Annotated in this window: 44 protein-coding genes and 2 pseudogenes; 35 read left to right on the plus strand and 11 right to left on the minus strand. The window is 40.7% G+C overall.

Going from position 1 to position 52,700, the window contains the following annotated elements; all coding sequences use genetic code 11:
• The first annotated feature begins 295 nt into the window (after window positions 1-295).
• From nirB to cobA, 4 genes are all read left to right on the plus strand, one after another.
• Window positions 296-2,854 (plus strand): nitrite reductase large subunit NirB, encoded by a 2,559-nt coding sequence (gene nirB / locus F0226_RS18010; protein ID WP_171736932.1) that lies wholly within the window; start codon window positions 296-298, stop codon window positions 2,852-2,854.
• 15 nt (window positions 2,855-2,869) lie between these two features.
• Window positions 2,870-3,193 (plus strand): nitrite reductase small subunit NirD, encoded by a 324-nt coding sequence (gene nirD, locus F0226_RS18015; RefSeq protein ID WP_137374329.1) that lies wholly within the window; start codon window positions 2,870-2,872, stop codon window positions 3,191-3,193.
• 144 nt (window positions 3,194-3,337) lie between these two features.
• Window positions 3,338-4,153 carry a formate/nitrite transporter family protein gene (locus F0226_RS18020; protein WP_171736933.1) on the plus strand — a complete coding sequence of 272 codons (816 nt, stop codon included), beginning with the start codon at window positions 3,338-3,340 and terminating at the stop codon, window positions 4,151-4,153.
• Between the two features lie 258 nt (window positions 4,154-4,411).
• Complete coding sequence (gene cobA, locus F0226_RS18025; RefSeq protein ID WP_171736934.1) at window positions 4,412-5,185, plus strand: uroporphyrinogen-III C-methyltransferase; 774 nt, start codon at window positions 4,412-4,414, stop codon at window positions 5,183-5,185.
• A gap of 67 nt (window positions 5,186-5,252) precedes the next feature.
• On the opposite strand, the gene F0226_RS18030 is transcribed toward cobA, so the two are convergent.
• The gene (locus F0226_RS18030; protein ID WP_253820856.1) at window positions 5,253-5,666 is read right to left on the minus strand and encodes a DUF4174 domain-containing protein; all 414 of its coding nucleotides are present in this window, start codon (window positions 5,664-5,666) and stop codon (window positions 5,253-5,255) included.
• Between the two features lie 178 nt (window positions 5,667-5,844).
• On the opposite strand from F0226_RS18030, the gene F0226_RS18035 reads away from it, so the two are divergent.
• The 24 genes from F0226_RS18035 (at window position 5,845) to F0226_RS18150 (ending at window position 30,576) form a co-directional block, all read left to right on the plus strand.
• On the plus strand, window positions 5,845-6,318 hold the full coding sequence (locus F0226_RS18035; RefSeq protein ID WP_171736936.1) for an NYN domain-containing protein: 474 nt from the start codon (window positions 5,845-5,847) through the stop codon (window positions 6,316-6,318).
• Between the two features lie 81 nt (window positions 6,319-6,399).
• Window positions 6,400-7,065, plus strand: a complete 666-nt coding sequence (locus F0226_RS18040) for a response regulator transcription factor (RefSeq protein WP_171736937.1) — start codon at window positions 6,400-6,402, stop codon at window positions 7,063-7,065.
• A gap of 6 nt (window positions 7,066-7,071) precedes the next feature.
• Window positions 7,072-8,481, plus strand: coding sequence for a sensor histidine kinase (locus F0226_RS18045; protein ID WP_171736938.1), 1,410 nt, complete (start codon window positions 7,072-7,074; stop codon window positions 8,479-8,481).
• 298 nt (window positions 8,482-8,779) lie between these two features.
• Entirely contained in the window at window positions 8,780-10,894 is a 2,115-nt protein-coding gene (locus F0226_RS18050; protein WP_171736939.1) for a TonB-dependent receptor, read from the plus strand.
• A 160-nt stretch (window positions 10,895-11,054) separates the two neighbouring features.
• Window positions 11,055-11,852, plus strand: coding sequence for a DUF3450 domain-containing protein (locus tag F0226_RS18055; RefSeq protein WP_171736940.1), 798 nt, complete (start codon window positions 11,055-11,057; stop codon window positions 11,850-11,852).
• Between the two features lies 1 nt (window position 11,853).
• Complete coding sequence (locus F0226_RS18060; protein WP_171736941.1) at window positions 11,854-13,254, plus strand: MotA/TolQ/ExbB proton channel family protein; 1,401 nt, start codon at window positions 11,854-11,856, stop codon at window positions 13,252-13,254.
• Window positions 13,254-13,847 (plus strand): MotA/TolQ/ExbB proton channel family protein, encoded by a 594-nt coding sequence (locus tag F0226_RS18065; RefSeq protein ID WP_171736942.1) that lies wholly within the window; start codon window positions 13,254-13,256, stop codon window positions 13,845-13,847. Before F0226_RS18060 ends, F0226_RS18065 begins: the two co-directional genes overlap by 1 nt.
• Complete coding sequence (locus F0226_RS18070; RefSeq protein WP_137374318.1) at window positions 13,844-14,248, plus strand: biopolymer transporter ExbD; 405 nt, start codon at window positions 13,844-13,846, stop codon at window positions 14,246-14,248. The genes F0226_RS18065 and F0226_RS18070 overlap by 4 nt, the downstream gene beginning before the upstream one ends.
• Before the next feature lie 58 nt (window positions 14,249-14,306).
• Window positions 14,307-14,927, plus strand: a complete 621-nt coding sequence (locus tag F0226_RS18075; protein ID WP_171736971.1) for an energy transducer TonB — start codon at window positions 14,307-14,309, stop codon at window positions 14,925-14,927.
• Window positions 14,924-16,111, plus strand: coding sequence for a hypothetical protein (locus F0226_RS18080; RefSeq protein WP_301338163.1), 1,188 nt, complete (start codon window positions 14,924-14,926; stop codon window positions 16,109-16,111). The genes F0226_RS18075 and F0226_RS18080 overlap by 4 nt, the downstream gene beginning before the upstream one ends.
• A 180-nt stretch (window positions 16,112-16,291) precedes the next feature.
• Window positions 16,292-17,110 carry a siderophore ferric iron reductase gene (locus F0226_RS18085; RefSeq protein WP_171736943.1) on the plus strand — a complete coding sequence of 273 codons (819 nt, stop codon included), beginning with the start codon at window positions 16,292-16,294 and terminating at the stop codon, window positions 17,108-17,110.
• Window positions 17,111-17,191: 81 nt separating this feature from the next.
• Window positions 17,192-17,959 (plus strand): ATP-binding cassette domain-containing protein, encoded by a 768-nt coding sequence (locus tag F0226_RS18090; protein ID WP_171736944.1) that lies wholly within the window; start codon window positions 17,192-17,194, stop codon window positions 17,957-17,959.
• Window positions 17,960-18,086: 127 nt separating this feature from the next.
• Window positions 18,087-18,992: an ABC transporter substrate-binding protein gene (locus F0226_RS18095; RefSeq protein WP_171736945.1), complete on the plus strand. Its 906-nt coding sequence runs from the start codon at window positions 18,087-18,089 to the stop codon at window positions 18,990-18,992.
• A 47-nt stretch (window positions 18,993-19,039) separates the two neighbouring features.
• Window positions 19,040-20,986, plus strand: coding sequence for a Fe(3+)-hydroxamate ABC transporter permease FhuB (fhuB, locus tag F0226_RS18100; RefSeq protein WP_253820857.1), 1,947 nt, complete (start codon window positions 19,040-19,042; stop codon window positions 20,984-20,986).
• Between the two features lie 354 nt (window positions 20,987-21,340).
• Window positions 21,341-23,464, plus strand: coding sequence for a TonB-dependent receptor (locus F0226_RS18105; RefSeq protein ID WP_171736947.1), 2,124 nt, complete (start codon window positions 21,341-21,343; stop codon window positions 23,462-23,464).
• A 378-nt stretch (window positions 23,465-23,842) separates the two neighbouring features.
• Window positions 23,843-24,472, plus strand: a complete 630-nt coding sequence (locus F0226_RS18110) for a PepSY-associated TM helix domain-containing protein (protein ID WP_171736948.1) — start codon at window positions 23,843-23,845, stop codon at window positions 24,470-24,472.
• 53 nt (window positions 24,473-24,525) lie between these two features.
• Window positions 24,526-25,044, plus strand: a complete 519-nt coding sequence (locus F0226_RS18115) for a DUF2271 domain-containing protein (RefSeq protein WP_171736949.1) — start codon at window positions 24,526-24,528, stop codon at window positions 25,042-25,044.
• A gap of 107 nt (window positions 25,045-25,151) precedes the next feature.
• Window positions 25,152-25,988: a DUF4198 domain-containing protein gene (locus tag F0226_RS18120; protein ID WP_171736950.1), complete on the plus strand. Its 837-nt coding sequence runs from the start codon at window positions 25,152-25,154 to the stop codon at window positions 25,986-25,988.
• A gap of 173 nt (window positions 25,989-26,161) precedes the next feature.
• Window positions 26,162-26,497 carry a hypothetical protein gene (locus F0226_RS18125; protein ID WP_171736973.1) on the plus strand — a complete coding sequence of 112 codons (336 nt, stop codon included), beginning with the start codon at window positions 26,162-26,164 and terminating at the stop codon, window positions 26,495-26,497.
• Window positions 26,494-27,054: a hypothetical protein gene (locus F0226_RS18130; RefSeq protein ID WP_171736951.1), complete on the plus strand. Its 561-nt coding sequence runs from the start codon at window positions 26,494-26,496 to the stop codon at window positions 27,052-27,054. Before F0226_RS18125 ends, F0226_RS18130 begins: the two co-directional genes overlap by 4 nt.
• Window positions 27,055-27,069: 15 nt before the next feature.
• Window positions 27,070-28,074, plus strand: coding sequence for a zinc ABC transporter substrate-binding protein (locus F0226_RS18135; RefSeq protein WP_171736952.1), 1,005 nt, complete (start codon window positions 27,070-27,072; stop codon window positions 28,072-28,074).
• The gene (locus F0226_RS18140) at window positions 28,074-28,808 is read left to right on the plus strand and encodes a metal ABC transporter ATP-binding protein (RefSeq protein WP_171736953.1); all 735 of its coding nucleotides are present in this window, start codon (window positions 28,074-28,076) and stop codon (window positions 28,806-28,808) included. Before F0226_RS18135 ends, F0226_RS18140 begins: the two co-directional genes overlap by 1 nt.
• On the plus strand, window positions 28,808-29,683 hold the full coding sequence (locus tag F0226_RS18145; RefSeq protein ID WP_137374303.1) for a metal ABC transporter permease: 876 nt from the start codon (window positions 28,808-28,810) through the stop codon (window positions 29,681-29,683). The genes F0226_RS18140 and F0226_RS18145 overlap by 1 nt, the downstream gene beginning before the upstream one ends.
• A gap of 2 nt (window positions 29,684-29,685) precedes the next feature.
• Window positions 29,686-30,576 (plus strand): ABC transporter substrate-binding protein, encoded by an 891-nt coding sequence (locus tag F0226_RS18150; RefSeq protein WP_171736954.1) that lies wholly within the window; start codon window positions 29,686-29,688, stop codon window positions 30,574-30,576.
• Between the two features lie 130 nt (window positions 30,577-30,706).
• On the opposite strand, the pseudogene F0226_RS22705 reads toward F0226_RS18150, so the two are convergent.
• From F0226_RS22705 to F0226_RS18160, 3 genes and pseudogenes are all read right to left on the minus strand, one after another.
• Window positions 30,707-31,189, minus strand: a pseudogene (locus F0226_RS22705) (methyl-accepting chemotaxis protein); the annotation flags it as partial.
• A gap of 327 nt (window positions 31,190-31,516) precedes the next feature.
• A pseudogene (locus tag F0226_RS22610) lies at window positions 31,517-32,674 on the minus strand (FIST N-terminal domain-containing protein); the annotation flags it as partial.
• 324 nt (window positions 32,675-32,998) lie between these two features.
• Complete coding sequence (locus F0226_RS18160; protein WP_171736956.1) at window positions 32,999-33,181, minus strand: DUF2986 domain-containing protein; 183 nt, start codon at window positions 33,179-33,181, stop codon at window positions 32,999-33,001.
• A gap of 96 nt (window positions 33,182-33,277) precedes the next feature.
• Here F0226_RS18160 and F0226_RS18165 point away from each other — a divergent pair, with 96 nt between their 5' ends.
• The gene (locus F0226_RS18165; RefSeq protein ID WP_171736957.1) at window positions 33,278-33,850 is read left to right on the plus strand and encodes a GNAT family N-acetyltransferase; all 573 of its coding nucleotides are present in this window, start codon (window positions 33,278-33,280) and stop codon (window positions 33,848-33,850) included.
• Window positions 33,850-34,230 carry a nitrous oxide-stimulated promoter family protein gene (locus tag F0226_RS18170; RefSeq protein ID WP_171736958.1) on the plus strand — a complete coding sequence of 127 codons (381 nt, stop codon included), beginning with the start codon at window positions 33,850-33,852 and terminating at the stop codon, window positions 34,228-34,230. The genes F0226_RS18165 and F0226_RS18170 overlap by 1 nt, the downstream gene beginning before the upstream one ends.
• A gap of 82 nt (window positions 34,231-34,312) precedes the next feature.
• On the opposite strand, the gene F0226_RS18175 is transcribed toward F0226_RS18170, so the two are convergent.
• A complete protein-coding gene (locus F0226_RS18175; protein WP_171736959.1) occupies window positions 34,313-35,731 on the minus strand; it encodes an MATE family efflux transporter in 1,419 nt (472 codons plus the stop codon).
• 51 nt (window positions 35,732-35,782) lie between these two features.
• Between F0226_RS18175 and F0226_RS18180 the strand changes: the two genes are divergently transcribed.
• Entirely contained in the window at window positions 35,783-36,670 is an 888-nt protein-coding gene (locus F0226_RS18180; protein WP_171736960.1) for an AraC family transcriptional regulator, read from the plus strand.
• A 102-nt stretch (window positions 36,671-36,772) separates the two neighbouring features.
• On the opposite strand, the gene F0226_RS18185 is transcribed toward F0226_RS18180, so the two are convergent.
• The 3 genes from F0226_RS18185 to F0226_RS18195 all read right to left on the minus strand — a co-directional run bounded on the left by F0226_RS18185 (window position 36,773) and on the right by F0226_RS18195 (window position 40,500).
• Entirely contained in the window at window positions 36,773-37,465 is a 693-nt protein-coding gene (locus tag F0226_RS18185; RefSeq protein ID WP_171736961.1) for a Crp/Fnr family transcriptional regulator, read from the minus strand.
• A 147-nt stretch (window positions 37,466-37,612) separates the two neighbouring features.
• Window positions 37,613-38,824, minus strand: a complete 1,212-nt coding sequence (locus F0226_RS18190; RefSeq protein WP_171736962.1) for an EAL domain-containing response regulator — start codon at window positions 38,822-38,824, stop codon at window positions 37,613-37,615.
• On the minus strand, window positions 38,824-40,500 hold the full coding sequence (locus F0226_RS18195; RefSeq protein WP_171736963.1) for a response regulator: 1,677 nt from the start codon (window positions 40,498-40,500) through the stop codon (window positions 38,824-38,826). Before F0226_RS18195 ends, F0226_RS18190 begins: the two co-directional genes overlap by 1 nt.
• Window positions 40,501-40,650: 150 nt before the next feature.
• Between F0226_RS18195 and F0226_RS18200 the strand changes: the two genes are divergently transcribed.
• Together F0226_RS18200 and F0226_RS18205 are read left to right on the plus strand one after the other, a co-directional pair.
• Window positions 40,651-44,877 (plus strand): transporter substrate-binding domain-containing protein, encoded by a 4,227-nt coding sequence (locus F0226_RS18200; RefSeq protein ID WP_171736964.1) that lies wholly within the window; start codon window positions 40,651-40,653, stop codon window positions 44,875-44,877.
• A gap of 24 nt (window positions 44,878-44,901) precedes the next feature.
• Complete coding sequence (locus F0226_RS18205) at window positions 44,902-46,317, plus strand: CHASE4 domain-containing protein (protein ID WP_171736965.1); 1,416 nt, start codon at window positions 44,902-44,904, stop codon at window positions 46,315-46,317.
• Between the two features lie 79 nt (window positions 46,318-46,396).
• Here the strand turns inward: F0226_RS18205 and F0226_RS18210 are convergent, their stop codons facing one another.
• Together F0226_RS18210 and trxC are read right to left on the minus strand one after the other, a co-directional pair.
• Window positions 46,397-47,548, minus strand: coding sequence for an MFS transporter (locus F0226_RS18210; protein ID WP_171736966.1), 1,152 nt, complete (start codon window positions 47,546-47,548; stop codon window positions 46,397-46,399).
• A 159-nt stretch (window positions 47,549-47,707) separates the two neighbouring features.
• A complete protein-coding gene (trxC, locus tag F0226_RS18215; protein WP_171736967.1) occupies window positions 47,708-48,142 on the minus strand; it encodes a thioredoxin TrxC in 435 nt (144 codons plus the stop codon).
• Window positions 48,143-48,264: 122 nt separating this feature from the next.
• On the opposite strand from trxC, the gene F0226_RS18220 reads away from it, so the two are divergent.
• Together F0226_RS18220 and F0226_RS18225 are read left to right on the plus strand one after the other, a co-directional pair.
• Window positions 48,265-49,359 carry a ketoacyl-ACP synthase III gene (locus F0226_RS18220; RefSeq protein WP_171736968.1) on the plus strand — a complete coding sequence of 365 codons (1,095 nt, stop codon included), beginning with the start codon at window positions 48,265-48,267 and terminating at the stop codon, window positions 49,357-49,359.
• 176 nt (window positions 49,360-49,535) lie between these two features.
• Window positions 49,536-50,768 (plus strand): glycosyltransferase family 4 protein, encoded by a 1,233-nt coding sequence (locus F0226_RS18225; RefSeq protein WP_171736969.1) that lies wholly within the window; start codon window positions 49,536-49,538, stop codon window positions 50,766-50,768.
• Window positions 50,769-50,912: 144 nt separating this feature from the next.
• Here the strand turns inward: F0226_RS18225 and F0226_RS18230 are convergent, their stop codons facing one another.
• Window positions 50,913-52,565 (minus strand): FAD-dependent oxidoreductase, encoded by a 1,653-nt coding sequence (locus F0226_RS18230; RefSeq protein WP_171736970.1) that lies wholly within the window; start codon window positions 52,563-52,565, stop codon window positions 50,913-50,915.
• Between the last annotated feature and the right edge of the window lie 135 nt (window positions 52,566-52,700).

The raw sequence follows: 52,700 nt of genomic DNA on the forward strand, positions 1-52,700 counted from the left end.
GATGTGTATAAGAGACAGAATCTAAATGAAAACTATTGTCATTTAGTTACTGTTTGTGTAATCTATTTTGAAATATTACAACACTATATGTGTGGGTATATCTCATTCCATTTGATTTAAACCCTAGTAAATACAAGGTTTATAGCTGTTTTTCCTCTGTTTTAGTCACATCTACCTCTTTTGTTCTACCCCTTTAGGGTAGTTTGATTTCGTAATTGATTTACATCATATTTTCATTTTCTTTCATAATTCATTATTCGCTCAGTTAAGAAATATATAACCTTCAGGAATTCTTATGAGCAAGATGAAGCTAGTCGTAATCGGTAACGGGATGGTCGGTCATCGCTATATCGAAGATTTAGTAGAGAAGACAGATGTCGCTAACATGGACATCACAGTCTTCTGTGAAGAGCCTCGCGTAGCATACGATCGTGTACACCTTTCTTCATATTTTTCACACCACACTGCAGACGAACTTTCTTTAGTTAAAGAAGGCTTCTACGAGAAACACGGCATAAATATGCTGATCGGTGAGCGTGCAATTAACGTTAATCGTGAGAAAAAGACGGTTTACTCAAGCACAGGTCGTGAAATTCAATACGATAAGCTTGTTCTTGCCACTGGTTCTTTCCCATTCGTTCCGCCAATCAAAGGTCACGAAGGTAAAGACTGTTTCGTTTACCGCACAATCGAAGATTTGAAAGCGATTGAAGCAACCGCTAAAAACTCTAAGTCTGGTGTGGTTGTTGGTGGTGGTTTACTTGGTCTTGAAGCCGCTGGTGCGCTAAAAGCACTTGGCGTGACAACACACGTTGTTGAGTTTGCTCCAAAGCTTATGGCTGAGCAACTTGACCTTGCAGGTGGTAACCAACTTCGTCAAAAAATCGAACGTATGGGCGTAAATGTACATACCAGCAAGAACACGCTAGAGATTGCTCCTGAAGGCACTGAAGCTCGTAACGTTATGCGTTTTGCAGACGGAACAGAGCTTGAAACAGATTTCATCGTATTCTCCGCGGGTATTCGCCCACAAGACAAACTTGCTCGTCAAATGGGGTTAGGTATTGCGCCTCGTGGTGGTATCGAGATTAACGATCACTGCCAAACGACAGACAAAGATGTTTACGCAATTGGTGAGTGCGCGTCTTGGAACCAAACGTTTTATGGCCTTGTTGCTCCTGGTTACAAAATGGCGACAGTTGCAGTTGACCACGTAGTAGGTAACGAAAGCACGTTCGAAGGTGCTGATATGTCTGCGAAGCTGAAACTTCTGGGCGTGAAAGTTGGCTCTATCGGTGATGCGAACGGTCGTACTCCTGGTTGTAAGAGCTACGTTTACCAAAATGAAGAGCAAGAGGTTTACAAACGTCTAATCGTTTCTGAAGACAACAAGAAACTGCTTGGTGCGGTAATGGTCGGTGACACATCTGACTATGGCGATCTTCTACAGCTTATGCTTAACGAAATCGACCTGCCAGAACACCCAGATGCGTTGATTCTTCCTGCTCACGCTGGTGGTGAAAAGCCAACACTTGGTGCTGATTCTTTACCAGAAACTGCCGTTATTTGTTCTTGTTTCGATGTAACTAAAGGCAAGATCGCTCAAGCAGTTGCTGAAGGTCACCACACCATTGGGGATATCAAAGCAGTCACTGGCGCGGGTACGGGTTGTGGTGGTTGTATTCCACTTGTGACTTCAGTGCTAAACGCAGAACTTGCTAAAGCGGGTGTGGAAGTGAAGAACGACGTTTGTGAGCACTTTGCTTACTCTCGCCAAGAGCTTTTCCACCTAATTCGAATCGAAGAAATCAAAACATTCGATGAGCTACTAGAAAAATATGGTAAAGGCTACGGCTGTGAAGTATGTAAACCTCTAGCGGGTTCTATTCTTGCTTCTTGCTGGGGTGAACACATCCTTAAGCCTGAGTTAGTGAAGCTTCATGATACCAACGACAACTTCCTAGGTAACATACAAAAAGATGGTACTTACTCAGTTATCCCTCGTATGGCTGGTGGTGAAGTAACGCCACAAGCACTTAGTGTTCTTGCTGATGTTGCTGCTGAATACAACCTATACACGAAGATTACTGGCGCACAACGTATCGGTTTATTCGGTGCTCAAAAAGATGACTTACCAGCAATCTGGAAGAAGTTAATCGCAGCAGGTTATGAAACGGGTCAAGCTTACGCAAAAGCACTTCGTATGGCGAAGACATGTGTTGGTTCAACTTGGTGTCGTTACGGCGTTCAAGATTCTGTTGGCCTAGGCGTGATGATCGAGAACCGTTACAAAGGCATACGTACTCCTCATAAGATGAAGTTTGGTGTGTCTGGTTGTACTCGTGAGTGTGCTGAAGCTCAAGGTAAAGATTTAGGTATCATCGCAACTGACGCAGGTTGGAACATGTATGTTTGCGGTAACGGAGGCATGAAACCTCGTCATGCAGACCTACTGGCAAGCGATCTAGACCAAGAAACACTGTTGAAATACATTGACCGCTTCATGATGTTCTACATTCGTACGGCTGCGCCACTACAACGTACTTCAGTATGGATGGACAACCTAGAAGGTGGTGTTGACTACCTGCGTGAAGTGATTGTTGATAACAAACTTGGCATCAACGACCAGCTTGAAGCTGACATTGCTGGGCTAGTGGGGAACTTTGCTTGTGAGTGGACTGACACTATTAACGACGAAGCTCAACTTAAGCGATTCGCACACTTCATTAATGCTGATGACCGTGATGAAAACGTAGTGTTTGTTGAAGATGGTCGTGAACAACACCGTCCAGCAACATTTACAGAAAAACACCCAGAAGCGAAGGGCGACATCCTTCACGTTGAACTGGTTTAATTGGGAGATTACATCATGGCATTTACTAAAGTTTGTAAGATCGAAGACATTGTTCCAGGTACAGGTGTATGTGCGTTGGTTGCTGGTGAGCAAGTAGCAATCTTCCGCCCAACTAAAGCGGAAGAAGTGTTCGCAATTAGTAATACAGACCCTTTCTTCCAATCAAACGTTTTATCTCGTGGTTTAACGGTTGAACATAAAGGGGAGCTTTGGGTGGCAAGTCCGCTTAAAAAGCAACGCTTTAACCTGGCAACAGGTGTGTGCATGGAAGACGAGCAATTTAGCGTAAAAGCATATAAAGCTCGTGTTACTAAAGGTGCTGTTGAAATTTCAGCATAATCTAAATTCGGCTTTGCTTGAGTTGAGCCAGTTTAAGATTCGATAGTTCAAGGGTTCTAGTTCCAACATTGCCTTAGCTTGGCAACTAGAACCTTTTCCTATCCGATTTTAACTTTTAATTTTAACTTTTTTAAGGACAACATTATGTCTCCTGATTTCAAACCAGCTGAATTCGTTCAAACTATGATCGATGTGGGTGAAGCAAAAACAAAAACAAGTACTCGTGATCTTCTGATCCGAAGCACTATGGCTGGTATTATTCTTTCTCTTGCAGTTGTTGTTGCTATTACAACTATCGTACAAACTGGCATTGGTATTGTGGGCGCACTAGTGTTCCCTGTCGGTTTCGTCATTTTAAGTGTTATGGGTTACGACCTAGTAACCGGTGTATTTGGTTTAGCACCTTTAGCTAAATTTGATAACCGCCCGGGTATTACTTGGGGTCGTATTTTGCGTTGTTGGGGTATCGTTGGTCTGGGTAACCTAATTGGTTCTCTTATTGTTGCGTTCCTTGTTGCAATCTCACTGACTGGTAATTTTTCTCTTGAGCCAAATGCCGTTGCTCAAAAGTTCATTGCGGTTTCTACGGGTCGTAGCCTAGGTTTCGAAAACATGGGAATGGACGGATGGATCACGTGTTTCGTACGCGGTATCTTCTGTAACCTAATGGTATGCCTAGGTGTGATTGGTAACATGACAGCACGCACCGTTACTGGTCGTGTAGCAATGATGTGGTTCCCAATCTTCATCTTCTTCGCACTAGTATTCGAGCATACAGTAGTAAACATGTTCCTATTCCCACTGGGTATGATTCTAGGCGCTGATTTCGGTATCGCGACATGGTTGAACTTCAACCTTATCCCTACAATCCTTGGTAACATCGTTGGTGGTCTACTGTTAACGTGTGTTCCTCTATACTTAACTCATGCAAAGACAGCACCTTCTCTAAACGCTAAGTAAGTTTAGACACGGTAATAATATTCAGTGTGAGTGATAAAGGGCCCCGAACTATGTTTGGGGCTTTTTTATTTTGAACGAAATATCCGCAATAGATTGTTTTGTTATAAATATTTCTATCTTAGTTAGTATTTAGTCAGAATATTTATTCCAACAACTGATAATCTAAGTGTTAAGGACTTGGATAAGCCGCTAAGAATACAGCAGCTTACCGCATAGATTTAAGCTTGATATAAAACAAGCAAACCTTCGGAGCGCAGCATGTCAGAAGTATCGTCATCGAATGTTAAAGAAGAAAACAAAGGATTTGTTTCATTAGTGGGAGCAGGTCCGGGCGACCCAGACCTTCTTACCTTAAAAGCCGCACGTGTAATTCAACAAGCTGATGTGGTGGTTTATGATCGCTTAGTATCGAAAGACATATTAGCTATGGCTAACTCAAAGGCAGAAATGCTGTATGTGGGGAAAAAACTCGATCATCACTGTGTACCACAAGATCAAATCAATCAATTGCTAGTGACTAAAGCACAAGAGAATAAGCTGGTTGTCCGCTTGAAAGGTGGAGACTCATTCATCTTTGGTCGTGGTGGGGAAGAGTGTGAAACTCTAGCAGAAAACAATGTGAGATTTGAAGTTGTACCAGGTATTACTGCTGCCGCAGGTGCTACTGCGTATGCGGGAATCCCATTAACACATCGTGACCACGCTCAAAGTGTTCAATTCATCACTGGTCATCTGAAGAAGGACGGTGAAGATATTGATTGGCGCTCTCTTGCTCAACACAATCACACTATCGTGTTCTATATGGGCCTTAAAGAGAGCCCTAATATTCAGAAAAATTTACTGGATAATGGAATGCGTGCTGATATGCCTGTCGCCATTATTGAAAATGGTACACGCAAAGAACAAAAGGTTTATCGTGGTGGTTTACAAGACCTATCAAGCCTAGCAGCTCAAGCTAAGAGCCCAGCATTAATTGTTGTGGGTAGCGTAGCTCAACTTCATGAAAAACTGGCTTGGTTTAACGAACTGTAAATTGCAATACTAGTTCAGTTCAGTAAATGTAAGCTAAGTGACGCTAATCAATTTAATCAATTACAGCTCAAATATTGCAGTGGCTACTACGTCGCTGCATTTCTTGTTTCCTCATTGGCATTTCATCGATTAAATCAGTTAAACCCTGCCAATTTGTTTCTCCATCCCACCTGTGCTTTTCTTCTCCATCTTTACCTATCAAAATTGCAGTATGTGAGCCTTCTGGGATTTGGTAAATGTGGGCTACAGACTCAATGTTGAATTCTTTATCAAACCACTGAGGCACTGTGTATCCATCTTCTGTAATTACAATGGTTACAATGTCACGCTCTTTGAGCTGGCAGTTATTGATAAGAACCCCTTTAAGAAACGATTTCACCATTGAATCTTGGCTGGGAGCGAAATAGATAACGCTTCTATGTTCTAAATAGTGACCATAAGCTGGGTAACCATTAGCTTGACCTGCATAAAGGCTGACCATGAAAAGACCGAACATTAATTTAACCATAATCTAGCCTCATTAAATTAAAAATAGATATACGTTAAGTGTAGCTAATAGGTTCAATATTGTTCTCGGATACCACATTAGCGAAAGCTACTCGCAATTTTGAGATGAATAGAATAGGGTAGTCACACTCGATTAAAGGCATAAGAATAAAATGGAAAAAGTAGCAATTTTAGTAGATGTGCAAAATGTTTATTACACCACTCGTGATAAATACCGCAGCAATTTTGATTACAACCAATTTTGGTATGTGGCTACGGAAGGACGTAACGTTATAGCCGCTCATGCGTATGCAATTTCGAGTCAAGATCCTAAACAGCGACAGTTCCATCATATTTTGCGTGGGGTTGGTTTTGATGTGAAATTAAAACCTTTCATTCAACGCCGAGATGGCAGCGCAAAAGGAGATTGGGATGTTGGTATCGCATTAGATGCGATTGAGTTAGCAGAACAGGCTGATGTGATTGTATTGGTTTCTGGTGATGGTGACTTTGAAATTTTAGTGGAACGAATTAAAGAACGTTTCAACAAGCCTGTAGAAGTTTATGGCGTTCCTGGTTTAACCGCCCAGAATTTAATCGAATCGGCCTCAAAATTTATACCAATTGAAAAAGACTTACTTTTATAGCGGCATTATCACATTTATCAATTGATTTAAAATTAATGATAATTAAAATGCGAACTATTATTGTTTATATGGTAAGTAACAATGTCTCGCGTATTAGTTGTTGATGATGATATTCAATTATGTGAATTGTTGAGTGAAGTATTAGAGGAAGAAGGGTACCACGTTGATACCGTTCATTGTGGTGAAAGTGCCCTTCAATTCATTCAAAGTAACCCTGTAGATTTAGTATTACTTGACGTAATGCTACCAAACCTAAGCGGTCTTCAAGTTGCACGTCGTATCTGTCAACGATTCGCGACACCTATCTTAATGCTAACGGCTTTAAGCGATGAAGCGTCCATGCTTGATGGCTACCAAGCTGGTGCCGATCAGTACATTGCAAAACCTTTTAAAGTGCCAGAGTTACTTACACGTATTAAAGTGATTCTTCGACGTGTTGCTTTTGAACGTCAAAGGCAATCACTTGCGACCACTGACGAAGGTTTAAACGAGCAATTATCCAGGCTTCCATTGACGGGGACAGAGCAAGATCTTCTCGACTTCCTAATCAAAAATAATGGCGTAGTGGTCTCTAAATCAGACTTACAAGTGAGAGTGCTGAAGAAAGAATTGTGTCCATTTGATCGCAATCTGGATATGCATATTAGTAATATTCGTCGAAAGTTAGTCCAAGCGGGTTTGTCAAAACAACACATCAAAACTGTTCGTGGGAAAGGCTATAGTTACCTAGAAACCGTTGGGGCATAGTTGGAGATGGTTTCTTCTTACTTTCGTTGCCCAAGTTTTATTTCCAAAAGAAAAGACGGGCTGACGTTTCAGCTATTCAGCTACCTCACCGTTATTTTAGTCAGTATCCTTATATTTCAAGGTCTAGCTGAAAAAGCTTTAATGAAAGCCTTACTCAAAGTTCCAGAAGTGGTTAAATCGGAAATGCTTGATTTAGCACATCAAGCGAATGTATTGATTGAAGATGGCGACATGGATGAGCTTGCTGACTGGGGAAATGCGCAAGAATATTATTTGTTCGTATTGGATAATGAAAATCGTCCCATTACTCACAGAGATATGCACCCACACTTTGCCTTCAAACTCCGGTTTCTACGAACGCTTGATCACCAACTTGGTGCCAGAGTCAGTAAACCCATATTTGGGATCCCGTTGATAGAAGGTAAAACACTCGTTGTACAACTTCCTCATCAAGAGCACCCAGCTCAACATTTTGCTTTGTACTTCTCATTGATAAAGGCTTTGATAGCACTTCTGATATTGACTTTATTTTCGATCATTATGGCGAGAAGTTTACAACAGCCTTTAGGGCGATTAAGAGAAGCGAGTAGGCGCCTTGCACAAGGTGACTTCTCTGTAAGTGTGGTTTCAGAACTGAACTCTAAAACAAGAGAGTTTAATGAGTTGGCAAATGATTTTGATCATATGACGAATGAAATCCACTCCCTTGCTGAAAAGCAGCGCCGCCTTATTCGTGATGTATCGCATGAGTTGAGAACGCCACTGGCAAGGCAAAACTTAGCATTGCATCTACTAAGGCGAAAGATTGATGAAGATTCTCAGCACTTATTAGATCGGCTAGAGGTAGAAACGGAGGAGATGAATAACCTAATTGGTGAAATCTTAGAATTTAGCCGTTTGGAAAATTCACGTTATGACGCTCAATTAAAAGTCATGCACTTAGAGCAATACTGCTCTATGCAAGTTGATCAAATGCAGTCAGATCTTAAGGGTGCTCAGACTTTAACAGCTAGCTTATCAACCGATTTATCTGAGGTTGCCTTAGATGAAAGGTTAGTACTGAGGGCTTTAAGTAACGTGATCGGTAATGCGATTAAGTACGCAGGTGAAGACGCGAATATTGTCGTTTTAACTGGTGAGGTTGAGCTTGATAAAGTCTACCGCGTGATTTCAGTAGAAGATGATGGACCAGGTATATCAGAGAGTAAGCTTGTAGACATTTTTGATCCATTTACCCGTTTAGAATCTGCCCGGGATAAACAATCTGGTGGGTATGGGCTTGGTCTGGCGATAGTGAAAGAGGCGATGTTGGTGATGAATGGGTTGGTTATAGCAGAAAACCGATCTCAAGGTGGATTGAAGGTTAATTTACTTTTTCCTAAGAAACTGGACAAAAAGCCAAGTTCAATAACATAGCAAATTCAAAACATAGCCGAAATATACAAATATCATTGTTTAAACTGTCTAAAAGCGCCGATCATGGCGCTTTTTCTTACCTGTCGATATGTTGTTAGTTTCCTATTCTGAAAATTTACATAACTTTACGAATGCAAAGAATGTAAATTTAATGCAAATAGTAATAATTATCACTTATATTTGCGTCCGAATTATTCAGTGGTACCGGAAACGGTGAATCAGGTTAGTAATTAAAGTAGTGAGATTCACTCACCATAAATAAAACAACCTGAACAATAATAAAAGTCGGAGAAAGGACATGTTTTCAAAGAGCCCATTGGCTTTAGTGATAGGCGCCGTATTAGCCTCATCAACTGTACAAGCAGAGACAACAAAAACAGACGAACATATGGTTGTTGAAGGACGTGATTACGGTTACAAAGCCGACACGAACACTACAGCTATGCGCATGGAGGCGACTCAATTAGAGACTCCGGGACAAGTATCCGTTATTGATGAACAAATCATTGATGAACAACGTGCAAGTACGTTGGGTGACGTACTAAAAAATGATGCGTCAATCTCTGCTGGGTCAAAATCGACTAACCGTGAACGTTTTAGCCTGCGTGGTTTTGAACTGCAAAGTAGTTCGGGCTATTTGAGAGATGGTGTTCAGCATTGGTCTCATTACCGTCAACCTGTTGAACTTCTTGAGCGTGTTGAGGTTCTTAAAGGTCCTGCTGGTCTTCTTTACGGTAAATCTGCACCAGGCGGCTTAGTAAACATGATTGCTAAGAAACCGACTTACGATACAAAAATTAATATTAGCCAAGACATTGGTTCTGATAATTACTCACGTACAACTGCTGATGTGAGTGGTGCACTGAATGATGATGAGACACTAAGAGCTCGTGTTATTGTTTCAGAAGAAAACCAAGATTCATGGCGTACACGCTTTGATGGCACAGATGTGGAAACAGAACGTTTTGTTGGTGGTCTATTTGTTGATTACGATATTAACGACGACATCATGCTTTCACTTCACTACGATCGCACACAAGAACTTGGTGATTTAGATAATGGCTCAAAGATTGATACCTCTACTGGTAAAGCTATTGATCCAAGCATTGTAAATGATCAACGCTTCGCACAAACAGACAATGATGTAGCAAACTACGGGGTTGCTGTAACTGCTAACCTAACTGATACATGGTCAGTTAAAACAGGTATTAGCCGTCAGTTCTATGAGCGTCAACGTACAGAATCAAAGAATTCTCTAAGTCAGACGGGTACAGACTACGGTTATAAAGTCTCCGATCGTCACGATGAATGGACATTTGATACCGCTTATGTGGACTTTACTGGTGATTTTGATGCACTGGGTGTTAATCACCGTCTGTTAGTTGGTGTTAATGGTCTTCATTACGACTACAAGCGCCTATATGCTTCAGGCTATGCTTGTGTAAACGCAACAGAAGCTGATGCTATTAAAGAATGTGGTAATGGCTTTAACATGCCGTCTGATATTAGCTACAAGAACGACACATCTGTATCGCATTCAGAAAGTAAGCACTACGGGCTATACGTTCAAGATTTAGTGACAATCAATGAAGAATGGCAAGTTCTTGCTGGCGCTAGATTCGCTTACGATAAGACGATTAGCAGCAGCGATAAAGAAGAAAGCTACAACAATATTCTACCTAAAGTTGGTTTAATTTATGCCCCAGCTTCTAACGGTTCAATATACGTAGTTTATTCAGAAAGTTTCGAACCAGTAGGTGAGATCACTGATCAAGACGATGTGAACTTTGGTCAGGATCAGGATGCTAAAAAAGGTACCCTTTATGAGCTAGGCTCTAAGTGGGAACTGTTTGATGAGCGTTTATTCGTTTCAGGTGCTCTATTCCAAATCACACAGTCAAATATGCAAGTGACTGAAGATCTAGACCCTGCAAACAATAACGGCAAAGATGCACGTACTACTCAAGTTGGTGAGCAGGTTCATACTGGTGCGGAGCTTTCAGCAACAGGTTATGTAACTGACGCATTCTCAGTAAGCGCATCAACAATGTTCTTAGATGCTGAATACAAGAACGATCCAGACCTTGAAGGTAAGACTCCTGCAGACGTTCCTGAATTTACGGCAAGCATTTGGTCGACTTATGCTTTCAATAACGGTACTGATGTTAACTTAGGTCTATACCATGTAGGTGAGCGATACACTGACAGCTCAAACTATTTCAAAAAAGATGCTTATACTCGTGTTGATATGGGTGTTTCACACACATTGAAATATGATGAAAACCTAGACTTCGTTGCTCGCTTAAATGTTGAGAACTTGTTTGATACTGACTATCTAGAAGGTGGCAGTACAAGTGGCGTAGTAGTTGGCGAAGGTCGTAACTACATGGCAACATTACAAGTGAAATATTAATACTTAGTAATGAAATAATAGGGGAGAGCAATGCTTTCCCCTTTTGTGATTGTGCTAAATCAAAAAAATATGATATTAAGTTATGGATGTTATTGATAATGAGAGTGCTTATCAATAAACTTCATATGGACCTCTTCTTCTCAAGTAATTGACTATAACTATGAACTTTTTAAAAACGAGCCTAGCGCTTCAAGTTATTCTTATCAGTGGTGGCATGATTGCGACAAATGCGGTGGCGAATAGCCTAGACCAAGCGCAATCTATTCAAAATAAAACCAATAACGCATCTGCATCCAGTCAGAAAGTGATCAGCAAAAGTTCTGAAGCAACATTAGTCTTGAAAGCTGAGATTGAGCGCTTACAAGAAGAAGTGAAGAATCTAGAAATTTATCATGACCACCTTGCCGCTCTTGTGAATAGCCAGAATCAAGAAGCAGCCAGTATCGATGCTCAAATTGATCAAATAAAATATACACGACAAGGTGTTGTACCTTTGATGTACCAGATGATCGATGGGCTGCATGTCATTGTTGAACAAGACATGCCAATTAAAAAAGAACAACGTTTAGCGCGAGTAGAAAAACTTCAATCTATGATGGTTCGTGCTGACGTTAGTGATGCAGAAAAATATCGCCGTATTTTAGAGGCTTACCAAATTGAAATGGACTACGGCATTAAGCTAGGTGTTTATCAAGGACGTATGACATTGAATGGTGGAGAGTCGGGTAACGAACAAATTATCGAAGCTGACATACTGCATCTAGGCCGAACTTCTCTTATCGCTCGTAATTTGAATGGCAGCCAGTATTGGTCTTGGAATCAGACATCAAAACAGTGGCTTGAGCTAGACCCTTCTATGAAAACTGATTTAGATAAAGCTTATGACATTGCAGGTCAGCAAGCCGCACCGAGTTTAATCACTTTACCTGTCTCTCTTATTACAGCGGAGGTGAAGTAACATGAACCTTAAGTCTAAATCTATCTTCTCTCTTAAGCCTCTTGCTGCTTTATTATGCGCATTTTCGCTTTCATTTTCTGTTATCGCAGCAACAAGTACATCTGCTGATCTTGCGAATAAAGCTGCTGCTGAAAACAAGGCTCAGGCTCGTCACAATATTCAGCGAGAAGCGGAGTTCAAACAGACAGAAAAACAACTTTTAGCCTTGAAATTGAAGTTAGAAGTAAAGCAGAAAACAATCCAGCAACAAACAGATGTGTTGACTCAAACGTTTAGTGAAAACGAAAATAAACTAGCACGTCTTGAAGAAAAACTGCGTTTAGAAACGGGCAGCTTAGGTGAGCTGTTTGGTGTCGTTCGCCAAAATGCAAAAGAGCTTGGCGCTGAATTACATAATACAGTTAACAGTGTAGACCGCGGTGTTCATACTGACACGGTTGATCAAATCATTGACGCTAAATCATTACCTTCAATGGAACAGTTAACTGGCTTATGGCTAAGTATGTCAGAGCAAATTTCTGCCAGCCGTGAGTTGGGTAAAGCTCAAATTTCATTTATCGATGGTAATGGTAATACGTCTCAGGTTGAAGCTTATCGCCTAGGTTCAATTGGCTTAGTGACAGAGCAAGGTTACGTAAGCTGGAATAGCAAACGAAATGACGCCATTGCATACATGAAGCAGCCAGATAACGGACCTGTTATTAGCTCTCTTTCTTCACTATCTGCCGGTGACACTACTAATATAATCATCGACCCATCCCGTGGCTTCATGTTGGAGCAACTCGCATTAACCCCAAGTTTGCAAGATCGCCTTCAAGCTGGTGGTGTTGTAGGTAAAGTCATTCTTGGTTTACTTGCGATTGGTCTCCTTATTGCTCTTTTCCGTGGTGTTTCGCTAGCGATTGCCCGTCAAAAAATTCGCTCACAGCTTAAGAAGCCAGATCAACCAGGAAATAACCCATTAGGTCGTGTACTAGCGGTTTATGACAAAGAGCAGAATAGAAGTGTAGAAGCGCTTGAGCTGAGATTACTTGAAGCTGTCGTTGATGAACAAACTCATTTAGAGAAAGGTTTATCAATGCTTAAGCTATTAGCGGCATTAGCTCCAATGCTTGGCTTACTTGGTACTGTGACCGGCATGATCGAAACATTCCAAGTGATTACTCAATTTGGTAATGGTGATCCTAAAGTGATGGCTGGTGGTATCTCTATGGCGCTTATCACGACGGTACTTGGTCTAGTTGCAGCAATGCCACTTCTGCTCGCGCACAATATCTTAAGCACACAAGCTGAAAATATTCGTAATATCCTCGAAAAACAGGGTATCGGTCTAGTTGCTGAGCAAGCTGAAAAAACACCACAACCTGAAGCTTCACTATCAACTGTTGGGACAGCGGCGTAATGGGTATTTCATTGGGGATCTCAATTTTGTCGAGCTCCATCATTCCAAATGCCTTAATACCGGACGTATTGCTCACGAGCAATTGGCTGCTTTCATTAAATCATTTTATGGAGCAGGGCGGTTTTGTATTGTGGTGGCTAGCGGCGGTTGTCGTGGTTTACTGGCTGCTTGTGGTAGAGAGAGTATTGTATCTGACGCTCTATTTTCCAAAGCAACGGAAACAATGGATTAGCCAGTGGCATGCTCGAAATGACCAGTCATCTTGGCATGCTAAAGCTATACGTGAAGGTTGGTTAGGGCAAGCGAGTATGCTACTCAATCAAAACCTGAACTTTATTAAACTGCTGGTTGCGATTTGCCCAATGCTTGGTTTATTAGGAACGGTTACGGGAATGATTTCCGTCTTTGATGTGATGGCTACGCAAGGCAGTAGTAACCCGAAACTAATGGCTTCAGGAATTTCTTTAGCGACACTACCTACGATGGCGGGAATGGTTGCGGCATTAGCTGGAATGTTTGTTCATGCACGCTTAGCAAAGGTGTGCTCTCGTTTAGAATTAAAATTAGAAAAATCACTAAGGAGTCAACAATGAGACTCGGCAGACGTCAAAACCGAAATGAAGAGGCTCAAATTGACCTAACTTCTATGCTTGATATCGTATTTATCATGCTGATTTTCTTTATTGTAACGAGTTCATTTGTACGTGAGTCTGGGGTAGAAGTAAATCGCCCTCAGGCTTCTAATGTTGTTAGCCAAAAAGATGCGGGCATTTTTGTTGCGATTACTTCGACAAACGACATTTTTATTGATAAGCGCATGATCGACGTTGAGCGTGTTCAAGCAACACTTGAGCATTTATTACTAGAACAACCTGATGCTTCGTTAGTTATTCAAGCGGATGAGCATGCATATAATGGGACCGTTGTTAAAGTGATGGATGCCGCGAAAGGCGCAGGCGTGAAAAATATAGCTTTAGCGGCAGAGAAACGATAATGATCTTTTATTCAAAAATTCGATCCGCCGTTATAGGTAACATACAGGAGAATCTGTGATGATTCGTTTGTTGCTAGCATTGCCGTTTGCCGCTGCTATGGGAATTGCATTGTTTTCTTTTATGGCATGGATGGTGGATAACGGTCATCATAGAGCACAAGAAAATAGTGAAACATTAAGTTTTAACATGGTGATGGTTGAAAGTGAGCAGGAAGTTCAAAGGCGTCAGCGAGCTGTACCAGAAAAGCCTAAAGCACCAGAGCCACCACCAGAAGCTCAAGTATCTACATCTAAAGCGGAAGTTACGCCAATTAATCCCATGTCTTCAATTCCGGCACTGGATCTAAATACTTCAATTAGTGGATTGGCGATTAGCGCCCCGACATTCTCTGATTTTGGTTCAAACCAACAAGCAATGCCACTCTATAGAGTGGAACCTAGATACCCTCCTAAAGCATTAAAGCGTGGAGCAGAAGGGTATGTACTGATGTCATTCACAATTGATGAAACTGGTCGACCTGTGGATATTGAAGTAACAGACGCTAAGCCACGTAGAATGTTTGAAAGGAATGCAATAAGAGCACTTAAAAAATGGAAATATCAACCTAAGGTCATTGATGGAAAAGCAATAGCTCAGGTTGGTCAAACCATTAAACTTGAATTTAAGTTGGCAGAATGATGAAGAAAATATGGATATTAATTAGCTTGATGCTATTACCTGCACTTCTACCATTGAAGGTTTTGCAAGCTAAAGAGTTGAGTCAGTACACCGCAATTCGTGTTCAAAAAGCAAGTCAATTTGCTCAAGATGAAAAACTCAAAGAGGCAATAGATACATTATCCGCCTTGGAGCTTTCTAAAGAATACGATAAAGCTTTTGTTGCTCGTATGCTGGGTGTTTATCATTGGCAAAATGGTGATACTAAATCTGCAATCAAAGAGCTGACCTATGCCGTAGATAGTGGTTTGCTTCTTGACGAACAAGCATGGATTACTCAAAGAATGCTTGCCGATGTATTACTGAATGAGCAGCGCTTCAAAACGGCGCTTCCTCACTACTACGCGTTAGTTAAATACGCGCCTGAAACAGAAAAGATGGATTTACTGTGGATGCGTATTGCACAAGCGGAATACCAAATCGGTAACTGGAGTCATGTCTTAAAAGCAATCAGCAAGCACGACAAGTTAAAACCAGCACCTGATTTAGCTCCGCTATCTTTAAAGCTAGGTTCGCAACTGCAACTTAAACAGTGGAAACAGGCTATTCCGACTCTAGAGTCCTTGATTGTTTTACAGCCGGAGAAAACGAACTGGTGGAGGCAGCTTGTAGGTTTACAGCTAAGACTCAACCAAAATCGTGCAGCGTTGAATACTTTAGCCTTAGCTGATTTACAAGGGGTTGAATTATCTGACTCAGACCGTCGTTTGACAGCCCAATTATATGCAAAACGCGGTATACCTGAACGCGCGGCTCAAGAATTAAGTAAGCTCAGTAACGCACATACCGATGTTCAACTCCTTGCCGAGCAAGCAACGTATTGGCAACTCGCAAGAGAATGGGATACATCGATAAAAGTGTGGGAAATGGCGTCTAAATACAATGCTAAGTATCATTGGAATGTTGCTCAGTTGATGGTACAGCAGGGCTACTACCAAGAAGCGCTTGTTGAACTGGATAAAGTTAAACAGAAAGAGAAACAAGCCGATGTCGCACTGGCCAAAGTTCGTTCGTGGTACAAACTCAAAGAATTAGAGAATGCTCTGATTCATGCCAAAAGAGCTGAAGGCATTGAAGCGTCAACTGAAGCTAAAGGGTGGATAAAATACTTAACTCAATTGAGACGTATTGATACCAGCAGTTAAAATCAAAGCAGCCACTTAATTATAAGTGGCTGCTTTGTATTTAGAATATGCTTTTTTGTATTCAGGTGGCTACTTTTGTATTTAACTAAATTAGTTAATACCCATTAAATTGACTGATAATCATTTTCAATAGCGATGAATTATAATAGGCTATACAAAAATTTATAAAAGCCTATTTCCATGAGTGAAACTTTCTCCTTCGATACTCTTTTCAAATATTCACAAGCCGTTACTCCTTATCTAGAAGGTCGCTTAAAGCCGACTAAAGTGCCTAGTGACTCTACTGAGTATTCCGTTGAAGTCATCAATAGCCAATCTAATGAACAATTACCATTATTAGATTCATTACCTAGCATCACCTATGGTGTGCCTTGTAGCTCCGATATCAAAGTGCTCTATGACTCAATAGCCACAGTATCACCTGAGGCTAAGCAAGCTTATTGGTTGACTCGCACTTGGGGATTGCTTTGCTGGCAACCTTTATACCTCTCTTTTATATCAATTTATGCTTGTCACGGCTTACCAAAGATTAAAGATATGACTCAAGATCTTCGTGAGCAGTTCATAGCGGGCTATCAATTCAATGATGAAGAAGTCAGGGTTGATGAACGAAATGAATTAATTCAGGTAGCGACCACTGAACTACACTTATTATTTGATTTTTATAGAGAAGAAATAGGTGAGTGGGCTCGCATTCGCCCAGGTTTTACAAACCACCTTTTCGCAGACGCTATTTTGGGCTGTATTGTGCAATTCCAACAATTTCAGCCTGAAATTCAAAACTCCTATTTTTTAGAACAGGCTGAAACTTGGATTCTAGCTGCCGGTCTACCACAAAATTCGTTACAAGGGCTGACAGTTAATCCAGAGACGAACAAACTTCACTTAGTTAGAACAAGTTGCTGTTTAGTGTACAAATGTACAGGTAGAAAACTATGTTCTGATTGCCCTAAGTTACCTGAAAATAGAGAGATGAAAGTAGCGTTGAAAGTCACTTGACGCAAAGCTTTATGAAATTAATTATCATTTATATTTTCATGTGATAAAGTCGCGGCACTTAGCTAAAATTTAGAAGAACCAATGTACCAGTTAGTTGACGCGTCGTTTCAAGTCGATGGCAAGAACATTCTTAAATCTACTTCTTTGGTGTTTAGAACCGGAAAAGTGACCACGCTCCTTGGTCATAATGGCTGTGGAAAGTCGACACTAATGAAGTTACTCAGTCGTCAAAATAAAGCTTACTCTGGAACCGTTTTGTTAAACGAAAAAGAAGTAGGGAGCCTGAGTAGCCAAGATTTCGCACTTAATGTTGCCTATTTACCTCAGCATCCCCCAGTAACGGACGGTGTGACTGTCCGTGAGCTTGTCAGTTTTGGTCGCTATCCATGGAAAGGCGTATTTGGTCGCTATAGTAAAAATGATTACCAAATTGTCGATGACGCTATTAATAAAGTGGGCTTAACCGAGTTTTCCCAGCGATTCGTAGCCACACTTTCTGGAGGGGAACGCCAACGCGCTTGGGTTGCAATGTTGTTAGCCCAACAAAGCACATGCCTTCTTTTAGATGAACCCACATCAGCCTTAGATGTTGCACATCAGTATGAACTTTTAGCGCTGATTAGAGAGTTAAACCAATCTTTGGGGTTAACCGTAATTATGGTTCTGCATGATATCAATATGGCTGCCAAGTTTAGTGATGAACTCATTGCTCTCCATTCTGGAAAAGTCATCGCTACTGGTTCACCTTCTGAGTTGATGACAACAGATAACCTGAAGAATATTTACGGGATGGATTTATCCCTTTTTACTGATCCCATCTCCGGAAAAAAAATCAGCTACATCGCCTAAATTCTGGGTTTAAGCAACTTAAGACGTTTAAGAGAATCCAATTTAAGAACATTCCGTTTAAGAAAATTGGTTTTAAGATGACCGATTTTAAGTAAGTACGGCATACAACTGTTGAAAGGATATTATTGTGAAAATATTGATCGCTTATATAGCGTGTCTCTTTAGTCTTAACGCTTTTGCGAAACAAGTCAGTCATGAGCTTGGGTCAGCAAGTTTTGAACATACACCTGTGCGAGTTGTTACTTTAGACTGGGCGTTAACAGAGACAGTTCTGAGCTTAGGTGTTGAACCGGTAGGCGTGGCTGATATCAAAGGGTACAAGTCTTGGGTGGGTGAACCTGAAGTAGGAGATAAAGCCATTGATGTCGGTTCAAGAAGAGAACCTAACTTTGAATCTTTATTGAAGTTGAACCCAGATGTGATTTTAATCAGTAAGCAAATGTCGGCGGCTTACCCTCAGCTTAATTCCATTGCGCCCACATTGGCTTATTCCATTTATAACTCGGATAAGACTCCCTTGATTTCTGCTATTAGCGTTACACGAGATCTTGGTGCTTTACTGGATAAATCCATCCAAGCGGAGCAAGTAATACAAGAAACAAAAAATAAGCTCATAACTAATGGACAGAGAGTTAAAAAACAATCAGACAACCACACTAAATCACTCCTGTTTGTTCGATTCGTTGACGAGAAAACAGTTCGTATCCATAGTGAAGGTTCATTAGCAAACGACACAATTAAGCAAATGGGTTTAACCAATTCTTGGCAAGAACCCACAAACCTCTGGGGCTTTACTACAGCAGGGATTGAGAAGGTCGCTGAGCATCAAAAAACCAACTTAATGATATTTGGTCCATTAAAAGAGTCAGAAAGAAAGCTGCTATTAGATTCCCCCTTGTGGCAAGTGATGGAGTTCACTCGTAATGACTCTGTTTTTGAATTACCTGCTATCTGGACGTTTGGTGGGCTTATTGCCTCACAAAGGTTTAGTGACCAAATAACTAACCAATTAGCAAATCAACCAAATAAATGATTAATGTGTTTACTCATAGTTGGTTTGCCCCATTCCAGCGAACAAAACTGCCCATTGGCATCACAGGGCTATTTTGTGTAGTAGCCTTATTCATACACATTACTGTGCCTTACTCACAAGGCTTAACCGCATTAGTTGATGTAGTCACTCATTATGACCCGTCAGATTACCAACACATCATAATCAATTTAACTTATCTGCCACGTCTGGTCGTTGCCTTGATTTGCGGTTTTGCATTGGCGGTTGCTGGGTGTGTGATGCAATTTGTTTTACGAAATCCAATTGCGTCGCCAACAACCCTTGGTGTCGCATCTGGTGCTGAACTAGGAATGATACTGAGCATTTTATTACTGCCAGTCGGTATTGAAGTCAGTGGTTTTATCTCTGCTTTTATCGGCGGTTGTTTTGCTACAGCATTGGTTTTTACCTTATCGGCTAAACGAGGTTTTTCACCAGTACATATGGTGCTTGCCGGTATGGTCGTGAGTTTATTCTTTGGCTCAGTGAATACCATGTTGCTTTTATTGAATGAAGAGCACCTGACCAGTTTATTTGTGTGGGGAGCAGGCACGTTGAATCAAAATGGATGGGATAGTGTAAAAATCTTAATTCCATTAACGGTTATTCCAACCTTGTTACTCCTAGTCATTGAGAGACCATTGTCTGCATTGCAGTTGGGGGATGATGTTGCATCTTCAATCGGTGTTAGCGTCAAAACTCTAAAAGTGATCAGCTTAACCTTGGCTATTTTTGTTACAGCGGCAGTGGTTAGTGAAGTTGGACTTATCGGTTTTGTTGGAATCGTTGCACCAGCAATTGCAAGAATGTTAGGGGCTAGGAAGCTTAATCAACAAATTTTGGTTAGTGGGTTGATTGGCTCATATATGTTGTTGCTTGCTGATTTAATCATACAGCCATTTTCAGGCGCGGGTGGTGAAATGCTACCAACAGGCGCAATGACTGCCTTACTTGGCGCGCCTTTCCTTTTATGGCTGCTCAATAAGAAACTGTTGCAGTCAGATATGAAAGCACGCGAGTCTGTGGTCAGCACTTATTATCACCGTACATTAAAACAAGTTGTCATCCCTATTTCAGTACTCTTTGTGCTTCTTGTCGTTGTCGCTGTTTTTGTAGGTAAAGATCAAACTGGCTGGACGATCGTTGAATCTTTTTCAATCTTACAGCTTAGAATACCCAGAGTTGTAGTCGCGGCATTAGCTGGAGTCGGCTTAGCTATTGCTGGAACCATAATCCAACGAGTATCAACAAACCCTATGGCTAGCCCTGAAGTTCTAGGGATAAGCTCTGGTGCAGCACTAGCATTAGTTATAGGAGCATATTTCGGAATAACGGCTGATCGATTCCAACAAATGCTGCTGGGTACTTTGGGCGCCTCATCGGTTACCTTTTTTATTTGGTGGATGGGCAGAAAGCATAATTTTGCAGCAACACACATGTTATTAACTGGCATTGCGCTAAGTGCGGGGCTTGATGCTTTCCTTCGGATTGCTTTGTCATCTGGTCAAGACAATATGAGAGCCTTGCTTACATGGTTATCAGGATCAACTTATCTCGTTTCTATGACAGATGTGTATTTACTTGGGGCAGGGATATTAGTTTTCATTATTGCCATAGCCATAATTCACAAATGGTTAGACATCATTAGCTTAGGTGAGGTGGCAGCAAATAGCCTTGGAATAGATTCAGCGAGAGTGAGAATGTTATTGCTGATTTTAGTGGCGAGCATGACGACTCTGTCAACAATAGTTATTGGACCTCTAAGTTTTGTAGGTTTGCTTGCTCCCCATATGGCTCGTTCATTACACCAATACAGCGCAAAGCAGCAATTGATTACCGCCAGCTTACTGGGTGCAATCTTAATGATGACCGCAGATTGGTTAGGTCGAACAATTTGGTTCCCTTGGCAATTTCCAGCAGGGTTATTAGCTTCATTGATTGGAGGGGCATACTTTTTATATCTAATGAGAAAGTAAATAGCTCCAATCGGTGATTAATTTTGGTGGCTATTAATATGGATAGCCGCCACACCTTATGAATTGTTTTGCCCTACTTTTTTAGTTGCTAGTCAAATTCAGACCCTTTCAGTTTTATTCTTACATCCGCCTATACTTTGATATTTTTCATTAAGCCAGCCCCTCTTTAGATAACATTCCATCCGATTTTTTACTGATAAAACAATTACCTAAGATATTAGACATGGTTATTATGCAGGTGGTTGATAAAAGCCTGACTACTCATAGATTAATTTCATAAAACGGTAGTAATATTCGTGTATATGAGTATCATTCCCATTCTCATTTGTTGTTTATAAAATATAAGAGAATTGAATGAAGTCTAAGAAAGGGATTTTCCCATTAACATTAGTTGCAGTGGCTGTAACGTCTGCATTTTCAATCGTTTCAACGCACGCTCAAGCTGAAGGGTACGCAGAAGCTGATGAAAAAATGGTGGTGGTTTCTAGCCGTACGCCAAAAGCAATCAGTGATATTCCAGGTACGGTTTGGTACATAGATGCTGAACAGATTGAACAGGAATACAGAGGCGGAAAAAACCTAGATGAAATTCTAGCAGCTACTATCCCATCTCTCGATGTTCAAAGCGGTGGTCGAACACATACTGGTCAAAACTTACGTGGTAGAAGCATCATGGTAATGATTGATGGTGTATCGCTGCAGTCTGTTCGATCCATCAGCCGTCAGCTAGATTCTATAGACCCATTCAATATTGCACGAATTGAAGTCCTTTCAGGTGCTAGCTCAATTTATGGTGCTGGTGCAAGTGGCGGTGTAATCAACATCGTGACTAAGAAATCAACCAGTGATGAACTTGAGTTTGAAACCTTTGTTGGCGGAACAACAGGTTTCAACTCTGGTGAAGATCTAGACTATAAAGTTGCGCAATCAGTATCGGGTGGAAATGACAGCGTTAAAGGTCGAGCTGCTGTTACGTATACTAAAACCCAAGCCTATTTTGATGCAGATGGTGACGTTATCACACCAGATGTCACTCAAGGTTCAACCCAATTTAATGAAACGATTGATCTATTGGGTAATTTGCAGATTGATTTAACGGATGGACAAAGGCTGAATTTACTTGCTCAATACTATGATAGCCAACAAGATTCGCCATATGGCTTATATTTTGAGAAAGACGCGAACGGTAACTATCAATTTGTCGACGTCCGTGAAGGTTATTCTGCAGAGCGTCAGCAGGGTACTGAGCGCCTTATGGTTAGCGCAGCGTATAATAACGATGACTTCTTAGCCCACCAATTTATCGCTGAACTTTCCTATCGTATGGAAGAGCATACTTATACGCCATACACACGAGCAGGTCGCTCGACACTAAGCTTTAGTTCATCAAGACAAAAAACAGACGTTATTTCTTTAAAAGCAGTAATGAATAAGTCGTTTGATTCATTGTCTTTTACTTATGGCATCGATGGGTATTTAGATAAATTCGACAGTGACCAAGCTCTCTATGATTCAACGGTTACCGGTAATACCGGTGGTTTAGTCAATGTTATTGATGAAATTACTGGACGTTACCCTGGAGTGGATACTGAAGCGCTTGCTGCGTTCATCCAGCTCGAATACGCATTAACTCATGATTGGTCTATTCAAGGTGGTGTTCGCCACCAATACATGAATACCAAAATTGCAGATTTCCAAAAAAATGCAGCATCAGATTTTGTTCCTGGCGGTGAAACTGATTATTCAGAAACACTGTTTAACCTCGGTACCATTTACCAATTGTCTGACAGCTCCCAGGTGTGGGCGAACTTCTCACAAGGCTTTGATTTAGCTAACCCTGCAAAATACTATGGTAAAGACGCAACCGTAAATGTAAATGACTCTAAACTTGAAGGCATTAAAACGGATGGCTACGAAATTGGCTACCGTAATGAACTTGATGATTTGTCATTCCAAGCAGCCTTGTACTATTCATATTCAGATGGTTCAATTGAATATGCAGATGATAAAAGTATCAAAGGAATTTCTGATCCACTTAGAGTCTATGGTGCTGAAGCAGAAATTAAATATTGGATGACAGATAACCTTCAATTAGGTACATCTGGTCACTATGTTGTCTCGGAAGAAAAAGGGGATAACGGCTGGGAAGACCTAGCGGCGATGGAAGCAAGTACAACCAAAGCGACGGCGTGGATCGGCTGGAATGATTACGATTACAGCATGAAGCTGCAAAGTATCACCATGTTTGATTACAAAGACGCTGATGATCGTAAACTTGATGGCTACACTGTTCTTGATCTTGTTGGCAACTATCAACTACCCGTTGGAAGCTTAGGTTTTGGTATTAAAAACCTATTGAATGAAGACTACTCAACGCTATGGAGCCAGCGTGCAAGACACTGGTATGGTGATTCAGACATGTTTGAATACAAAGGTCGAGGTCGCACATTTACGCTCAATTACCAAGTGAAATACTAATCGTATAGACCATATTCAAATTTAATCAGTCAGCCGTTTTACTTTAAAAGTAGAACGGCTTTTTTATAGAGATTAAAATTTACCTTCAATAGAACGGTTCCGTGCTTCTATTCCAGAAGCACTCAAGTTATAGAACTCCTCCTCATATAAACGTAAACAATGTAAATTAAATGCCAATACGAATTATTATCAACTAAATTATCGCCCAGATAATTTATAGGTACGTATATTCATGCAAGTAAGCTGTTCGGTGTTTAAAGTGTCAGCGGGATTTAAAGTGCTAGCGCGGTTAACAATCCAATTGGTTAAAGAGTCAGCGTGGTTAAGCAACCATTCGCTTAAAAAACATGCAGTTAAAAACAAAGTGGCTAAACAACCATGTGGTTAAAAAGCAGAGCGGTTCAAGCATGGGCTCGCCGACTCCATGTTTATATATCAATGGCTTTATTATTTGTTGTTCTGTTTTTCTCAGTAACCGGAATTACTCTTAATCGACCAAATCTGTTTGAGTTAAGCCAGCCAGACATTCAACACAATATTTTCGAATTGCCAAGTTCACTATTTTCTATCAATTCAGGACGAATTGAAGCCGATGAAAAAGCGTTACATCAATTCTTGCAGAATGAAGCAGATGTATCGGGAACTCCTTCAAATTTAGACATCTTTTCAGAAATAGAAGATGGCGAGTTAATCATTGGTGAAGTATCAATGGATTTCAAAGGACCGGGTTATAACGCTTCTGTATTCGTCGATATTTTGGATGCATCAGTTGAAGTCGAAAGTACAGATTACGGGGTAATCGCGTTACTTAATGACTTACACAAAGGCCGAAATAGCGGCGAAGTGTGGAAGTGGTTTATTGATATTACTGCATTGCTGATGATTTTTTTCGTTATCACTGGAGTTTGCTTGCTTCTTCCGAAAAAGAAAACATTACATACATCCATTAAGTGGACCATCTTTGGTTCACTCGTCTCTCTCATCATTTACGTAATTGCTGTGCCTTAATGTGGTCAGCATTGATTAAAGATATTCGGTATTCGTTCCCTAAGGCTATGAACATGAAAAACAAATTTTGGTGTCAGTTGCTTATTGCATTGTCACTGGCTCCAACTTTAAGTCTGGCTGAACCCATTCCAGCAACTGCCAAACTCAATGTGAGCTTTGAATTACCAACAATCGATACATCAATGTATGCCAGACCTTACGTCGCGGTATGGGTGGAAAACAGTGAAAGAAAGTCGGTAAAAACGATCGAACTTTGGGTTGGTAAAGACGAATGGTTGAAAGACTTGCGTAGTTGGTGGCGAAAAGTAGGTCGCTATGATCGTGAACTTGTCGACGCGGTAACTTCAGCAACTCGACCTGCTGGTGAATATCGCTTTGCTTGGGATGGTAAGAATGACAATGGTCAGCCACTCGAACAAGGTAACTACACAGTACATATTGAGGTAGTTCGTGAACATGGTGGACGTAACTATATACGCCAAAAAGTCATTTTAGGTGATTCAAATACTCGCTACACGTTGAAGCCAACGGAAGAGACGGGTGAAATCACGATGAGCTATGTTGTCAAATAACATCAATTTGTGAGATGAAATCAAGCCGTTACATAAAATTACGTACTTAAATCGGTCAAATACTCACGTTAGTTGAAGATGAATTAACGAAAATAATGGAATTAAAAATGATGAAACAAACAAAAATAAAAGCAGTAGCTCTTGCGGGAGTGATGGCATTTGGTTTAGCGGCAACAACGACAGCTCAAGCTCACCCTCGTTGGGTTTTACCATCTCATTTTACCGTATCAAAAGAAGGCGGTGATTGGTTAACGTTTGACGTTACCGCTTCTCACGGAACGTTTGTATTTGATAAACCGGCAGGCAGTGAAAGCGCTCAAATCATCATGCCAGATGGCAGAAAAGAACGCCCTAACTTTGTTGTACGTGGTAAGCGCCGTTCTATTTTTGATTTCTACTTTGAAGAAGAAGGCACTCACAAGGTTACGATCAACAATACACCAAGCTATTACACTCAGTACAAAGCAGGTCGTCGTGACACCGTTAAGTGGGTGAAAGCAACGAAAGCAGAAAGAGACAGCATTCTTCCTGAAAAGTCCCGTGACATTGTCACTCAAATCAGTTTCACACGAGCTGAAAGTTACATCACTGTGGGCAAGCCATCTGACTCAGTATTTAAGATTGAAGGTAAATTACTTGAAATGAAACCGGTAACTCACCCTTCAGACATCATCGAAGGTGAGCCTGTGACATTCCAGTTCTTTTACAACGGTGCAATTCAAAAAGGTGTAACCGCTGAAATCACACGAGAAGGTACGCTTTACCGTAACCATCAAGAGCAGATTGACGTAGTAAGTAATGATAAAGGTGAAATCACATTTACTCCGGATGTAGCTGGTCGTTACGTGATGAAAGCGAACTACAAAGGCGAGTTGATTGATAATCCATTAGCCGATAAAGCCAGCGCAAATGTTCATCTAACTTTTGAAGCATTATTACAGTAATCGGGCACCCCATACTGGGCTTCGAAAGCTCGTAAACAACGATTAGGGTTCATGGTGATGAACCCTTTGTCGGTTATGTATTACGTCGGTTATCTATTACCTCAGTTAAGTATTACACAAGTTTAAAACTACAAAATATTACTACGCTAGCCATGTGAATGTTGAATATGAAAATACAAATTAAAACAAAATTAAAAATAGCTATTAAGACAAACTTCGCTATTGTTGTCGCGGCAATGGCATTACCTGCACAAGCGCATTTTCCACTTATGGGCTGCTGGCTAGAAAAAGAATTAGTGGTTTGCGAAGCGGGGTATTCAGATGGTAGTACTGCGGTCGATTACGCGGTTGAGATGTTTGATTATGACGATAATCTTATCGCTAAAGAAGTGACTGATAAGCGTTCAATCGTGGAATTTGTACATCCCAATGAAGATTTCTATTTAGTTTTCGATTCCGGTCATGAAAACCCAGTTGAAGTTGATGTTGTTGAGATCAGCGAGAAATGATCACTCAATCAGTAAGACCAGATACTGGTGATAGAGAAGGGAAATGGGTCGGATTCATTATTGTCTTGATCCTTGCGTTCGCTACGGTTGCTATTCCATTTCATCAAGCAAACACTCAAATCGAACACGTTGAACAACACCAAATATTAGTGACAGATGTTAAGAAAGAAAACCTGGCTATGCTGTCTGAACTAAGGCTTGCCCACGAAGAAATCCGAGACATTTATCTAGACAACGATGGCGAGTGGCCAAGTGTCAACTTTTTAGAAGACGAGTGGATCGCACCGTTCGTGAAAGATCAAAGTTGGAAACGTAAAGGGCAACATCTTTGGACTCATGTTGGAAATGGTTACTATTTTTCTGCACCTTCTCAATCAGGTGCTGCAAACGCATTTTTGTTAAACACCAATGTGATGTCACCTGATATATGGATATCTCTCGGGGGAAGCCTAGAAGCACCGAGCTCTTATGAGATCGAGTATTTAAAGTCATTAGGCTGGAAACAAGTTGTCACTGCTGCAAGTGAACCCAAAAACAAATTAAATGATGTTCATTAAAAATAGAGATTTATCATGCGAGTTTTAACTGTATTCATTGCTTTTCTTTCTGTGTTTACCACGTCGAGCCTACAAGCCACAGCACTTTCATCATTAGACGAACAATTAGATAGCAATTTAATAGACAGCAATAAGATTACAATCGGTATCACGCTGCAACCCTATTACAGCTATGTCAAAGCTGTGGTTGGTGATAAAGCAAACATACTCCCATTGGTTGATGCTGGCTTTAACCCACACAATTATTTACCTCAACCCAACGACTTAAAACGCTTGAGTATGATGGATGCCATTATAGTGAATGGCATTGGGCATGATGATTTTGCATTAAAGGTTATTGATGCGTCACAACGTAACGATTTGGTTGTGATTGAAGCAAATAGAGAAGTACCTTTACTTCCTGCACTCGGTCAATCTGTTGGTCAAGGTGCGGTAAACCCGCATACGTTTGTAGGTTTATCAACAACAATTCAAAAGGTGTACACCATTGCTAGTGAAGTATCAAAACTTGACCCAGATAACGCCTCTTTTTATCGCAAAAATGCACGCAAGTACGCGAAGCATTTTCGCTTTATGAAACGCGATGCAATGCTTTCACTTGGTGAACTTGATACTTCAGGTATGAAAGTGGCCACAACTCATAATGCTTACGGGTACATCCTTCAAGAATTTGGGGTGGACGTAGTCGCGGTGATTGAGCCTGCTCATGGTGTCGAACCAAGTGCTAGCCAACTTCAAGGAACAATTGAAAAGATTCGTGAGTCTGAAATTGATGTTCTCTTTTACGAGTTAAATATGCCTAACCGTTTTGTCGACACCATTGAAGCAGAAACCGGAGTTCAACTTTATCGATTCTCACACATGACTCATGGGGATTATGAAGATGAAAAAGTTGAAGTTGAAATGAAAAAGAATGTCGAGACTCTTATTGAAGCGATGAAATTTGCAGCCAGTAATCAGGCTAACTCACCCCAACAAGACCAGAAGATTAAACAAGTAAGTAAGTCGGGTGGTTTGTAATGATTGGTCCTTCAATCTCAATTAATAATCTTGGTCTTCAATATGATAACAACATCATTTTGGAAAAAATCTCTGTAGATTTTGAACCAGGTAAATGCCACGTAGTAATGGGACCAAATGGAGGAGGTAAAACATCGCTGCTTCGTTCTGTTCTTGGGCTCACTCCATTCTCTGGGGACATAAAGATCCATTGGCCTTCAAAGCCGAGCATTGGCTATGTTCCACAAAAGGCCATCTTCGAATCCAGTTTGCCTTTGACTGTAATGGACTTTGTTTTACTCAACCAAACTCGTACGCCCTTATTTTGGCGTCGTAAATCAAAACAACTTGATACCGCTCTTGAACAATTAGATCGCGTAGGCATGGCAAGCCGTTCTGATCGCCGAATGGGGCAATTATCTGGTGGTGAACAGCAGAGGGTGTTATTTGCTCAAGCGCTTTTAGATAACCCAAGTTTATTAGTGTTGGATGAACCAACCACAGGTATGGATGAACAAGGGGTTCGCTATTTAGAAACTCTTATAAAAGAGTGTGTTGATGAGGGACGAACCATTTTAGCGGTTCATCATGATGTGACAGCGGTTCGTCGCTTAGAAGCTAATGTACATGTGGTTAATCGAGGCTTAGTTGAAAGTGGCACTCATGAACAAGTCTTACACCCATCAAAAATTGAAAGCTTGTTCCAACATTATACGAGTACTTCAAACATTAAAAATACAGCTGAGGTAGCGTAATGGAATGGTTACGACAAATCGCCATCATGGGTGTGGAAGCAGGCTGGTTAAGCGATAGCTTCATGTATGCATTCATGGTTAACGCCTTGGTTGCAGCTTTACTTCTAGGACCATTACTTGGTGGGCTAGGGACGCTTGTTATTGCCAAACGACTCGCTTTCTTTTCTGAAGCTGTGGGTCACGCTGCTTTAACAGGGATTGCAATCGGCGTGCTACTTGGAGAGCCAGCCGAAAACCCAATCATAGGCTTGTTCAGCTTCTGTATGATTTTTGCTTTGCTACTTCACTTTGTAAGAAATAGAACCAATGTGCCATACGACACGCTTGTGGGCGTATTTTTAGCGCTTGCTTTAGCGGTTGGTGCCGCCTTATTAATGTATGTCGCGCGTAAGATAAATATCCATATGCTAGAGAATGTCTTGTTTGGTTCGATCCTCACGGTAACTGATCAAGATTTAGCGATATTAGCGGCGAGTTGTTTCATCATAATCGTACTGCTTATCCCTACGTTCAATCGCATTTTATTAACTTGTATTAGCCCTGATATCGCGAAAGTTCGTGGCTATAACACCAGTTTTTATGATTACTTATTTGTGATGATGATTACGTTAGTGACCATAGCTGCAGTAAAAATCGTTGGTGCAGTCTTAGTTGGAGCATTATTGCTCATTCCCGGTGCTACCGCGCGTTTACTGACTAAACGAATGGGAAGCTTTGTGCTGCTTTCTGCTTTACTCGCGACAATTGCTTGTTTGGTAGGAACGATATTGCCTATGGAACTTGACCTTCCAGTGCCTTCAGGCGCATCAATTATCATTGTTTCCGCAGTCTTTTTCTTGTCTGCAACATTCTACCGAATTATAAGAAAGGCTTAAAAATGACCTCTTTATTCACTAGGGCTTCTTCTACGCTAGCTTTAATCACTGTGCTTCTTACCCCTCAGTTTGTATTTGCTCAAGATATTTTGACCGCTACACCTGTGACTTATGCACTGGCGACTGAGTTAACGAAGAAAACCAACATCACGACCCAGTACTTACCTCCTAAGCGCTATGGTATTGAACGTTTACCCAACTGGTTCAGTACCAAAGGCGAAAAGAAAGCCATTGAGTCAGGCAAGAATGCTACGGTAGCCATTACGCTTTCATCAGTATGGAAGGCTGATCCTACCTATGTATATGCAAGGCAGGGTAATGTTCGATTGATCGAGGTTGATGCCGCACAGGCAATTACACCACGCGCGCAAGGGGTCGCTGCTATTACACTATCAAGTGGCGAAGTGTCTAAATTCGTTTGGCTAAATCCAACTAACTTGACTCGTATGGCATCAATTGTGGCGGATGATTTGAAGAAAGTATGGCCGAAATATTCAGACACGATTGATGCAAACTTGCAGCGAGTCATGTTGGAAGTTCGCGAGTTGATCAACCAACAGCAAGCGATCTTATTAGATCGAGAAGTGGATGCCGTTGTACTTTTATCTGAAAGCTTAGAAGACTTTGTTTCTGGCAATCAATTGTTTGTTGAAGATAGGATTTTCACCGCAGAGCTTGAATGGAATAAGGCTCAGAAAACAGAGTTACAGTCGCTATTTAATGAAGATGATTCCTTGTGGTTAGTCACATCTAAAAAGCCTTCGAAAATATTGAAATCACTCGTACCAGAAAACAAAATTCTAGTTATTGATTCAGTAGATCGTTGGGGGAAGAAGGGTATCTCTAGCGATAAAGTATTCTCGCGTTGGGAAATTATTCCTAACAGTCAATAAAGCTTATGCCTGTATTAAAACTGAGCACTTGCGTTTTAACTGAGTAGATAGCATATAAAATGCAGCAGGTTATCAGCCTGCTGCATTTTTATTTATTCCGAGATAGTTGTCTGAGTAAGTTTTACGTCTTTTAAGAAACGAGTAGTTGATTCAATTTTTCTTGCTGACTTTCTATGGCCGACATTTTTTGGATGGCTTCCTCAACCAGATCTAATGCATCTTCTGCCGCTTTCTCTGACGCTTTTGATTCATCTTTTATCGCTGAACAAAGGTTATTTGCACCATCAACTAACTCGATTTGTTCTAGAGTGGATGATTGAACGTTATTAACCAATTCACCAATATCTACACTATAAGTATTGAGTTGAGTGACTATTTCACTATTGACGCTGACATCTTGTTTAGTCCTCACGGCTAAACTTCTCACTTCGTCAGCGACAACTGCAAACCCTCTTCCTTGTTCGCCAGCTCTTGCAGCTTCAATCGCAGCATTCAAAGCCAATAGGTTAGTTTGATCGGCAATGCTGGTGATAGATGAAAACGCACTAGTAATGTCAGAAGCATTCGAACCTAAAGTATCAATCATCTTTATTAATTGTTCACGTTGATCAGATTGAGTATGGGTAATCTTAGCAACATGCTCCAAATAGTCATTTAGCTGATGCTGCTTACCTTGCAACGCCAAAGACATAGACGCGAGTGCCCTGAGTGATTGAGAGCAATTGGTAATGATGGGATTGTACTCAGAAATTTGCGCGAGCATGTTTCTTTGAATGTTATTCATATAGCGCTCAGCGTTAACTTCCGATTGAGAATGGAACTTAACAAACCTTGCAAGCGTTGAAGGATAATGGGTGACTGATTTATGGTGATTACCGGTACGCTTATAAATGGTAATCGACACATTTGTGCAGTTTGAATGAACATAGCATGTTTCACCAAAGCTTGAGTAGCCAGCGGTTGGAACATCAAACTTGGTTGCTTTTAGCTCCTGTTCAGTGCTTCCTATACGTCTTAGGACACAATCTATCGCAATTGTGGTAATTGGCTGCCCTTGAATTTCAGACAAAAATTGTTTGTTGGATCGCTGTGTTGAAGAGGCGAGACTGTCAGAACTTACTAAAGAGATTTCTTCACCAAACGTTAAATCCGAGAACAAATTTAGAGAATTCTCGTTGCCATTAACACTGGCTACGCTTCGAACAAATTTTTCGCCTTCGCTGGTCTCTATAACAAAATGCTTGCCAGTTAATGCATTTTGAAGATTGTCAGGAGAACATTTGAGAACATCACATAGATGCTCAACTGGCGATGTTATCTCATTATTGTTTAAGATTATTTTAGACAAAGTTCGCGTAACATTATTAGATTTAGCGACAGTAAATTTGGTATGAACAGTACCGGATACTGAGTGTGTATGATGGAACGCGTAAGCATAATCAGGATGAAGTTTAATAAGCATTAACAGCGCTTTATTACTGCATGGCTTTCCATTTAATCCAAAATCTGCTCTTGTGAAATCAAGCTTTCCTCCAGCGCTACCACCAATTAACGGGACTTCTATTTTTCCGCTGTTATAGGCAGCTCTTAAAAACTGATTCTCCATAGCATTTAAGCCAGTAAAACAAGTGTAGGCAAAGGTATCAGTATGGTTTTGCTCGACTTGCCAATTCAGAGACTTTATTGCCTTTGTCATGGTTGTTATGTGGCGGTCAATATCGGTTTCTAGAGTGTGTTTAGGTATATCAACCAGTTGTGGTTCACACTGGATAAACATTTTCTGAGAGAAAATATGAAGAACGACTTCACCACCGTCATAAGCGGAAGCCGTTGTTGAACTCAAGTTACCTGCGCTCATAATGGTGACGCAATGTGCGCCAATAGATTTAAACACGCACCCTAAATCAGCCGTTACTTGATCAAATTTCGAATGATTTGAGACGTAAGCCAAACATAGCGTAGGTTTTTCAACCGTGTTTAATATGTCTTCTGCTTTGGGTAGTGAACTCGTGGTATGTGAGAGGATGACAGAGTGGGGCAATACATCTTGAGCACTTTGTGAGCTTCTATTAGTTATTCTTTTTATTAAATTTAACATCCAGCGTCCTGACTTGTTTCTGATTGATTCTCTTAGCGAAATTAATAATTGTGTAGAGAAACGAGATGTTATTTAAATTATCAGATCAGATGTAAAGCCATAATTATAATATGGGTAAATAAGCGCTAGATCAGGATTGGTTTTTAATATATTTAAACTATGTCACAATTTGCATATTGAAGGGTAAAGGCGTGGTCAGGTACAGCTTTGAATTTTCCGTGCAGGAAAATGTAAACGTGTTTATAAAAAGTCAAAAGTGACGATGAAAAGTTAAACATGCCTATAAAGAATGGGGAATTTAGTATAGGCATGTTTTGAGTCAATTTAGTCAGAAACTTCGTTTGACGAAACCGCTTCTTCGTTCTGTTTCGTAGCCGCTTCTTCAGCTTCTATCTTGGCTCGTTCTGCTTTAGAAATGTAGCGAGGCTTATTGCTAGTATGCAGCTTAGCATTTGCTCTCTTTTGTTTCTTTTTTAGAATATCGTTAATTTTTTTCTTACGGTTCATTGCTGCATAGCCTTGTATTTAGTTAATGCGGTGGAGGATAATCATTTTAGCCGCAGAACTCAATAAATGAGTGTATTTCGATGGAGAATGATGTCAATGCAACCACTTACCACTGAGCGTTTAAATTTACGAATGATCACGCATGATGATTCCGATTTTATTCAAGCTTTATACAACACCGAAGATTTCTTAAACGACATTGGTGATAAAGGCATTGATTCTCCTAAATCGGCAATGAGTTACATAGAAAATAATATTTTGAAGATGTTTGAAGATAAAGGTGTGTGTTTATTGTTGGTTGAAGATAAACATACCTTATCTGCCCTAGGTGTTTGTGGTTTGATCAAGCGAGATACATTAGAAGCATATGATATTGGCTATGGTTACTTTCCAAGTGTCTACGGCAAAGGTATTGCTTATGAAGCTGCGAAAGCAGTACTGGATGATGCGCAGAACAGATTAAAAATTAAAAGCCTTGTCGCGATTACCACCTCAAACAATCAGCGCAGTATAAGCCTACTTGAACGCTTAGGGTTTAGTTTTGAAAGAGTTGAAGAGGCTTTATCAGAGTCGGTGGATCTCAATCTTTATCAGTTGAACTTTGATCGTCAATTCAGCACCCACTCTCAACCTAACCTTGTCACTCAATCCAAGCATGGCACTCAATAATGTATCAAACCAAAGATATACTCACTGGCGAACTGGCAACTGAATTTAAAACGGTGGTCGCCATGGTTCATATTTATTGTAATGACCACCACGGAACAGTTAAGGGGCTTTGCGCGGATTGCTCGGAGTTACTGGACTATGCTGAGACTCGACTTGATCGATGCCCATATGGTGAAGCAAAACCTACCTGCAATAAGTGCCCAATTCATTGTTATAAACCTGAGCCTAAAGAACAGATGCGTTTAGTGATGCGATATTCGGGTCCTAGAATGTTGTTAAAGCATCCTATATTAGCGATTAGACACTTATTACACGAAAGACGTACCGTGCCGTCTAAGCCTTTGCCTAATGCCTCAAACCGACACAAAAGACTGAAATAATTTATTAGTGTAGATTCAATAATAAAAGGGTGAGCACATTCATGCTCACCCTTTTTCTCAAGTTAACCTGACTAAATGCTGTTTACGCAACAGTTGGTGTAGCCTGGTTATCGTTATCGTTATCATGGCCAATGGTTAAATTATTAATCCAGCGTCGGCTTACGTAGCGATGCGAACAAATAGCCAATTTCACTACTTCTTCAACAAGCATTAATGCGTAGATATATTGAAAACTCCACCCCAATACAAATGCACCAAATACACAGACTGGAATTCCAACCATCCACATGGCAATGAAGTCCATACGTAAACAGAATCTATTATCGCCACCAGAGCGCAGCATTCCATTAATGATCACCATGTTGAGCATTCTAATGACAATGGCACAGCTCATGAAGAACATAGTTGGCGAAGCTAATGTATATAAACTCGCTTCTGTTAGATTTAGCCATTCAAGAACGTATTCTTGACCTAAAAATAAAGCAGAGCCGACGGCAATACCAAATACAACCACAATCTTAATAAAAGCTTTCCCCATATCCATCGCTTGATCGAATTCGTCACGTCCTAATGAATGACCAAGTAGGACAGAACACGCAACTGAGATACCGAAAAATACGGAATAACAAAGTGATTCAAACGGTGCAAGCATAGAGAACACGGCTAATTCAGTTGTCCCCATGTGACCAAAAACCATTTGGTAAGCCATTGTCCCTACAGCCCAAAGCACAGCATTCATTGTAAGTGGAAAAGCAATACGACGATAAGAAAGCCACAGTGATTGTTTGTGAGTAGAGCTTTCTGATGTGAGTAGCCAGTGTTTTTTATAGCGCATGTAGGCGTACATCATGATCACTTGGATTAAGCGAGCAAGTGTCGTAGCTAAGGCTGCGCCAGCCACACCCATTGCTGGAATCCCAAATGCTCCTTTAATGAGGATTAGGTTCAAAGCTATATTTAGCCCAATAGTCACAGCGCCAAGTAATAGTGGAGTGACGGTGTCACCTGATGAGCGCATGCTTGCTTCTGTTACAATCACAATGTGTGTAAGTAAAAGAACCGGAAACCCATACCAAAGGTAAGACGCTCCTAGGTCTATCACAGTTTGATCACTGGTTTGTAGCATCATCAATAATTGAGCGCCAAGCGTAATAATTGCCGTTACTGGCAGTAACACTTTCAAACCGAAATTCAAAGTAATTGATGTAATCGTTTTCGCACTCGAACGGTCACCTTTCCCCCAGTATTGAGCGACTAGTGTACCGTTAGCGGTGGCGAGACCAGCCATGATCATTATTGCAACGAAGTGCCATTTTGATGCTATTCCCACAGCCGCAGTGGCTTCCATACCAAAATCGCTAACCATCAATACATCGGCAAGGGCGAGTATTGCAACTAAAGCACTTTGTAGTGCTACAGGTAAGCCGAGCTTAATTATCCTAGATAATATATGCTCTGGCTTAGTTGGATTGTTTGCGTTAGGGTAAGTTTTAGTAGTCATAGGCTCTCCAGTTTATGGCAAGAACTATAGTGATTAGCCTAAGATAAGAACATGTTTAAAAATCGAGAAAACCTGTGCGAATCCGTCATTGGCACAATGCAGCCTAAAACAACATGGCAAGATGAAGTCTTTCTTGCTGAAAGTTGTAAAGAACGCTTTTTGACCACTGAAGATATTCCTGAACTACAAGCCTGTGGAGTTCATATGGCTGGTATGGCGAAATTATTTGATGGTTACTTGGTAGAGCGAGAATCCGTGTCTGTTCATACTTTCGTATTTACGCAAGAAGGCAGTGGTATTCTAACAACCTCTACATTTGTTGCTGAAATAGAGCCCTATACTTTAGTTGTTTTGCCTGCTGGAACTTCCTTCCGGTTTGAACTGAACCCACAACAAAACTATTGGAAAATGGCGTGGATGCTGATACCTGACACTCCACAATGGCAACACATGGCAGGTTTAGGGCAATCAATTGTACCGTTCGGAGAGTGTGAGCAAGTGTGGTCTTTATTAAATTTGTTGTATTTCGAAATTGGTGGGCGTGCAAGTTTTAGAAAACTAGTGTCGAGTGAAATTGTACGCTTATTAACTGGATTCGAACCAAAATCGACCAGTACCACTTCTCGAGTACAAGCGTTATATAATGAAATTGAAAGCAGCTTACATTTAAATTGGACAGTAGCAGAGATGGCAAAGCGAGTATTCATCAGTGAAGAACAACTCAACAGAGTCACTAAATCATTGTTTCAGCTGTCACCTAGAAGTAAGCTCATTCACTTGAGAATGGATAAAGCCGCGAGTTTACTCCATCATCAGGAATGGTCAGTCACCATGATTTCTCATCGGCTAGGCTATAAAGACCCTTACAACTTCTCGCACCGTTTTAAAAAGCATTTCGGGCAATCTCCTAGTCAATATAGAAAATCATTACATCACTAAAAAATTAATGCTCAAACTATGCTAGAACCTAGAACCTAGAACCTAGAACCTAGAACCTAGAACCTAAAGCTTATAATTTAGAGCTTCAGCAAAAAACCAAAATTAGCCCATGGCTTGGAAAGCATGCTCAAGTTTCTCCGTCCTCTTATTAAGAGATGGAATGTCAATAAGGTGAATGCTGCCTCGCTCTAAGCTGATTTCATTTTGTTTCTCTAAGCTTTTCAGTACTTCATTTAATCTTGGGCGAGATATTCCTGTTATTTGGCTGAGCTGCTTCTGTGAAATATCGATTTTTATCAAGCTGCCTTGAACGGCGGTCAAGCGTTTTGCGAGATCCAGTAAAGAAAAGACAATTCGAGATTCACGATCGTAAAGCGAACAAAGTTGAGATTGCAGCCAATTTTTTTGAATATCTAATGTGCAGTGATACAACCAACGAAACACTTCATTGTTAGTACTGGCAAGCCGGTCAATTTTTTCTTTTGGGAAATACAAAAGAGTGCAGGGGAGAATTTCATCAATGGTCGCGTTGAAAGACAAGCTATTGTATATGACTCCACCACCAGCCCAAGTATTGGCACTCAGTAGCGTGGCATTCATCGTATTTGTGTTTTCAGACGCAAAGCTAATCGACATGATCCCTTGAACGATATAAAAAACACCACCTTCACTCGTACGTTTAAACTGATTTCGGTCTGAAATACCATGTACAGTAATGGCAGAAAGCATTAGTTCATCTTTTAATGCTTGGCTAAGCGGACAAGGCCACTGAATATCGGAAGTAGAGGTTTTCAAAAGCGATCTCGATTGTATTTTTTCATAGTGTAACTTGGTGATTTACGTTCTTACAATATGAATAAACTCTAATACTTAAATCGGTAAAGAAAGTATTATAAAAATCGGCAGAAAAGGTGCTGCCGATTTTGTTTTGTGGATGTGATTTTAGAGGGGGGTATTATTGCATTGCGAAGGCTTATTAAAATGTTTGAAACAAAAATGGATAAAATCGTTGCTACTTTTAGGCTTTGCGAGAAAGTACCCTTGTAAAACATCACAACCTAGTTGAGCAAGCCTGCGTGCTTGTACTTGGCTTTCCACACCTTCCGCAACCACTCTTAAATCCAAGCTTTTACTTAGCGCAATGACACACTGTACTGCGGCTAAGTGCTTATTATTCTTTAGCATCTGGCTAACAAACAGTTGATCAATTTTAAGTTCAGTAAACGGGCTTGAAATTAACTGGCTTAATGATGAGTGACCAGTACCAAAATCATCTATAGAAATGTTTACACCGCGAATGCGTAATCGACTGGTGTTTTCAAGTGATCGAGCCAAATCAGATGCCAGTTCAGTTTCCGTCACTTCAATAGTTAATTTATGAGGTGGGAAGCGAACTTCATCAGCAATCTGTAAAACGCGGTTAGCAAAATCAGGTTGAACAAGATCAGTAGGCGTGACGTTTACAGATATATTCAAAGACCAGCCTTTATTATGCCAACTTGCGGCCGTCTCAATAGATTTTCTAAGCATATGACAAGTCAACTGATAGCTTAAACCCATGTTCAGCAGCTTATCTAAAAAGTGAATAGGGGTTAGCATTCCAAATTTGGGGTGGTTCCAGCGGATCAAAGCTTCAGCACCAATCAAATTACCATTACGAGCATCAAAGTGGGCTTGATAGTGAGGCTCGAACTGATCATTTCTTAATGCATGTCGTATTTCGTCTTCCGTTACGCAAATCTCTTGTGATTGTTTGCTTTGCGCTATAGATGTATCTTTTTGAACCCAAGTGAGGAGTTCCGTAACTTGTTCACGCTTTAAAGGTTTAATTAAATTGGCGACCTTTTTTAACCCGCATGATTTCGACATTTCAATCACAGCAGCTTGAACATCACTGGCGGCACTACTGGTAAATACAACGGTTGTTTGTATCCCTGAATCAGCTAAAACTCTTACAAATTCAACACCATCCATTTCTGGCATGTAAAGATCACAGAAGATCAGGTCTGGCTTTTGTTTCTTTACCGCTTCAAATCCTTTTTTTCCATTGTTCGCAGTCACAATGGTGGCGCTTGTGATAGAAGAAAGCATTGAATATAAAATCTTACTTTGAAATGCATCATCTTCTATGATGAGAATGTTACCTATATCCATTAAGTCGCCATACTAGCAGTCATTGCTAGATCCTTGTAATCCAATTGTTGAGCCAAAACTCGGCTTTGGGCTGAAAACTCTTTGCTTTTGATGAAGTCAGTATCATGAAGCTGATCTCGGCAGCGAATCGCTAAATGGATAACGTCACGCTTACTCCAATTGTGAGGCCAAGCGCGTGTTAGCACACCGAATAAGAGTTTAGGCACTTCATTATCCGTAAATTGAGTTTCCATTGCGTGAGCAAGCATCGTTGATGCTTTTTCAAAGCTTTTCTGTTCGATTAAAGTGAGTGCATCACGCTTTATTTTAATAGCCGTTTCTCGAGACCTTTGAACCTTATTTCGCCATTGAGATAAGTAAGCCAGTAATGCTTTATCTCTAGTAGTAAAGGGTTCTTTTTTTAGTGATATGTTGATTTGCTCACTTAAGCGTTGGTATTCAGTTTGAAATCCTAATAAAAGATACACGCGTGATAGCTCAATCTTTTCTAGTAAGCTTGGTTGATATCCTTCAATGTTAGCAACGTAGCTTCTGTACTCTTGCAGCAAAGCGCGTCCTTTCATTGGGTCGCTTTTTAAAATATTGCCACGAGAAAACAGCAGCAGTTCCATTGCTTTATAATCCGTTCTAGGGAATTTTGCTCGCCAACTTTCTGCCCATTTACCTAATACTGATAGGTGAGTTAAGCGTTGCTCTCTTGGTGAGAACTGAGCTTGGTCGAGAACCAGTTGCGCACCTAACTGATACATATCCAAAGACTCTCTAAATGAATGGCGAGACTCTAAGATCATCGACTTCGTACTTGAGATAGCGTTAGGTAAGTTAAACATTGCCATATTGAGGTGTACTTTAAGGCGATGTCTTTCAATCACTTTGGGAGAAATTGCAATTGCTCGATCAATGTCTTCTAGAGCAGGTTCAAACTGAATTTGAGCCACGTTTAATTCGGCGCTCAGCTGCGCAGCAGAAGCGGCATGGAAAGGGTCTTTTTGAAGTGGTTTTAGTAAGAATAACCCTTGTTTATATTGTCTTTGTTTGAGAGCAATACGAGCCAAGTTAAGGACTACTTTTCCATTCTCACCGCTGCCTTGTAAATTGATCAGCACATTTCGGGCATCATCATACTGCTTGAGTTCTATGAGTGCTTCTGCTTTCAAACGTTGAGCGTGAACGATGATGTCGTCATCTTTATAAAAAGCCTCATCCACCATTGTCACAACGGCTGCATAATCTTTCTTAGCAAAACAAATAAGCAGATCCGCGAGCTCACGTTTTTTTCGAATAAAACCTGAAAGACGTTCTTTTAATGTGGTGTAGTTGAGTGGCTTAAGAAGGTAACCATCAGGGTTTAATTCCATAAACCCACGAACGACCTCTGCTGTGGCGTCACCCGTTACAATGATATTAGCGCAGTCTGCGGCAAGTAAGCCTTTAGTCTGTAGTTCATCGATCAGCTGAAATCCATTCGCGCGATCACCTAAGTTGTAATCGAAGAAGACAAGACCATAGTGGTTATTACGGCATCGTAAAATGGCTTCTGAAGCATCTTGGGCAAAATGCAGCATTTCCGGTTGGTAACCCAGCTTTTGAAGCATACCTTTAGCGGCGGTTCTATACATTGAGCTGTCATCGACAATTAAAACTGGGCGTGAATGATCAAGAGTGTTGAATGGCATATATAAGTCGCTATCAATTGGTACTTAGCCATTATTTATAATTTTTATACAGAAGTCTGTTCCTTAAAGAACAGAACTAAGAGAAACTTGCAATTATACTGTATGCAATTCCCCTAGGTAGCGAGTTTATAAACCTCGATGTCGAATAATATGTTTTATAGTACTTTACACCTGCTAATTCTGCTTCTGTCATTTTTGTCACTTGGATTAATATCATTCAATACCTTCGCCCAAGAAGCTTCTGATTTTCAAGAAACCTCTAACTATCAAGGGGTCTCTGATAATCAAGAAACTATCAGAGTGAAAAGTATCAAACCACTAGCTGACGACTTACCAGACATTCGTTCATCGATAAGTCGTCCAGAGCCCGTCAGTTTGAAAGAAGTCAGTTCGGAATTGATCAGTTCAAATGATGTTTTTTCGGAAGAAGGCTACTCAATTGAAGCGATACTGAGCAGTCAAGGGGAAGGTCATCTAAAGAAGATATTGACCATTGGTATTCCTCAGCCGTCTCAAACTAAGGGTTATCATACACACCAAGAAGATATAGCTATTTTACGTACTTTTATGAAAAAGTACTGGCTTGCTTGGGGCGAACAATATGGATTCGAAATAAAGTTTCAGTTATCACCTTATCAAACGCTTTATTCAGAATTACTCAATGGATCTATTGATATTCTCACCACTTCAACTTACAGCCATAATTTAACCAGCTGGGTTAAATACAGCATTCCATACTTAGAGGCGAAAACTCTACTGGCTAAACGTATTGGTGAAAGTATAGAAGGCGGAAAAGTTGGCTTTGATTTACCGACATCAATCATCCCTTTTGGCTTTAATATCAATAATGATGTTGAGATACATACCAATTCGACATCGAAGGTGCTCGACCGTGTAGATAAGCTCAATTATATATTCAGCTGGTCTGTGAGAGAGCTAAACAAAGAACTAGCCATTCGAGGGTTGAGCGAAGAGTTTTCGGTTGCAACTAAAACGTCGGGTATACCAATACGTTCCATGACTCGCTTTGAAGATGAGAAGCTTATGTTGCTCATCAACCGTGGTATTCGAGAGTTCTCTAATAATAAAACTCAGATGTTATGGCAACAAGCGACAGAGAATAATGAGCTGGCATCTTTCGCGCCAGTTGTTGGCACGTACATACCTGAATTAACGAATAAGCAATCTAAAAAAATAGCCGAACACCCCGTTCTTACCTATGCCTATATTGTCGATGGGGAAGAGCCCTATTTTATTGCGGAAGATTTTCTAATAGAAGGTTATATCATCGATGTGATGCGTAGCCTCAGCCTAAAGCTCGGGCTGACATTTAAAGCTAAACCGTATTACTCATTCCAAGAAGCCATGGATGCAGTAAAGAATCGTGAAGTAGACATGTTTCCTGGCGTGTATAGAACTGAACAGCGACTTAGTAGCTTAGAATTCACAACAGATATAGATAGAACTTTGCTTGCTATTGCGAGTGAAGATAACTATTACACAATTAGGCAGTTGAAAGGCAAGCGTTTAGCGTTAGTCCGTGGTTTGTATGAAAACGAATTACTGGCTGATTTACTCCCCGTAAATCCGATCATATATCTTGATACCGCAGAAGATGCCATGCGTGCAGTGGCAGAAGGTCGTGCTGATGCTTATGTGGGTAAGTTATTAAATAGTGCATATTTAATGAACAAGCATAAGCTCTTTACTCTTAACCTTCATAAGGCAGAAGATTTTGATGTTGAGTTTTGGCCAAGGATTGCTTTGCCAAAAATGGAAAACGATTGGGTTGAATTACTCAATGTCGGTATTTTTAATTTAGGGGATAAATTCCAGCAAGATCTTCAAGTTAAATGGAAAGAACACATTGTATTTAGCCAAGAAGCAGAACGTGTTCAAGCTTTATACCAACAAGTTGTTATTGCCAGTGGAATACTCATTGTTTTCTTATTGATGTGTTTCTTGTTCTACCGACATCAATTAGGAAGAAGGAAAGACATTCAGGGTACTCTAGAAAGAGCATTGCAAGAAGCTGAGTTAGCAAAGAAAGAAGCGGAGGAACTGACTCTGGCTAAATCCGACTTCTTAGCTCGCATGAGTCATGAGATTAGAACTCCGATGAATGGCGTTTTAGGCATGGCAGAAGCTTTGTCTTTCACCAAGCTGAATGGTGAACAAGAAGATCTGCTGCAAACCCTGAATGGTTCGGCTCGAAACCTAATGGCGCTTCTTAATGATGTGCTCGACTTTTCTAAAATGGATGCAGGTAAACTGACGCTCGAAAGTGTTAACTGTGAACTCAATTCATTGATGACCAGTGTCATTGGTAATTTCAAGCATAAAGCCACAGCTAAAGATCTATCGATTAATAGCAGAATGGATTCTCAGATTGGTCGAGTGTACATGTGTGATTCCACTCGTTTAATGCAAGTGCTCAACAATTTAGTCTCTAACTCCGTTAAATTCACCCAAGAAGGGTTTGTGGAGCTCAGTGCTCAACTCATTGCATCTGACTTTAAACAGTCTGATGACGGTACATCTTACGACCTCATTGGCTTTCAAGTGCGGGACAGTGGCATAGGCATCGCTAAAAATAAGCAAAGCTCCTTGTTTGACCCTTTTGTTCAGGCGGATGGGGATATTACACGGCGCTTTGGTGGTACAGGGCTTGGTTTGAGCATCTGCAGTGAAATTGTTACTGAAATGGGTGGTGAAATCCGAGTGTCTTCAGTGATCGGACATGGGAGCTTATTCAGCATTACCTTACCTATGGCGGTAGGTAAAAATGAAGAAGTGATTATTCAAGATCAAGCTATTAGCGAAATGCCTTCAGGAAATCAACTTAATAAACTACGTGTTCTTTTCGCAGAAGATAATGAAGTAAATAGAAAAGTAATTGGCGGGCAATTAAAACGCCTTGGAGTGAGTTTTGATACCGCTGAAAATGGACTCATCGCTTATAACAAGTTCATTTCAGACGCTTCCTATGATGTTGTCTTATCTGATTGCCACATGCCTGAAATGGATGGCTTCACACTTGCTACAAAGATATCAACTGAGTTTCAAGATGATAAGCCTCACCTTATCGCTATAACGGCGGATGCATTAAGTGGTGCGGCAAAACGATGTCTTAGTGCAGGCTTTGACGACTACATTTCTAAACCATGCCCACTTGATGTACTTGAAAATAAGTTACTGCAGATTGCTGGTAAGAATTATGTGGCGGAATCAGATTTTGATAACAATGAAAACTCGCTGGTGGCGTGGTTAGATGCAAATAGCTTCGAAGCGGATAATCAAGATGATGAACTTGAAGAAGATATTTTCCCAACAAGTGATGTTCAGAAGCTTTCTACCAATTCAATAGATTCCCTTGATAACGATCACTCCCTTGATTGGCTTACTGAGATGGAAAGTGACGCCGAGTTCAAAGAAGAAGATGATTTTTTCTTCTCCACAGAAAACTCTTTAGCAGAGGAATCACTATTAAATCCGGTTAGCGATACGAGCTCAGAACAAGACCTAACTGGAGAGACCGAAGTAGATGCGATTCAGTGGCGTGAAGTCGAAGAACAGCCAACGCTTGATTCTCAAGAGGTCTTATTCCCATTAGAAAGTACGCAAGAGGAATTACCAGAAACTGGGTACTTTACTGATATTAATACTGATGGTGCTTCATTTGGAGGTGAGCAAGATAGTGCATTAAATACAGAACAGGATTTAAGTGACCTTACTGAAGCTGAATTATTTGAAAAAGAAATGGAACAATTCGAGTTAGCCGTTCAACAGTCCCAAACAGAGCTTGGTCAATTAGAAGCCGGTAATTCTGATTTATTTGAAACCAATGACGCGGACTTGTTCGATACATTTGGTTTACAAGAATCGATTACAACCAAGTTTAACGATTCTGATTTTTTACCAGAATTGCTTGGGGAGTCTATGAATGATTTCGTGAGTTTTAACCAGCCAGAAAGCAACAACTTAGAGCTTGAATTTTCACTGCCTGAATTTGAAACATTTAATGTAGCGCATGTCTTATCCATGAGCGGTGAAGATGAAGAAATAGCATTAGATATTCTCGATACCTTTGTTAAGAATTACCAAAACGATATTCAAGAGCTTGAAGCTGCTGGTGCCATTCAAGATGCCCTCATGATCAAAGATATTGCGCATCGCATTAAAGGCAGCGCACTTTACTTAGGAAATGATCCTCTCTCTACGGTAGCAAAGGATATAGAAAAAAACGCTTTAAAAAATGACTTAACGTACAGTGATGAACGTATTGAATTTGTGACTAAAGGGTTAGCGATTCTAGGGCAAGAAATCGAACAATATTGCGAAGGAATAAGAAGTCCAACCCAGAAAGTCATGAGTTAACCTAAAGTGATAAAAATATCTTCTATGAAGCGATCGCTAAGAAATGCGGTCGCTATCAATTGCTTTCTAGCTACTTTGACCGCGTGTCTTGTTGGTGCATTTGCGTTGCATTTTGAACGAAGTTTTTGGCAAGAAAACTTAGTTGAAGATTATAAAAATTTAGCCGTTACCCACTTATCTGCTGAATTCAAAGCGCTTAACTTTGCAACGGAAGAGCTTGCAAAAAATGCAGTCCTTACTGAACTTGTACATAGAAACAGTATCAAGCATCAATCTGTTTCTATTGAGAGTCACATTCAAAAAAATAACAAGTTTTCCACCTTAGTCATTCAAAATGCAACTGGACAATTTGTTTATGTAAACACGAAAAGCGAAACTAACTTAATCAATGGATTAAAGAGGTTACATGAGCCTCATTCGCAAATGGCTTTTACACCAGTTCAAAATATAGGCATAGATTTTATCGATGGTCGGATTTTTATGTTTGCAAGTGCCCCTATTGTTGGAGAGTCGTCCGTTAGACCAACCGGTTCGGTCACTATCCTTCGAGAAGTGAATTCTGAGCTACTCCGAGAGGTGAGTGAGAAAATCGGACGGGATTTCAGTTTTCATTACACATCTGCAGGAATGCGATTAACACAAGTTAGTTATTCTTATGGTTTTGAAGTGGATCTGCATCGAATAACAAATGGTGATGATTCATTCAATGCGGAATATAGAATAACACTGCCTAATGGGCGCGTTCAGCCCGCTAACTTTGTGATCACCTTTGACTTAAAGCCTTATCAGTATTTTGACCCTGGTTACTTGCTGTTTGGCGTTGTGCTCAGTGTCCCTTTGATTACGATTGTACTTTGGCTAGGATTTTCAACTAGAGTTATCACTCCTATGGCGAAACTCATTGACTATGTCACCGATGAAGGGATATACAATAAAGCACGCACAGATAAAACGTTATCTCATGAATTGCCAGAAGAGCTGAAGCTGATCCATCATCGATTTAAGAAGGTGTATTTTAATATGTCCCGACAGAATCAATTTAGCCAAGTACTGGTTGATGCGCTTGGGGATATTATTATCACTGTGGATATCGAAGGTAAGATTTGTTATGCCAATCCAGCCGCTAGGCAATGGTTCAATGTCTGTGAAAGTATTCTATTTGGTCAACCACTAGAGCTGTTTACGAGTAATATTAACCATGAAAGCCCTGATGTGGCGACTTGGCTGCATACGAGTAACATCAATAAAGAGCGGATTGAGTGTAAAGCAGAGTTGGTGAACATCATTAGTAAGACGTATATTTATCCCGCTGACGTCATTGTTCAGCCGATTAATATTTTAAGCCCAGAGAGTGCAGCAGAGCATCATGATGGTCATTCCTCTACCGTCGTTGTGATAAGAATTAACGATACTATTCCAATTGAAAGATACATTTCATAATAAAAGGAGAGCACGTGCTCTCCTTAAAATTAGATGACCATCTTACTGAGTAATCATTGATGTCTAATCATCGAATTTACTATTCACCAGCCATTTGAAGGTGGGAGCCTTTCAAGCTAGCAATAAACATATAAATTGTGGTTGCTAGCAATGAAGCAAACAAATAAGTAAACAGCCCTGATTGTGAACCCATAAAACTGTCCGCAATAATAGGACCAGCCACAGAGCCAATGCTGTAACAAAACAGCATAATTTGAGTGACAGAAACTAAGTAGCTCGCATCCATGTTTCGGCAGCCTAAGTTGATTGCAATAGGGTACAAAGCAAAAGTAGCCATACCTAGAATAAACAAGCTGATCGCCATAACATAAAAATCTTGGCTAAGCGTGATGAGAGCGATACTCGCTACGCCTAACAGGCAGAACAAAGCCATTAGCAATACTTGGCCTACCATTCGAGACAACCATGTGACAATTGGTTGTACAGCCATGCCACCCATAATAATCAATGCCATTAAGCCGCCAATATCATCATGGCTAATATTACGGTTAGAAAGCTCAACAGGCATCAAACCATAAATAGCGCCAAGAGTTAGCCCTGAAACAATGCACCCAATTAAAGCGCTGTGACTTAAATTCGTGATTTGTTTAAAAGACAAACTTTGTGAGTGGCTTGATGCCGGTGCTGCTACATTGCCAAACAGTAATACAATAACAGCACTGAATAAAAGTGTGAAAATAGCGATAAAAGGCACACCGCCAATAACGCCTAATATACCAATACCCAATTGACCAAGTGCAGAACCGCCATATAGAGAGCACATGTATATCGCAAGACGTTTTGCTCGCTGCGATTCTTCACCGCTCATCAACCAAGACTCAACGACAACAAAAATACCCGCAACGGCAATACCCGCAATAAAACGTGCGACTAACCACACTTGGCTGATTGGCAGTAATGGCAGGATAAGAACGGTTCCAATGAATACTGATAAGCAAAGTACGAAAGCATTACGATGCCCGTAATGAGCCACAACACGTTCGATAATAAGAGTACCAACCAGTAAGCCTGCATAAAATGCACTCGCTAACCAACTCGATAGCGTACTTTCTAGCCCATAGTCAGACAGCATTAATGAGAGTGAACTCATTAAGTAGCCAGAAGCAATAGCGTAAAGTGACAGCGCAATAACAGGAACTGTTATACGAGCGATAGGTTGAGTGTTGTCCAATGCAGGAGTCTCCAAGGTCGTGTGGAAGTTGAATTTTCCGCGACTATGGAGGAGAAAGTGAAATGGGTAAAACGAATAAAAATAGTCGTGACGATAAAAGAAGTTTATCGCCACTATTGAGTAAAACTATCTAATTAAAAATGAGATAGTTTTAGTCTTTTATTTAGTTAAAGCTTGATTAAGCCACTGATCAAACTGAGATTTAGGTAATGCGCCATTGATACTATCAACGCGCTTGCCGTCCTTAAATACCATAACAGTTGGGATGCTACGTATTTGATATTGCGCGGCAAGCTGCTGTTGAGCTTCGGTATCGATTTTAACGAATCGGACATTACCAGCACGTTCAGTTGCAACGTCACTGAATACTGGCGCAAAACCAACACATGGGTTACACCACGTGGCCCAAAAGTCGATAACAACAGGTTGAGCGCTGTTCAGAATCGCAGGTAGGTTTAAAACGGTACCTTCGACTGGTGAGCCGTCTAGTAGTGAGCTTTTGCATTTACCACAGGTTGGGCTTTCTGTGATTCTTTCTGATGGAACGCGGTTGACACCTTGGCAAGATGGGCAACGGGTATTAAATGTAGACATAACTTTCTCTTTTTATTATCAGTTCGTAGAATGCTCGATTTACGACAGTGGTACGAAATGCTTATACTGTTTGAAACAGCTTTAAGATACTTAAATAAAAACAAACAATAAATAGGTAAATGATGACAAATTATTATGCTGAAATTACAGGTTGGGGGAAATGCTTGCCACCTGCTGTGCTTTCAAACGATGACCTAAGCACTTTTATTGACACTTCTGATGAGTGGATTAAAACACGAACAGGTATCGAAAACCGTCGCATTAGCCATGTGAATACTTCTGAACTCGCGACTGTAGCTGCAAAACATGCAATGGCATGTGCAGGTGTCACTGCTGAAGATATCGATTTAATTATTATTGCGACTTGTAGCCCTGATTCGCTGATCCCAAACACTGCATCTAAAGTACAGCAAAACCTTGGCATCAAAGGAGCCGCTGCCTTTGATTTAAATGCGGCTTGTACTGGTTTTATCTATGGATTAGAAACGGCGACTCGATTGATTCAGTCAGGTAACTACCGTAATGCCATCGTGATTGGTGCGGAAAGACTGTCATTCTTTATCGATTGGACTAAACGTGATACTGCCGTGCTATTTGGTGATGGTGCAGGAGCGGTTGTACTGTCTCGCACAGAAAACCAAGTGGGTCTACAACATGCTCAAATTGGTTGCGACGCAGAAGGGCGTGACATTCTCGCGGTACCAAAGTTTGGTACATCGATGGATCGTTTTGCTGTAGACAATGGTTACTGGGATTTTGACTTTGTAGGTAAAGAGATTTTCAAGCGAGCTGTAAAAGGAATGGGTGCTGCAGCTCATACTGTTCTGAGCCGTACAGGTCTTTCTACCGACAATATAGATGTCGTGATTCCTCACCAAGCGAACATTCGAATCATTCAAACTCTGTGTGATATGGCTGGGATTGAACGTGAAAAGGCATTCGTGAATATCCAGAAATACGGTAATACTTCTGCTGCAACTGTGCCTATCGCTTTATGTGAGTCAGTAGAGCAGGGCGTTGTAAAGCCAAATTCTAATCTTCTGGTTGCTGCTTTTGGTGCCGGATTAACGTGGGGCGCTGGTCATATAAAATGGGGTGAAAGAGTCACTACCAGTGGCAAGTCAGATGCAAGCTTACCAGAATTAAACCAAACGGCTTTAGAGCTACTGGAAAATGCAATTTTACACTGTAAAGAGCGCCCGAACGAAGCAAATTAATCACTCTTTCTGGGGCTTTATTTTGTGAAAACGCGGTCTCTAGTAAAATTCTGGGAAACTTTTGCATCAGGTTAACCAGCGTGCGGACCACAAGATTACCCAGTTTAACATCGTACATATAAATTTTAATTGAGGGACTAAATGCGGTCCCTTTTGCTTTTCTGATAGGAAGCTACGTGAAAAAAGTATTAGCAATTGGCTATGTTTGGCCAGAACCGAACTCTTCAGCCGCTGGCAGCCATATGTTGTCACTGTTACGTTTATTTAAGCGTCAAGGTTGGGAGGTAGAGTTTGCTACGCCTTCTCAAGAAACAGAACACATGATAGATCTTAGTGCTGAAGGTATTACAAGCAAAGCTATTGAGCTGAATAGTGACAGTTTTGATGAATACATCAGCGAGTTACAACCAGATATCGTCATGTTTGATCGGTTTATGATGGAAGAGCAGTTTGGTTGGCGTGTGGAAAGATCATGTCCGGCTGCGTTAAAGCTATTAGATACTGAAGACTTACAATGTTTGCGAAACGCCCGTCATCAGGCTGTTAAAGCGGACAGGGAGCAGACTAAAGCCGATCTCTTTGGTGATTTGGCTAAGCGAGAGATAGCCGCGATACTTCGTTGCGATCTTTCGTTGATCATATCAAGCCATGAAATGATGTTATTAGTTGATGAATTTAAGATTGATCCATCATTGATCCATCATCTGCCATTTATGGTTGACCTTAATACATTGCCAGAAAAGACGCTTAATTTCGAAGAACGTCAACACTTTATGACGATTGGCAACTTTAGGCATGCTCCAAACTGGGATGCGGTTTTACAGCTTCAACAAATTTGGCCAAAGATAAGAAAACAGCTTCCAGAAGCAGAGTTGCACATTTACGGATCTTATCCACCACCAAAGGCAACGGCACTGCATAATCCAAAAACAGGGTTCCATATTAAGGGTTGGGCTAAAGACGCAGAGGAAGTGGTAGAGCAATCACGCATTTGCTTAGCACCATTACGCTTTGGTGCTGGGATTAAAGGCAAACTATTAGATGCGATGAAGGTGCAAACTCCAAGTATTACGAGTGAAATTGGTAGTGAAGGGATGCTACCCAACCCTGATTCGGTTTGGCCTGGTGCCGTTGAAAATGATTATGACGACTTTGTTTCAGCTGCGGTTGAATTGTATACCAATAAAGATAAGTGGTTAGCTGCGCAGAGCCAGTGCCATGGTTTACTAGAAGCGTGTTATGAGCAAAATGCTTTAGGCAATGCTTTAATTGAAGAATTGACGCGCTTAGAAGCAACCTTAGAATCGCATCGGTTAAATAACTTCGTAGGTTCAATGCTAAAGCACCATACAATGACCAGTACTAAGTACATGTCTCAGTGGATTAATGAAAAGAACAAACACAAATAGACATACCTCTATTGGTGAATTAAACCTAAAGCATTGCTAGCGACTGCTAAGTTAGTATCAATAAAGCCCATTAGTTTTAACTAGAAAGAGTTTTTGCTAATGGGCTTTTTAGTATTTCTATTTTCCTAATTGACTCACTTCTCGCTACGATTTAGCAAATTGATAAGTACGGAAGCCACCGATCAAATTGCGAGCTTTATAACCGTTATTCACGAGTTGACGATAAGCTACGTTACCGCGTAACCCAACTTGGCAATAAATGATGATCTCTTTGTCTTTAGGGAGTTCAGTCATACGCTCACGAAGCTGATCTACAGGTATATTAACGGCGCCTTCAAGGAAATTACCGTTAGACAATTCGTTAGGGTTACGCACATCAAGCAACAATTGGTTTTCAGACAAATCGTCAATTTGATGATAATGAATAGGCGTTGCATCACCTTTAATAATATTGCTAGCAACAAATGCCGCTTGATTAATCACGTCTTTAGCACTTCCGTAAGGGGGCGCATAAGTTAGCTCAAGGTGTTGTAGCTGCTCTACAGTCATTCCAGCACGTTGAGCGACAGCCAATACATCTATTCGCTTATCTATCCCATCCTTTCCTACTGCTTGTGCTCCAAAAAGTACACCTGAAGTCGGGTGGAACAGAAGTTTTAACGATACCGTTTCTGCTCCAGGGTAGTAACTGGCATGGCTAGCGGTATGTACATAGACTTTTTCGTAATCAGTACCGCTTTGTATAAGTTGCTTCTCATTTTTACCCGTTGAAGCAACGGCTAAATCAAATACCTTACAAATGGCAGTGCCTTGTGTACCTTGATAACTTTCGTTTCGTCCAAACATATTGTCTGCTGCCATTCGACCTTGACGATTGGCAGGACCCGCTAAAGGGACTAATGTAGATTGCTCAGTCACAAAATCTTTTTCTTCTATGGCATCACCTACAGCGTAAATAGATGGATCGCTAGTTTGTAACTGATCATTGGTCTGAATTCCACCTAATGAGCCAATGGTTAGACCGGCTTCTTTCGCGAGAGAAGTTTCTGGCCGAACACCAATCGCCATAATCAAAATACCCGTTGTGATCTGCTCACCGTTACTCAGACTTAATGTTAGCTTTTGGTTTGAACTATCGAACTCAACCGCTTCTAGAGCGCTGTTTAAGCGAAGATCAATGCCTTTTTCTTTAATTTCGCTATGTACGAAGCCTGCCATTTCCCTGTCAACGGGAGTCATGACTTGATCAGACATTTCAATTAATGAAGTCGAAATACCGAGCTGTTGGAATGCCTCAACCATTTCTAGACCGATAAAACCGCCGCCAACCACGGTCGCATGTTGAGGTTTATTGGAGTTTAAACTTCTTAATATTTTGTCCATATCAGGAATATTACGAAGTGTATGAGTGAGTGGATTATCAATACCATTGATGTTTGGCGTAATAGGGCTAGCACCAGGGCTTAGCAACAAAAAGTCATAACTTTCTTGGTATTCAGTTTGATCGAGAAGGTTTCTTACGGTGATGGTTTTCTTGTCACGATTAATACTGACCACTTCATTCATCACACGCACATCAACATTGAAGCGAGCCAAGAAGCTTTGAGGTGTTTGTAGTAACAGCTTGCTTCGGTCTTTGATGTCACCACCAATATGGTAAGGAAGCCCACAGTTGGCAAATGATACAAATTCACCACGCTCGAACATTATAATTTCAGCATCTTCGCTTAATCTTCTTGCTCTGGCTGCTGCTGATGCACCGCCGGCTACGCCACCAACAATCACAATCTTGGTCATTTAAATCTCCAATGGGTTAGTACTTGTCTGAAGCCACACTATAAAAACTAACATTAGAAAAGTCTAATGTTAGTTTCATTTAATTAGTGCTAAATTAGAATTGACTAATTTAGGTTTATTAGTAATATCTAATTT

Source organism: Vibrio sp. 99-70-13A1 (assembly GCF_013114625.1).
In the GTDB taxonomy this organism is placed as follows: Bacteria; Pseudomonadota; Gammaproteobacteria; order Enterobacterales; family Vibrionaceae; genus Vibrio.

Bases quoted from the DNA above. Each gene is read 5' to 3' on its own strand.
- F0226_RS18075 (WP_171736971.1), top strand. From the start codon at position 14,307: ATGATTCGTTTGTTGCTAGCATTGCCGTTTGCCGCTGCTATGGGAATT.
- F0226_RS18080 (WP_301338163.1), top strand. From the start codon at position 14,924: ATGATGAAGAAAATATGGATATTAATTAGCTTGATGCTATTACCTGCA.
- cobA (WP_171736934.1), top strand. From the start codon at position 4,412: ATGTCAGAAGTATCGTCATCGAATGTTAAAGAAGAAAACAAAGGATTT.
- F0226_RS18195 (WP_171736963.1), bottom strand. From the start codon at position 40,500: ATGCCATTCAACACTCTTGATCATTCACGCCCAGTTTTAATTGTCGAT.
- F0226_RS18040 (WP_171736937.1), top strand. From the start codon at position 6,400: ATGTCTCGCGTATTAGTTGTTGATGATGATATTCAATTATGTGAATTG.
- F0226_RS18130 (WP_171736951.1), top strand. From the start codon at position 26,494: ATGATCACTCAATCAGTAAGACCAGATACTGGTGATAGAGAAGGGAAA.
- F0226_RS18035 (WP_171736936.1), top strand. From the start codon at position 5,845: ATGGAAAAAGTAGCAATTTTAGTAGATGTGCAAAATGTTTATTACACC.
- trxC (WP_171736967.1), bottom strand. From the start codon at position 48,142: ATGTCTACATTTAATACCCGTTGCCCATCTTGCCAAGGTGTCAACCGC.
- F0226_RS18110 (WP_171736948.1), top strand. From the start codon at position 23,843: ATGTGGTTAAAAAGCAGAGCGGTTCAAGCATGGGCTCGCCGACTCCAT.
- F0226_RS18140 (WP_171736953.1), top strand. From the start codon at position 28,074: ATGATTGGTCCTTCAATCTCAATTAATAATCTTGGTCTTCAATATGAT.
- F0226_RS18065 (WP_171736942.1), top strand. From the start codon at position 13,254: ATGGGTATTTCATTGGGGATCTCAATTTTGTCGAGCTCCATCATTCCA.
- F0226_RS18135 (WP_171736952.1), top strand. From the start codon at position 27,070: ATGCGAGTTTTAACTGTATTCATTGCTTTTCTTTCTGTGTTTACCACG.
- F0226_RS18230 (WP_171736970.1), bottom strand. From the start codon at position 52,565: ATGACCAAGATTGTGATTGTTGGTGGCGTAGCCGGCGGTGCATCAGCA.
- F0226_RS18020 (WP_171736933.1), top strand. From the start codon at position 3,338: ATGTCTCCTGATTTCAAACCAGCTGAATTCGTTCAAACTATGATCGAT.
- F0226_RS18055 (WP_171736940.1), top strand. From the start codon at position 11,055: ATGAACTTTTTAAAAACGAGCCTAGCGCTTCAAGTTATTCTTATCAGT.
- F0226_RS18115 (WP_171736949.1), top strand. From the start codon at position 24,526: ATGAAAAACAAATTTTGGTGTCAGTTGCTTATTGCATTGTCACTGGCT.
- F0226_RS18090 (WP_171736944.1), top strand. From the start codon at position 17,192: ATGTACCAGTTAGTTGACGCGTCGTTTCAAGTCGATGGCAAGAACATT.
- nirD (WP_137374329.1), top strand. From the start codon at position 2,870: ATGGCATTTACTAAAGTTTGTAAGATCGAAGACATTGTTCCAGGTACA.
- F0226_RS18145 (WP_137374303.1), top strand. From the start codon at position 28,808: ATGGAATGGTTACGACAAATCGCCATCATGGGTGTGGAAGCAGGCTGG.
- nirB (WP_171736932.1), top strand. From the start codon at position 296: ATGAGCAAGATGAAGCTAGTCGTAATCGGTAACGGGATGGTCGGTCAT.
- F0226_RS18180 (WP_171736960.1), top strand. From the start codon at position 35,783: ATGTTTAAAAATCGAGAAAACCTGTGCGAATCCGTCATTGGCACAATG.
- F0226_RS18175 (WP_171736959.1), bottom strand. From the start codon at position 35,731: ATGACTACTAAAACTTACCCTAACGCAAACAATCCAACTAAGCCAGAG.
- F0226_RS18105 (WP_171736947.1), top strand. From the start codon at position 21,341: ATGAAGTCTAAGAAAGGGATTTTCCCATTAACATTAGTTGCAGTGGCT.
- F0226_RS18060 (WP_171736941.1), top strand. From the start codon at position 11,854: ATGAACCTTAAGTCTAAATCTATCTTCTCTCTTAAGCCTCTTGCTGCT.
- F0226_RS18220 (WP_171736968.1), top strand. From the start codon at position 48,265: ATGACAAATTATTATGCTGAAATTACAGGTTGGGGGAAATGCTTGCCA.
- F0226_RS18030 (WP_253820856.1), bottom strand. From the start codon at position 5,666: ATGGTCAGCCTTTATGCAGGTCAAGCTAATGGTTACCCAGCTTATGGT.
- F0226_RS18085 (WP_171736943.1), top strand. From the start codon at position 16,292: ATGAGTGAAACTTTCTCCTTCGATACTCTTTTCAAATATTCACAAGCC.
- F0226_RS18050 (WP_171736939.1), top strand. From the start codon at position 8,780: ATGTTTTCAAAGAGCCCATTGGCTTTAGTGATAGGCGCCGTATTAGCC.
- F0226_RS18200 (WP_171736964.1), top strand. From the start codon at position 40,651: ATGTTTTATAGTACTTTACACCTGCTAATTCTGCTTCTGTCATTTTTG.
- F0226_RS18205 (WP_171736965.1), top strand. From the start codon at position 44,902: ATGAAGCGATCGCTAAGAAATGCGGTCGCTATCAATTGCTTTCTAGCT.
- F0226_RS18150 (WP_171736954.1), top strand. From the start codon at position 29,686: ATGACCTCTTTATTCACTAGGGCTTCTTCTACGCTAGCTTTAATCACT.
- F0226_RS18045 (WP_171736938.1), top strand. From the start codon at position 7,072: ATGGTTTCTTCTTACTTTCGTTGCCCAAGTTTTATTTCCAAAAGAAAA.
- F0226_RS18160 (WP_171736956.1), bottom strand. From the start codon at position 33,181: ATGAACCGTAAGAAAAAAATTAACGATATTCTAAAAAAGAAACAAAAG.
- F0226_RS18120 (WP_171736950.1), top strand. From the start codon at position 25,152: ATGATGAAACAAACAAAAATAAAAGCAGTAGCTCTTGCGGGAGTGATG.
- F0226_RS18070 (WP_137374318.1), top strand. From the start codon at position 13,844: ATGAGACTCGGCAGACGTCAAAACCGAAATGAAGAGGCTCAAATTGAC.
- F0226_RS18165 (WP_171736957.1), top strand. From the start codon at position 33,278: ATGCAACCACTTACCACTGAGCGTTTAAATTTACGAATGATCACGCAT.
- F0226_RS18170 (WP_171736958.1), top strand. From the start codon at position 33,850: ATGTATCAAACCAAAGATATACTCACTGGCGAACTGGCAACTGAATTT.
- F0226_RS18190 (WP_171736962.1), bottom strand. From the start codon at position 38,824: ATGGATATAGGTAACATTCTCATCATAGAAGATGATGCATTTCAAAGT.